This window comes from Stenotrophomonas rhizophila (genome assembly GCF_000661955.1).
Taxonomy (GTDB): domain Bacteria; phylum Pseudomonadota; class Gammaproteobacteria; order Xanthomonadales; family Xanthomonadaceae; genus Stenotrophomonas; species Stenotrophomonas rhizophila.
In genome coordinates this window covers 3,747,208-3,796,317 of the sequence record NZ_CP007597.1, presented here as the reverse complement: position 1 = coordinate 3,796,317, position 49,110 = coordinate 3,747,208, and the positions used below count along the sequence as shown (strand labels likewise).

43 protein-coding genes, 1 other RNA gene and 1 riboswitch (1 of these 45 only partly in view) are annotated in these 49,110 nt (G+C 68.0%); of the genes, 28 read left to right on the top strand and 16 right to left on the bottom strand.

Annotation, left to right across the window (positions count from 1 at the left end; translation table 11 throughout):
* The first annotated feature begins 242 nt into the window (after window positions 1–242).
* A complete protein-coding gene (gene thiL / locus DX03_RS16635) occupies window positions 243–1,208 on the top strand; it encodes a thiamine-phosphate kinase (protein ID WP_038690520.1) in 966 nt (321 codons plus the stop codon).
* A gap of 48 nt (window positions 1,209–1,256) precedes the next feature.
* Here the strand turns inward: thiL and DX03_RS16630 are convergent, their stop codons facing one another.
* Both DX03_RS16630 and DX03_RS16625 read right to left on the bottom strand, forming a co-directional pair.
* On the bottom strand, window positions 1,257–1,982 hold the full coding sequence (locus tag DX03_RS16630; protein WP_038690519.1) for a fimbrial biogenesis chaperone: 726 nt from the start codon (window positions 1,980–1,982) through the stop codon (window positions 1,257–1,259).
* Window positions 1,983–2,039: 57 nt separating this feature from the next.
* The gene (locus DX03_RS16625; RefSeq protein WP_038690518.1) at window positions 2,040–2,552 is read right to left on the bottom strand and encodes a fimbrial protein; all 513 of its coding nucleotides are present in this window, start codon (window positions 2,550–2,552) and stop codon (window positions 2,040–2,042) included.
* A 311-nt stretch (window positions 2,553–2,863) separates the two neighbouring features.
* Here DX03_RS16625 and DX03_RS16620 point away from each other — a divergent pair, with 311 nt between their 5' ends.
* Genes DX03_RS16620 through DX03_RS21440 form a run of 3 tightly spaced genes read left to right on the top strand, consistent with a single transcriptional unit; the run spans window position 2,864 to window position 7,010 of the window.
* Complete coding sequence (locus DX03_RS16620; protein ID WP_081797261.1) at window positions 2,864–5,437, top strand: fimbria/pilus outer membrane usher protein; 2,574 nt, start codon at window positions 2,864–2,866, stop codon at window positions 5,435–5,437.
* A gap of 29 nt (window positions 5,438–5,466) precedes the next feature.
* Window positions 5,467–5,991, top strand: coding sequence for a fimbrial protein (locus tag DX03_RS16615; RefSeq protein WP_051598892.1), 525 nt, complete (start codon window positions 5,467–5,469; stop codon window positions 5,989–5,991).
* Window positions 5,991–7,010 (top strand): fimbrial protein, encoded by a 1,020-nt coding sequence (locus DX03_RS21440; RefSeq protein WP_244880136.1) that lies wholly within the window; start codon window positions 5,991–5,993, stop codon window positions 7,008–7,010. The genes DX03_RS16615 and DX03_RS21440 overlap by 1 nt, the downstream gene beginning before the upstream one ends.
* Before the next feature lie 73 nt (window positions 7,011–7,083).
* On the opposite strand, the gene DX03_RS16605 is transcribed toward DX03_RS21440, so the two are convergent.
* From DX03_RS16605 to DX03_RS16590, 4 genes are all read right to left on the bottom strand, one after another.
* Window positions 7,084–8,475: an FAD-binding oxidoreductase gene (locus DX03_RS16605; protein ID WP_038690517.1), complete on the bottom strand. Its 1,392-nt coding sequence runs from the start codon at window positions 8,473–8,475 to the stop codon at window positions 7,084–7,086.
* On the bottom strand, window positions 8,475–9,014 hold the full coding sequence (locus tag DX03_RS16600; protein ID WP_038690516.1) for a metal-dependent hydrolase: 540 nt from the start codon (window positions 9,012–9,014) through the stop codon (window positions 8,475–8,477). Before DX03_RS16600 ends, DX03_RS16605 begins: the two co-directional genes overlap by 1 nt.
* Before the next feature lie 126 nt (window positions 9,015–9,140).
* On the bottom strand, window positions 9,141–9,509 hold the full coding sequence (locus tag DX03_RS16595) for a YraN family protein (protein ID WP_038690515.1): 369 nt from the start codon (window positions 9,507–9,509) through the stop codon (window positions 9,141–9,143).
* Between the two features lie 5 nt (window positions 9,510–9,514).
* Window positions 9,515–11,236, bottom strand: coding sequence for a penicillin-binding protein activator (locus DX03_RS16590; protein WP_038692502.1), 1,722 nt, complete (start codon window positions 11,234–11,236; stop codon window positions 9,515–9,517).
* 80 nt (window positions 11,237–11,316) lie between these two features.
* On the opposite strand from DX03_RS16590, the gene rsmI reads away from it, so the two are divergent.
* Entirely contained in the window at window positions 11,317–12,138 is an 822-nt protein-coding gene (gene rsmI / locus DX03_RS16585) for a 16S rRNA (cytidine(1402)-2'-O)-methyltransferase (RefSeq protein WP_038690514.1), read from the top strand.
* Between the two features lie 428 nt (window positions 12,139–12,566).
* Here the strand turns inward: rsmI and rnpB are convergent.
* From rnpB to DX03_RS16575, 3 genes are all read right to left on the bottom strand, one after another.
* Window positions 12,567–12,917: RNase P RNA component class A (gene rnpB, locus DX03_RS20510), an RNA gene on the bottom strand.
* A 44-nt stretch (window positions 12,918–12,961) separates the two neighbouring features.
* A complete protein-coding gene (locus DX03_RS16580) occupies window positions 12,962–13,441 on the bottom strand; it encodes a DM13 domain-containing protein (RefSeq protein ID WP_038690513.1) in 480 nt (159 codons plus the stop codon).
* Window positions 13,442–13,678: 237 nt separating this feature from the next.
* The gene (locus DX03_RS16575; RefSeq protein WP_038692499.1) at window positions 13,679–14,455 is read right to left on the bottom strand and encodes an NRDE family protein; all 777 of its coding nucleotides are present in this window, start codon (window positions 14,453–14,455) and stop codon (window positions 13,679–13,681) included.
* A gap of 325 nt (window positions 14,456–14,780) precedes the next feature.
* Here DX03_RS16575 and DX03_RS16570 point away from each other — a divergent pair, with 325 nt between their 5' ends.
* The 15 genes from DX03_RS16570 to lpxC all read left to right on the top strand — a co-directional run bounded on the left by DX03_RS16570 (window position 14,781) and on the right by lpxC (window position 31,692).
* A complete protein-coding gene (locus tag DX03_RS16570) occupies window positions 14,781–15,227 on the top strand; it encodes a division/cell wall cluster transcriptional repressor MraZ (protein WP_038690512.1) in 447 nt (148 codons plus the stop codon).
* Between the two features lie 14 nt (window positions 15,228–15,241).
* On the top strand, window positions 15,242–16,210 hold the full coding sequence (rsmH, locus tag DX03_RS16565) for a 16S rRNA (cytosine(1402)-N(4))-methyltransferase RsmH (protein WP_038690511.1): 969 nt from the start codon (window positions 15,242–15,244) through the stop codon (window positions 16,208–16,210).
* On the top strand, window positions 16,207–16,470 hold the full coding sequence (gene ftsL, locus DX03_RS16560) for a cell division protein FtsL (protein WP_038690510.1): 264 nt from the start codon (window positions 16,207–16,209) through the stop codon (window positions 16,468–16,470). Before rsmH ends, ftsL begins: the two co-directional genes overlap by 4 nt.
* Window positions 16,467–18,311, top strand: a complete 1,845-nt coding sequence (locus DX03_RS16555) for a peptidoglycan D,D-transpeptidase FtsI family protein (RefSeq protein WP_038690509.1) — start codon at window positions 16,467–16,469, stop codon at window positions 18,309–18,311. Before ftsL ends, DX03_RS16555 begins: the two co-directional genes overlap by 4 nt.
* The gene (locus DX03_RS16550; RefSeq protein WP_038690507.1) at window positions 18,308–19,795 is read left to right on the top strand and encodes a UDP-N-acetylmuramoyl-L-alanyl-D-glutamate--2,6-diaminopimelate ligase; all 1,488 of its coding nucleotides are present in this window, start codon (window positions 18,308–18,310) and stop codon (window positions 19,793–19,795) included. Before DX03_RS16555 ends, DX03_RS16550 begins: the two co-directional genes overlap by 4 nt.
* A complete protein-coding gene (locus DX03_RS16545) occupies window positions 19,792–21,234 on the top strand; it encodes a UDP-N-acetylmuramoyl-tripeptide--D-alanyl-D-alanine ligase (protein ID WP_038690506.1) in 1,443 nt (480 codons plus the stop codon). The genes DX03_RS16550 and DX03_RS16545 overlap by 4 nt, the downstream gene beginning before the upstream one ends.
* The gene (gene mraY / locus DX03_RS16540; protein ID WP_038690505.1) at window positions 21,224–22,309 is read left to right on the top strand and encodes a phospho-N-acetylmuramoyl-pentapeptide-transferase; all 1,086 of its coding nucleotides are present in this window, start codon (window positions 21,224–21,226) and stop codon (window positions 22,307–22,309) included. The genes DX03_RS16545 and mraY overlap by 11 nt, the downstream gene beginning before the upstream one ends.
* Window positions 22,309–23,655, top strand: a complete 1,347-nt coding sequence (gene ftsW / locus DX03_RS16535) for a putative lipid II flippase FtsW (RefSeq protein ID WP_038690504.1) — start codon at window positions 22,309–22,311, stop codon at window positions 23,653–23,655. Before mraY ends, ftsW begins: the two co-directional genes overlap by 1 nt.
* Window positions 23,652–24,743 carry an undecaprenyldiphospho-muramoylpentapeptide beta-N-acetylglucosaminyltransferase gene (gene murG / locus DX03_RS16530; protein ID WP_038690503.1) on the top strand — a complete coding sequence of 364 codons (1,092 nt, stop codon included), beginning with the start codon at window positions 23,652–23,654 and terminating at the stop codon, window positions 24,741–24,743. The genes ftsW and murG overlap by 4 nt, the downstream gene beginning before the upstream one ends.
* A 43-nt stretch (window positions 24,744–24,786) precedes the next feature.
* Window positions 24,787–26,223 (top strand): UDP-N-acetylmuramate--L-alanine ligase, encoded by a 1,437-nt coding sequence (murC, locus tag DX03_RS16525; protein ID WP_038690502.1) that lies wholly within the window; start codon window positions 24,787–24,789, stop codon window positions 26,221–26,223.
* The gene (locus DX03_RS16520) at window positions 26,220–27,212 is read left to right on the top strand and encodes a D-alanine--D-alanine ligase (RefSeq protein ID WP_051598891.1); all 993 of its coding nucleotides are present in this window, start codon (window positions 26,220–26,222) and stop codon (window positions 27,210–27,212) included. The genes murC and DX03_RS16520 overlap by 4 nt, the downstream gene beginning before the upstream one ends.
* The gene (locus DX03_RS16515) at window positions 27,209–27,940 is read left to right on the top strand and encodes a cell division protein FtsQ/DivIB (RefSeq protein WP_038690501.1); all 732 of its coding nucleotides are present in this window, start codon (window positions 27,209–27,211) and stop codon (window positions 27,938–27,940) included. Before DX03_RS16520 ends, DX03_RS16515 begins: the two co-directional genes overlap by 4 nt.
* Window positions 27,937–29,172 (top strand): cell division protein FtsA, encoded by a 1,236-nt coding sequence (ftsA, locus tag DX03_RS16510; protein WP_017355446.1) that lies wholly within the window; start codon window positions 27,937–27,939, stop codon window positions 29,170–29,172. Before DX03_RS16515 ends, ftsA begins: the two co-directional genes overlap by 4 nt.
* Window positions 29,173–29,368: 196 nt before the next feature.
* The gene (ftsZ, locus tag DX03_RS16505) at window positions 29,369–30,601 is read left to right on the top strand and encodes a cell division protein FtsZ (RefSeq protein ID WP_038690500.1); all 1,233 of its coding nucleotides are present in this window, start codon (window positions 29,369–29,371) and stop codon (window positions 30,599–30,601) included.
* Window positions 30,602–30,780: 179 nt separating this feature from the next.
* The gene (lpxC, locus tag DX03_RS16500) at window positions 30,781–31,692 is read left to right on the top strand and encodes a UDP-3-O-acyl-N-acetylglucosamine deacetylase (protein WP_038690499.1); all 912 of its coding nucleotides are present in this window, start codon (window positions 30,781–30,783) and stop codon (window positions 31,690–31,692) included.
* A gap of 318 nt (window positions 31,693–32,010) precedes the next feature.
* Here the strand turns inward: lpxC and DX03_RS16495 are convergent, their stop codons facing one another.
* Entirely contained in the window at window positions 32,011–32,451 is a 441-nt protein-coding gene (locus DX03_RS16495) for a DciA family protein (protein WP_038690498.1), read from the bottom strand.
* Between the two features lie 12 nt (window positions 32,452–32,463).
* Between DX03_RS16495 and DX03_RS16490 the strand changes: the two genes are divergently transcribed.
* The 3 genes from DX03_RS16490 to DX03_RS16480 all read left to right on the top strand — a co-directional run bounded on the left by DX03_RS16490 (window position 32,464) and on the right by DX03_RS16480 (window position 37,469).
* A complete protein-coding gene (locus DX03_RS16490; RefSeq protein ID WP_038690496.1) occupies window positions 32,464–33,414 on the top strand; it encodes a M23 family metallopeptidase in 951 nt (316 codons plus the stop codon).
* Window positions 33,415–33,644: 230 nt separating this feature from the next.
* Window positions 33,645–36,377 carry a preprotein translocase subunit SecA gene (gene secA, locus DX03_RS16485; protein ID WP_038690495.1) on the top strand — a complete coding sequence of 911 codons (2,733 nt, stop codon included), beginning with the start codon at window positions 33,645–33,647 and terminating at the stop codon, window positions 36,375–36,377.
* Window positions 36,378–36,515: 138 nt separating this feature from the next.
* The gene (locus tag DX03_RS16480) at window positions 36,516–37,469 is read left to right on the top strand and encodes a Nudix family hydrolase (RefSeq protein ID WP_038690493.1); all 954 of its coding nucleotides are present in this window, start codon (window positions 36,516–36,518) and stop codon (window positions 37,467–37,469) included.
* A gap of 114 nt (window positions 37,470–37,583) precedes the next feature.
* On the opposite strand, the gene DX03_RS16475 is transcribed toward DX03_RS16480, so the two are convergent.
* Complete coding sequence (locus tag DX03_RS16475) at window positions 37,584–38,168, bottom strand: DUF4124 domain-containing protein (protein WP_038690492.1); 585 nt, start codon at window positions 38,166–38,168, stop codon at window positions 37,584–37,586.
* Window positions 38,169–38,218: 50 nt separating this feature from the next.
* Window positions 38,219–39,046, bottom strand: coding sequence for a methylenetetrahydrofolate reductase [NAD(P)H] (metF, locus tag DX03_RS16470; RefSeq protein WP_038692495.1), 828 nt, complete (start codon window positions 39,044–39,046; stop codon window positions 38,219–38,221).
* Between the two features lie 123 nt (window positions 39,047–39,169).
* Here metF and DX03_RS16465 point away from each other — a divergent pair, with 123 nt between their 5' ends.
* Window positions 39,170–40,048, top strand: a complete 879-nt coding sequence (locus tag DX03_RS16465) for a TIGR01777 family oxidoreductase (RefSeq protein WP_038690490.1) — start codon at window positions 39,170–39,172, stop codon at window positions 40,046–40,048.
* 35 nt (window positions 40,049–40,083) lie between these two features.
* Here the strand turns inward: DX03_RS16465 and DX03_RS16460 are convergent, their stop codons facing one another.
* Window positions 40,084–41,616, bottom strand: coding sequence for an amidohydrolase family protein (locus tag DX03_RS16460; RefSeq protein ID WP_038690488.1), 1,533 nt, complete (start codon window positions 41,614–41,616; stop codon window positions 40,084–40,086).
* 164 nt (window positions 41,617–41,780) lie between these two features.
* Here DX03_RS16460 and DX03_RS16455 point away from each other — a divergent pair, with 164 nt between their 5' ends.
* On the top strand, window positions 41,781–42,338 hold the full coding sequence (locus DX03_RS16455; protein WP_038690486.1) for a DUF3228 family protein: 558 nt from the start codon (window positions 41,781–41,783) through the stop codon (window positions 42,336–42,338).
* 318 nt (window positions 42,339–42,656) lie between these two features.
* The gene (locus DX03_RS20465; protein ID WP_051598890.1) at window positions 42,657–43,229 is read left to right on the top strand and encodes an energy transducer TonB; all 573 of its coding nucleotides are present in this window, start codon (window positions 42,657–42,659) and stop codon (window positions 43,227–43,229) included.
* Between the two features lie 80 nt (window positions 43,230–43,309).
* Here the strand turns inward: DX03_RS20465 and DX03_RS16445 are convergent, their stop codons facing one another.
* Both DX03_RS16445 and ybaK read right to left on the bottom strand, forming a co-directional pair.
* The gene (locus DX03_RS16445) at window positions 43,310–43,819 is read right to left on the bottom strand and encodes a hypothetical protein (protein WP_051598889.1); all 510 of its coding nucleotides are present in this window, start codon (window positions 43,817–43,819) and stop codon (window positions 43,310–43,312) included.
* On the bottom strand, window positions 43,816–44,289 hold the full coding sequence (gene ybaK / locus DX03_RS16440) for a Cys-tRNA(Pro) deacylase (RefSeq protein WP_038690484.1): 474 nt from the start codon (window positions 44,287–44,289) through the stop codon (window positions 43,816–43,818). Before ybaK ends, DX03_RS16445 begins: the two co-directional genes overlap by 4 nt.
* Window positions 44,290–44,306: 17 nt before the next feature.
* Between ybaK and DX03_RS16435 the strand changes: the two genes are divergently transcribed.
* Window positions 44,307–45,209 carry a tetratricopeptide repeat protein gene (locus DX03_RS16435; protein ID WP_185753373.1) on the top strand — a complete coding sequence of 301 codons (903 nt, stop codon included), beginning with the start codon at window positions 44,307–44,309 and terminating at the stop codon, window positions 45,207–45,209.
* A gap of 74 nt (window positions 45,210–45,283) precedes the next feature.
* On the opposite strand, the gene ahcY is transcribed toward DX03_RS16435, so the two are convergent.
* The gene (ahcY, locus tag DX03_RS16430) at window positions 45,284–46,729 is read right to left on the bottom strand and encodes an adenosylhomocysteinase (protein WP_038690480.1); all 1,446 of its coding nucleotides are present in this window, start codon (window positions 46,727–46,729) and stop codon (window positions 45,284–45,286) included.
* A gap of 80 nt (window positions 46,730–46,809) precedes the next feature.
* Window positions 46,810–46,896: riboswitch (S-adenosyl-L-homocysteine riboswitch) on the bottom strand.
* A gap of 126 nt (window positions 46,897–47,022) precedes the next feature.
* Here ahcY and DX03_RS16425 point away from each other — a divergent pair.
* A protein-coding gene (locus tag DX03_RS16425; RefSeq protein ID WP_038690478.1) for an alpha/beta hydrolase family protein crosses the window boundary here: on the top strand, window positions 47,023–49,110 show its 5' portion. It continues 438 nt past the right edge of the window; only the first 2,088 of its 2,526 coding nucleotides appear in the window; the start codon lies at window positions 47,023–47,025; the stop codon falls past the right edge of the window.

Below are 49,110 nucleotides of genomic sequence, written 5' to 3'. Positions count from 1 at the left end.
ACCGCCGGGACGCTGAGGTTGCCGGCCAGCGGCCGGCACTACCGACAACCGCGCGCAGCGCGGCAGGTACAACCGACAACCGCGCGCAGCGCGGCAGGCACTACCGCCCACCGCGCGCAGCGCGGCAGGCACAACCGCCCATCGCGCGCAGCGCGGCAGGTACAACCGACAACCGCGCGCCGCGCGGCACGTACAACCGCCCACCGCGCATTGCGCGGCACGTACAACCGCGGGAGCGCCCCATGTCCCTTGCCGAATTCGCCCTGATCGACCGCATCCGTGCCCGCACCGCCGAGCGCGACGACGTGGTGCTCGGCATCGGCGATGACGCCGCGCTGCTGCAGCCGCGACCGAACGAACAGCTGGTGGTCACCGCCGATACGCTCAACAGCGGCGTGCATTTCCCGGCCGAGACCATGCCCTTCGACATCGGCTGGAAGACCCTGGCGGTCAACCTGTCCGACCTGGCCGCCATGGGCGCACGCCCGGCCTGGTGCACGCTGGCGCTGTCGCTGCCCGACGCGCACCCGGACTGGATCGAGTCCTTCGCCGACGGCTTCTTCGCACTGGCCGACGAACACGCCATTGCGCTGATCGGCGGCGACACCACGCGTGGCCCGCTGTCGCTGTCGGTCACGGCGATGGGGCAGGTGGCACGCGGCCAGGCGCTGCGCCGCGACCGCGCCCAGGTAGGCGACGACATCTGGGTCAGTGGCACGCTCGGCGATGCCGCCGGTGCGCTGCAGTTGTGGCAGCGCGGCGAGTTGAACATCGCCACCGCCACCGTGCTGGGCGACTACGAAACACTGCGCCTGCGCCTGCTGCGGCCCACCCCGCGGGTGACGCTGGGCCTGCGCCTGCGCGCCTTCGCGCATGCCGCGGTGGATATCTCCGACGGCCTGCTGGCCGACCTGGGCCACATCACCACGCGCAGTGGCGTGCGTGCTGAGGTGGATGCCGACGCCGTGCCGCTGTCACCGGCCCTGCGTGCGGTCCTTGGCCGCGATGCCGCGCGGGCGTGTGCCCTGCGCGGCGGCGACGATTACGAACTGTGCTTCACCGCCGCCGCCGACCAGCGCGAGGCGCTGCATGCCGTGGCCGAATCGCTGCGCCTGCCGCTCACCCGCATCGGCCGCATCGTGGAAGGGCAGGGCGTGCACTGCGAAGGCGAAACCGGCCCCGGCGGGTACCAGCACTTCGCGGAGTGAGTTGAGCAGCCGGGCAGAGCCCGGCTCTACAGCGCGCAATGCGGGGTGTTACGGGGCGCCTACAGTGGCCTGTTGGTCGCGCGGGGTGCCGTAATCATCCAGCCACTGGAACGTCACCTGGTTCGGCATCGATGCACCCGTCGGCAGCGCATAGTGCACCTGCTGGCCCGGGGCGATCATGTCCACGTCCACCTTGCGGCCGTCAGCCAGCGTCAGCGTGCTCAGCGTCACGTGGTAGGCAGTGGGGTTGGTGACCTGCAACGCATTGTCTGCACTGGACCATACCAGTGCTGCAGCGGCATCACGCGCTGCTCCTGGCAGACCCGCAGGCCGGTGGAACAGCTTCACCCGCGTGCGCACCGCGAACTGCAGCAGGTTCTTGCCCGCGGCATCGGCCGGTTTGGGTGGGATATCCAGCAGGTTGAAATAGAACACCGATTCGCGGTCGGTCGGCAGCGCCGGTTCCGACGGACGCGGCGCATACGTAATGCGGTAGGCCTGGCCCTGGTGGGCATTCAGCAGGCGCGGCTCGGCTGGCGTCAGCCGGAAGGGGGTTCGCACGTTCTCTGGACGCGCCTGGCTGTCACCATCGTCGATCCAGACCTGGGTCATTGCCGGTTGCCCGCCGGTATTGCTGGCCTTGATCGTGACGTCGCGGCCTTTCTGGGCGTCATGGACAATGCGGGTGCCCTGCAGGGTTACCGCTGCCGACGCGGGCAGGGACGCCAGGAAGACGGCCAGCGCGAAGGCCCCAGTCGATGCACGGGGTTTCATATGTCACCTCTCGATGGAAGGGATGACCAGCGGTGACGCCAGCCATCCCGGGGCGGCTCAGCGGTAAAGCACCACGAAGTCACCGGATGCATTGGCGATGCCGGCCGTAGCATCCTGTCCCGGCGACGCGTACCACGCGGAGTAGTCAAGCTGGCCGCTGCCATTGGCGGCGATGGTCACCCACTGGGTGGGGTCCTCACCGATCTTCTGCTGGACGCCGGCGGCGTCATACAGCGCGACGCCGACCTGGCGCGCGGTGGACGCCGCAGTCAATTTCAGATTGCCGGTGCTGCCATCCGGCGTACCGCCGAAGCGTACGCCCACGTCCTGCGAGGCGCCCGAACCGGTGCAATCCAGGCTGATGCTGAAGTTCTTCTGGCCCGCCCGCGTTGCAGCGTTCACCGATGCGAGGTCGACCTGACCCATCGCCACGGTGATCGTGCCGCCGGTGGATTGCACGGCACAGGTGGAGGTGAGCAGTTCACCGGTGATTTCCAGATTCTCGGCGAAGGCAGGAGCAGCGACGGCGGCCAGCAGCGACAGTGCAAGCAGGCGGATCTTCGGATTCATGAAGGTATCTCGTGTTGATGGAAAGGGCGTCACCCAGAGGCGAACGGCGGCAGTGTCTGCGAAACCCGGTACTGCGGACATGCAAGAAGTTGCAAAAGACCCTGGGCGACGATGGCTTTGAAATCATTCCGAAGGCGACGTTTCTGCATGTCGCACGGCCGGACCAGGCATTTCGACGTGTTCAACCGGTTGGGCTAGGACAAGTTGCGTCGCCCATCGTTTGCAATAAGTTGCATGGCCTGGGTGGCATCGCAGGCCTAGCCTCCCACTTCTCCCCATTGCACGACGTCCGGGTTCAGCCGGGCATTGCCATGCACCTGTCTGTTTCCGCCCCGCTTCGCACCCTGTCGGCAGCCATTGCACTGGTGTTGACCGCACCTGCATGGGCAGCGCCCGCGCCGGCCATCGAGTTCAGCGAGGGCTTCCTGCTCGGTGGCGACGCCATCGACATGTCACGCTATGCCAATGGCAATCCACTGCCCGCCGGTGACTACGCGGTGGAAGTGAACGTCAATGGCCAGTTTCTGCTGGCACGCGACATCTCCTTCGTCGCCTCCAGTGACCCGCACATCGCCACGGCCTGTCTGCCCGCCGAGCTGGTAGGCCATCTGTCGTTGAAGCCGGCCTATCTGGACGCATTGGCAGCACAGGACGCCACCTGTATGGATCTGCCGGCACTGGTTGAAGGCGCAACCGTGGCCTTCGACAGCAGCATCCTGCAGCTGGATATCAGCGTGCCGCAGGCCGCCCAGGCACAGCATGCGCGCGGGTATGTCGCCCCGGCGCAGCGCGACCGCGGCATCAACGCCGGGTTCATTGACTACAGTTTCAACCAGCACCGCAGCGATGGGCGCGACAACCGCTACCTGGGCCTGCGTGCCGGCCTCAACCTGGGCGCGTGGCGGTTGCGCCATCGTGCATCGGTGAACCAAGGCGAGCGCGGTACCCATCACGACGTGATCAGCAGCCACCTGCAACGCGACCTGCCAGACTGGAACAGCCAGCTGCTGCTCGGACAGGGCAATACCGGTGGCGAACTGTTCGACAGCGTGGCGTTCACCGGCGTGCGCATGGCCACCGACGAGCGCATGCTGCCCGATTCACTGCGCGGCTATGCACCGGCGGTACGCGGCATCGCCGAAGGCAATGCAGTGGTGCGCATTCACCAGAACGGCAACATCATCCACGAGGCCAACGTCGCGCCGGGTCCGTTCCTGATCGAAGACCTGTACCCGACCAACTTCGGTGGCGACCTGGTTGTCACCGTGACCGAAGCCGACGGCCGCGAACAGCGGTTCTCGGTCAGCTTTTCTGCGGTGCCACAGGCACTGCGGGTCGGCTCTTCCCGCTTCAGTGCCACGGCTGGCGTGCTGCGCGACGCCGGCGGCAACGTGGAGCCCCTGCGGTTTGCCGAAGGCACCTACGCGCGTGGCATCAGCAACCGCCTGACTCTGCTCGGCGGTGCGCAGGCGGGTGAGGCGTACCAGTCGGTGCTGGCCGGTGCAGCCATCAACACCGCGATCGGCGCCTTCGGTGCCGATGTGACCCACTCGCGCGCGCGTCTGCGCGGAGACGATGCGGTGACCGGCAACAGCATCCGCTTGAACTTTCAGCGCTACGTTGCACAAACAGGCACCAACGTCGGTCTTGCCGCCTATCGCTACAGCACGCGCGGCTACCTCACCCTCAACGATGCCGCGCGCGCGCACGACGATGCGTGGGGCTACAGCACGCGTGCGCGACAGCGCTACCAGGTCAATTTCACCCAGCGGCTTGGCGCGCGCAGCTCGGTGTACCTCAGCGGCGGCCATGTGGCTTACTGGGACAGCACGCAGCGGCAGAACGACTTTCAGCTCGGCTTCCAGAGCACGTTGGGCCGCGCCAACTACAGCCTGTCGGCAATGCGTTATCGCCTCGGTGACGGTCGCCAGGACACCCGCTACACCTTCACCTTCGGCGTGCCATTGGGGCGAAGCCCGAGTGCGCCACGTGCGACCACCCAGGTGGGCCATTCCGGCCAGGGTGGCAAGCTTCAGCTGGGGGTCGCAGGTGCGCTGGGCGAATCACGCGCACTGACCTACAGCGCCACGGCCAGCCGGTCGGCCGCCGAGTCGGGCAGCGTTGACACCTATGTTGCTTACCAGGGCGGCACCGTTGCGTTGAACGCGGGCTACAGCCAGGCCCAACGCTACCGCAGCCTCAACCTGGGGGCGGCTGGCAGCGTGGCGCTGCACGCGGGTGGCATCAACTTCGGTCCCGCGGTGGGCGAGGGCTTCGTGCTGGTCCAGGCCGAGGGCGCCGAAGGGGCGAAAGTGGGCTATGGCGACCCGATCCGTGTGGCCGGCAATGGCTACGCGTTGTTGCCGCATGTCAGCCCCTATCGCTGGAACCAGATCGACCTGGACCCGTCCGGCCTGCCGCTGGAAGTGGAGCTGCTGCAGACCTCCCAGCGCGTGGCGCCCACCGCGGGCAGCATCGTGCGGGTGGCGTTCACCGCGCGCCGCGAGCGCACGTTGTTCATCGACGCCACCGACGCCCTTGGGCAGCCGCTGCCGTTCGCGGCGCGGGTGGAGGGCGACGACGGGCGCACCATGGGCGCGGTCGGGCAGGGCGGGGTCATCCAGCTGCGCGGCGCGCAGGACAGCGGCACGCTGATCGTCGACCCCAATGGCCCGCACCGCTGCCGGCTGGAGTATCGCAGCCCCGAAGCACCCGACGCCTATGGCCTGTCCTGGACCCAGGCGATATGCCAGCCACAGCCGCGCCTGTCACCCGGGCTGCGCGCGGCGCTGGCCGTGCCGGAAGCCGGTGACAGGGATGTGTTGTCCGCATCTGCTGACGCCAGCCAGACCGGCATGACCACTCCCGATGTGTCCCACCGCTGATGTCTTCCACGCACCCACGAGGTTTCCGTATGTTCCGTTCGCTTCCCATCCGTTCCGTCGCCCACCTGGTTGTGTGGGGCGCATTGCTTGCCAGCGCGCCATCGGCATTTGCAGACACCGCCACGCTGACCATCAACGGCCGCGTACTGCCCGGCACCTGCACGCTGACAGCGCCTGCGATCACATTGGATCCGGTCAGGGCCAACGATCTTGTCCAGGGCGACAACCAGGTCAAGGCCGGGGCACTCAACTTCGCGGGCTGCGTAGGCGTCACCCGGGCCACGCTGTCGTTCGACGGCACCGCCGCCGATGGCGATGCCGAGCGCTGGAAGAACACCGCCAGTACCGGTCCCGCCGATGGCGTGTCGGTCGCATTGTTGGCCGGTGCAACGGGCACCACGTACCTGAAGCGCGGCGACAGCGGCATCGTGGTGCCGGTCACCGGTGCGACCGCCAGCTATGCGCTGCGCGCCGGCTACTACCTGCCGGTGCTGGGGGGGCTGACCGCCGGCGCGGTGCAGACCGAGATCACGGTGACGGCGGCCTACGACTGATGAGCGCTGCCAGTGTCCGTCAGCCGACAGCTTGTGCCAAGCGGCGCGTCCGCAACGGCGCCGCGCTGGTGGTGGCGCTGTTGTCACTCTCCCCGCTAGCCTCTGCCGGCTGCATCCGGCTTGCTCCCGGCGACCAGGACCTCACCGTCAGCCTCACGATGCCGAACCTGGATCTGCCGGACAGGCGATTGGCGGTGGTCAACAGCGGCTTTGTGACGGGGGGGTATCAGTGCGACAGTGGGCAGAACGCGTTTCTCACTGAGCTGCCGTTCAGCGGATTGACGTACGAGCGAGAGATTACGGACGCCGGGAGGACCTACAGCGTGTATAGCCTTGGGCCGCGCTCGCCGCTGATCGGCTTCGTGCATTTGGTGGACGCAGTTGACTCTAACGGTGGCCGCAGCCAAGACTCGGTGCCCGTGGGCAGGCGTCATCGCAATCCCGGCTTCGTGTCGCCCGCAACTGAAGGGGTCTCGGTCAACCTCGCCGTCGTGCTGTTCTTCCGCGGTGGGGCCATGGAGAGCATTCCGTTGACATCGCTGGGCACGGCGACCTCGTGGGACGAGAACGATCCTTCGCAGAGCATCCAGCACCACGTGAGCCTCGAGGTGAACGTGCCCACGCTGACCTGTACGCTGGCCGACAGTTCGCAATCGCTGGATCCGGTGTCGGCCGATCTTCTGGCGGCTGCGGGCAGTACGGCAGGGGAAAAGGCGGTGGCAGTGGCCATGACCTGCCCGAGTGCAAACGTGGATGTGGAGATGGTGCTGACCGATGCCAACGACGCCGGCAATGCTGGCAGCCTGCTGACGCCTGCGGGCGGGTCCGACGCAGGTGGCGTGCGGCTGGAGATGCTGCGCGCAGGCAACCCGGTGCAGTTCGGACAGCGTTGGCAGCACGGCTGGTCCAGCAAGGGCAGCCAGGACGTTCCCTTCACCGCGCGCTACAGGCGCACGGCCGATGCCCTGCAACCCGGGACGATCATTGGCGAGGCGGTGCTGACAGCGACCTACCGATGAAGGCGCGCCGCCGCGACATGGTGCTGCCATAGCGGGTAGGTGCGGGAGCCGCGCTGGGGTCGGCCGTGCAGGTTCACACCGGCGGCAGCACCTTGCCCGGGTTGAGGATGCCATCGGGGTCCAGCGCGTGCTTGATCGCCCGCATCGCTTCCAGCGTGGCCGGTGAAAAGGCCTGCGCCATGAAATCGCGCTTGGCCAGCCCGATGCCGTGCTCGCCGGACAACGTGCCGCCGAGCGCCAAGGTCAGCTCAAAGATCTTCGGCAGCGCGGCATGCGCGCGTGCGTTTTCGTCGGCGTCGTCGGGGTGGTACAGGATGTTGACGTGCAGGTTGCCGTTGCCCGCATGGCCGAAGGTGACGATGGTCAGCGTGTAATCGCGCGCCAGCGCCTGCACACCGGCCACCAGGTCGGGGATGCGCGACACCGGCACCACCACGTCTTCGTTGATCTTGCCCGGGGCGATGCTGCGCAGCGCGGGCGACAGCGCCTTGCGCGCGGCCCACAGTTTCTCGCGTGCGGCCCCTTCCATGGCCACGTCCAGCGCCAGCAGGCCGTCGCCCTCGGCGGCGGTGGCCAGTGCCTGCAGCAGGTAGGGCAGGGTGTCGTGGTCGCCGTCGGCTTCCACCAGCAGCATTGCGCCGGCCTCGGGCACGTCGGCGCCATTGCGACGCAGCAGCGCCAGGCTGCGCGCGTCCATGAATTCCAGCCGCGTGGGCACCACCGGTTGTGCCATCAGGCGCGACACGGCTGCGGCTGCGGCATCGGCATCGCGGTACAGCACGCGCAGCCCGGCCTGGGTGACCGGCAGCGGGGTGAGCTTGAGTGTGGCTTCCACGATCAGCGCCAGCGTGCCTTCGCTGCCCACCAGCAGGTGGGTGAGGTCGTAGCCGGTGGCGTCCTTGGTGTAGGCGCCGCCGCAATGGATGAGGTCGCCTGCGCCGGTGACCGCCACCAGGCCGAGCACGTTGTCGCGGCTGGTGCCGTACTTCACCGCGCGCGGGCCACCGGCGTTGCACGCCAGGTTGCCGCCGATGCTGCAGATGTCGGCGCTGGACGGGTCCGGTGCCCAGAACAGGCCGTGCGGCATCAGCGCCTGCTGCAGGTCGCCGTTGAGCACACCCGGTTCGACCACCGCGCAGCGGTTGCCGGGCTGGATGTCGACGATGCGCGCCATGCGCGCGAACGACAGCACGATGCTGCCGTTGACCGGTACCGCCGCGCCGGTGGTGCCGGTGCCCGCGCCGCGCGCCACCACGGCCACATGGTGCGTGCGGCAGGCGCGGACCAGCGCCACCACCTGCTCGCGGTCACGCGGAAACGCCACGCCGAGCGGCAGCTGGCTGCGCCAGGAGTTGTCCTGCGCGTGGGCGGCCAGCACCGCGTCATCGGTGCGCCAGCCGTCGTCGCCCAGCAGGGCATGCACGGTGGACAGAAAGGCAGCGGGCAGGGCGGGGGTGGTCGACATCAGGCGTTCCGGGAATTCACAGGGGCGCGTTGGATCAGCCTCCAGCCGATCACGGCGGCGGCCAGCGGCAACCACACCCAACGCAGTTCAGACACAACAGTGGCCAGGCCGCGCGCGCTGAAGAACTGCGCGGCGAACGGCGACACACGGATCGGGCGCCACGGCGCGAACAACCGCTCGCCACTCCATGGCCACCACAGGGCAACACCCAGCCCGCCGGAGGTGAACGCGTCCAGCAGCGGGTGCGACAGCGCACTGATGCCAACGAACGCGGCGGCCTGTACTGCACTGGCGCGCAGGCGCGTGTGCAGTACCGCAGCGAGCACGGCCAGCACCGCAGCGAACACGATCGAATGACTGGCCCCACGATGACCAAAGCTGTCGGCATAGGGAATGTGCAGCGCGAAGGCCAGCACATCGGCGTCCGGCAGCATCGCTGCGATCACGCCGGCGGCCAGCAACGGCGCAGAGATGCGCCCGCGATCGGACGCACACCACAGCGCCAACGGAATTGCCGCATGCGTGAACACACTAGGCATGCGCCACGCCCCCGGCCGCTGGCCGGCGCAAGGCAATGCCGGAGTCACCCACATCCCACCGCCCCGTAGCGCCGGGCTCTGCCCGGCTGCACGCCATCCCCGAATCACGCACATCCCACCGATCCATCAGCAATCCTCCAGCCGGAATGCATCGCGCAGCCAGTTCAACTGCGGCGGTTCCCCCCAGGCATCGATCACATCGAACCGGCAAGGCCGCGTCGCCAGGGCCGGGTGAGACGACAGAAACAGCTGCGCGGCCAGCACCAGCTTGCGCCGTTTGCGCAGGTCCACCGATGCCGCGCCGCCGCCAAACCCGGCACTCGCGCGGTAGCGCACTTCCACGAACACCGTGGTGTCGCCGTCGCGCATGACCAGGTCCAGTTCACCGCCGCGATAGCGCGCGTTGGCGCTGATCGGCTGCAACCCGGCGTTGCACAGGTACGCCTGCGCGGCAGCTTCCACCGCCGCGCCCCGCTGTGCCCGCGCGGTTGGCATGGGGCTTAGTTGGCGCTGGCGATCGGCATCGGCCGGCCGCCGCTGAAGGTCGACCAGGCCGGCACGCGCAGCACGTTGCCGTTGCTGTCCAGGAACAGCGTGCCGGTGGCGCCGGGCAGGCCGCCTTCGTTGGCCATCTTGTCCAGGTAGGCGCTGATCTTCCACGCATCGAACCCGAACGCGAACAGGCGGCCGGCCGCGCCACGCGCGGTGGGCAGAATCTGCCCGGCGGTGCTGGCCGACGGCAGGCCCGGCACGCCACGCACGTTCCACGCTTCGTTGGGGTACACGATGCCGTCCAGGGCCATGTCTTCTTCGGCCTTGCCGGCGCCCACGGTGAGCTGCGAGGTGCCCACGCGGGTGGCGCCACCGGCGCCGGCCAGTGCCAGCTGCGGGGCCAGCGCGCGCGCCTGCGGGGCCTTCACCGCCAGCAGCACGCCATCGACGGCGCCGGCATTGCGGATCTGCGCGTCGATGTTGCCCACGGTCTCGCCCACGCCGATGCTGGCCACCACCTGGCCGCCACGCTGGGCGAAGCGCTCGCGGAACGCGGCGGCGGCACGGCGGCCGTTGTCGTCATTGCTGTGCACCACCAGCACCTTGCTGCGCTCGCGGCCACGCAGGTATTCGGCGGCGATGATGCCGTCGTCTTCCGGGGCCAGCGAGAAACCGGCGCTGCCGGCCGGCGGGCTGCTCTTGCCGCGGTTCAGCGCCAGCACCGGCACCGGCAGCTGGGCGCGGCCGAACACCGCGTCCACTTCGTCGCGGCCCAGCGGGCCGACCACGAAATCGACCCCGGCATTGACCGCCTTGTCGTAGGCGGCTACGGCACCGGCGGCAGTGCCGGCGGTATCGATGAACTGGATGTCCGGGCGGCGGCGGCTTTCACCGTAGTAGCCACTGAGCAGGCCGTCGCGCACCGGCTGCGCGGCCGTGGCCAAGCGGCCGCTGAGCGGCAGCAGCACGGCCATCTTCACCGGCGGGCGGTAGCCATCGCTCATGGCCGGCGGGCGTTTGCTGGTGTCAAACTGCAGGGCCTGTTCGCGATCGAACGGACGCGGCAGCGGCAGGCCACGCGCGATCAGGGCGCGGCCGGCGAAGTTGTACAGCGGCTCGTTGGCCGGCAGCGCGGCGGCGCGGGCGCGCAGGGTGGCATCGTCGAGCGTGCCCAGCACGCTGGCGATGGCCTGCTGGTTGTCGATGCGGGCCTGGCCGGTGAGCGCGGCATGCGCGCGGGCGCGTTCCTGCGCGGCGCCGAACAGGTCGCCGGTGGCCTGCAGCGCGTTGGCGCGGGCCAGCTGCCAGCGGGTGCGCAACGGCGGGGCGACGTTGTCGGCCGATTCCTTCAGCAGCGCCAGTGCCTGCGCCGGCTGCTTGTCGGCCAGCGCCAGTTCGGCACTGGTGAGGTGGTAGCGCTGCAGGCTGGCGCCGTTGAGCTGGCGCGGGGTGATCTGTGCCAGCAGGGTGCGTGCGCGGGCGGCGTCGCCGGCTTCGTGCCAGGCGAACGCGGCGTCGGCCAGTGCGGCGGCGCGGGCGGCGCCCTTGAGCGTGTTGGCCAGCGCTTCCAGCTGCACGGCCGCATCGCGCGGTTTGCCTTGATCGATCAATGCCAACGCCTGGGCCTGCGCCGGCGATTCGGGCGCGCTGGTCAGGCTCGTCGTGGCGCAGCCGGCAAGCAGCAGCAGCGACAACGACAGGGCGGAGATCCGTGCGACGGGCTTGTTCATGATCAGGTCCATTCGATGGGGGCAGCGGCCGTGGCCGGGGAACGGTACGATTCTACCCTTGACCCACGAGTGCCGTTGCGATGAGTGCTGTCCCCACGCTGTATGTCGTTGCCACCCCGATCGGCAACCTGGCCGACCTGACACCGCGGGCGCAGGACGTGCTGCGCTCGGTGGCGGCGATCTGCGCCGAAGACACCCGCCGCAGCGGCCAGTTGCTGGCCCACTTCGGCATCCAGCAACCGCTGGTGGCCCTGCACGACCACAATGAAGAAGCGTTGGCGCAGCGCATCGTGGCCCGCCTGCAGGCCGGCGAATCGCTGGCGCTGGTCAGCGATGCCGGCACCCCGCTGGTGAGTGACCCGGGCTACCGCCTGGTGCGCGCCGCCCGCGAGGCCGGCATCCGGGTCAGCCCGGTGCCGGGCGCCTGCGCGGCCATTGCCGCGTTGAGCGTGGCTGGCCTGCCCAGCGACCGTTTCACCTTTGAAGGCTTCCTGCCGGCCAAGGGCTCGGGCCGCCGCGAGCGCCTGCAGGGCCTGGCCGCGGAAACCCGCACGCTGGTGTTCTACGAATCCTCGCACCGCATCACCGAATCGCTGGCCGACATGGTGGCCACCTTCGGCGCCGAGCGCCCGGCGGTGCTGGCGCGCGAACTGACCAAGCTGTTTGAAACCGTGCTCGACGGCACCTTGGCTTCGCTGCTGCAGCAGGTGGAAGCCGACGACAACCAGCGCAAGGGCGAGTTCGTGGTGATGGTCCAGGGCGCCGCCGACGACGAGCAGGCCCAGCTGGCCGCCGGCCGCCGCCTGTACGCCAAGCTCAGCGAACACCTCCCGCCGTCGACCGCAGCCAAGCTCGCCGCCGAGATAACCGGTGCCCCCAGAAAGGCGTTGTACGGCAGTTGATCGCCCCACGTGGGCGGGTGGAGCCACCCCATGGGTGGCTGCACGTGCTGCCGGAAAAGGTAGAGCCACCCCACGGGTGGCTGCACGCGGTGCCAAAACGTAACGCAGCCACCCATGGGGTGGCTCTACCGGATGTGCAGGCCAAGCACGCCGCGCAGGCGCGCGGTTCACAGCAGCCGGGCAGAGCCCGGCTCTACGGGCCGTCTTCGATCAAGGACATGCATCTGCATGACGTCATGTAGCCCCCTTTAGTAAATGGGGCGCGGCGAAAGGAATCGCAGGAGCGATTCCTAACGTTGAATCGCAACGGCCCGGAGGGCGCCCGCCAGGACGGCGGGCGTACAGCCGCGGGGAATTGGGCGCTGGTGGCCCGGGGCCCAAGGTTTGCGCTGCAAACCTTGGGGCTTTTTTCGTCATGACGAAAAAAGCGGCGGAGCCGGCCGATAAGCCGGGTTTTGTCGTGGACAGTCATTCCTCTAGGCGCTACGTCACCGCAGCGCTCAAGCAACCTACCCGGACCCGACGCGGGCCACGCCATTAGGTCCCTATTTGGTCTTGCTCCAGGTGGGGTTTGCCGTGCCGGTCTGTTGCCAGACTCGCGGTGCGCTCTTACCGCACCATTTCACCCTTACCGGCTTCCCGAAGGAAACGTAGGCGGTATCTTTCTGTTGCACTTTCCGTCGGCTTGCGCCGCCCAGGCGTTACCTGGCACCTTGCCCTATGGAGCCCGGACTTTCCTCGGCATCCGCAAGGGATGACGCGACTGTCTGGCCGACTCCGCCGCGCGCATTGTCCCACATCCCGGCGTGCGGAGGGCGGGCGATCACCCCGGCGTTCGGTATTGCCCGGCCGAGATGAACTGCGCGAAGCGCTCGCACCACACCACCACGGTGGTGAATTCCTCCACGTCCACGCCCGGTGGCACCTCGACCAGGAACCGGTTGAACGTCTTCACCTCGCCAATGCGAACCGCATCGGCCTTGATCCGTTCAAACCCGGCCTTGGTGTCGACGAACTCGCGGGTCAGGTACACCTTGTAATCCGGGCCCGGGGCGATCTTGCCGGTGAAGGCGACCTGGGTGGCGCTCACGCTCAGCGCGCCATCGGCCCAGTGCAGCGCATCGCTGCCCTTCTGGTCGCGGTGGAAGGTGGCGTGGTAGCGGGCCTGCTCCATCGCGGCCTGTACCTGTTGCACCGGCGGATCGTCGGGAGCGGTCAGGATCGGCAGGAAGTACACGCCCAGGCCGAAGCCCACGGCAAGGACCAGCAGATGGCTGGCCAATAGAAAGAGGATGCGTCGCATGCGGGGCTCGGGTCCGAAGAGGGCGCGGCGAAGGTGCCGTCCGCCCCATCCTCATTGCGGGATGCGCAGGGTCAAGCCACGGTCGATGCCGGTTCCGGCCATGGCCGACGCCCGCCCGGGCCCAGCCCGGCGTCATGGCCTGAAAACCCTTGCGGCGCAACGCGTTAAACTTCGGTGAACACCTTCAATCGCGGCTGAAGTGCCCCGTCGCACACCGGCGAAAACGGGCTCGTCGCGTCATATCCCCGCAGCTGGCGCCGTAACCGCCAGCCGCGTCTCGCCGATGCAGCTGCCGTCCGGCCCGAACCGGCGCTCGTGGATGAAGCCCTCGCCGTCGGCATCCAACGCGATCAGCGTGCTGGCGCGGGTGCCGTACTCGGGGCTGCGGATGAATGCCGCGCTCAGCCAGCGCTCGCGCTCCAGGCCGATGCCGGTGTCGGGCAGGGCGCTGTCGTCGGCCCGGGTTTCATCGGCCAGCGCCGCCCACAGTGGGGCCAGGTCGTCGCTGCCGCTGGCGATCCAGCCCTGCACGGCGGCGTTCAAACGCGCGGTCTTGGGCCACGGCGCATCCAGCGGCCCGTTGGACATGCCGTGCACGCCGGGCGCCAACGCCTGCCGGCCCGCCGGGTGGTTGCCCAGGAACTCGCAGCTGTCGCGGTCGGCCAGCAGCAGATTGAACGGGGCGAAGGTGGCGGCGCGGGCGGCCAGCGCATCGGCGAAGCGGGCGGCCGGGGCGGTGTCACGCAGATAGTCGGCCACCAGTGCGCCGCGGGAGGGGCCGGTCTGGCGGGCCAGCGGGTCGCGCACGTTGGTCACCACCGCCATGCGGCCGCCGGGTCCGACCCCGGCCCAGGTGCCGCCCGAGCGCAGGTCGCGTCCGGCCAGCAGCCCGTGGTCGGGCGCCGGCCAGGCCGCCAGCGCGGCGGTGGGGCGGGCGTGGAACTCGTCGCGGTTGCCGGCCATCAGCAGCTGCCAGCGGGGGTGGGTCTTCCAAGCAAGGGCAAGCAGGCACATGGCCGGCATTGTGCCGGGTTTGCGCAAGGCCAGGCCAATGGCGACGGGCGTTGGCATGAATACGCGCCTATGTTTCACGCCCTCTACACGGGCCTGAACTTCGCCCCAATCTCAAAAAATGAGACGAAACAGCAACTTGTGGATAAGCCTTGAACAAGTCTCTAAACATTGCTGCAAGCCCTTGATGTTCAAAGTGATTTCCCGCTCGCAAAGTTGTTGACAACCCAATCGGCACTGCTAAGGTGGGCAACAGAGGCAAAACCGGGTTTTTTGTGGTTTTTCGTGGTTCAATGTTTCATCCGGGCGAAGGAAAGGTGCACGCGTCGTGTTTCAGGGCGAGACGGCCATCACGGTTGACGATAAAGGACGCATGGCGGTTCCCACCGCGCATCGTGACCTTGTCGCGCGTGTGAGCAACAACCGCCTGGTCCTGACCTACAACCCCTTCGAGTCCGGCTGCCTGTGGCTGTATGCCGAAACCGAGTGGGAACGGGTCCGCGACGACGTCATGGCCAAACCCAACACACAGCGCGTCGTGCGTCTGCTGCAACAGAAGCTGGTCGGTTCGGCCGCGCATCTGGAGCTGGACGGCAACGGCCGCATCAGTATTCCTGCCAGCCACCGCGGTGCCGTTGGCATTGAAAAGAAGGCGGTTCTGCTCGGCATGGGCGACAAATTTGAATTGTGGAGCGAGCAGGCACATCGCGCGTTGATCCAGCAGACGTTGTCTGACGGGGATCTGGGCGATGGGTTGCTCGACCTGAAGTTGTGAGCCGGGGTGCCCGGATGCGCGGAGCAGCGCAGACCGGTCACCTTCCGGTGTCGCAGTCGCCGGCGGGGCACCTGCCGGTTCTGTACACGCAGGTCCTGGACGGCCTGAGGGTGATCGAAAACGGTACGTATCTCGATGGCACGTTTGGTCGTGGCGGTCACGCCCGCGGCGTGCTCGAGCAACTCGGTCCCGGAGGCCGGCTGCTGGTCATGGACAAGGATCCTGAAGCGATTGCGGTAGCCGAGCGCGATTTCGCGCCGGACCCGCGCGTCTCGATCTTCCGGGGCAGCTTCGCCGACCTGCTGCACTGGGACGCCACCGCCGACGGCCTGGATGGCGTGCTGTTCGACCTGGGCGTGTCCTCGCCGCAGCTGGACGTGGCCGAGCGTGGTTTCAGCTTCGGCAAGGACGGCCCGCTGGACATGCGCATGGACCCGGACAGCGGCGAAAGCGCGGCGCAGTGGCTCAACCGTGTTGAAGAACGCGAGCTGATGGACGTGTTGTGGACCTACGGCGAAGAGCGCCAGGGCCGCCGCATCGCCAAGGCCATCGTGGCTCGCCGCGACAAGCAGCCCTTCACCCGCACCGCCGAACTGGCCGAGCTGATCGCCTCGGTGATGCCGCGTGGCAAGGACAAGATCCACCCGGCCACGCGCAGCTTCCAGGCCATCCGCATCCACATCAACCGTGAACTGGCCGACCTTGAGGCGGGCCTGGACGCGGCGATGGCGCGGCTCAAGCCCGGTGGCCGGCTGGCGGTGATCAGCTTCCATTCGCTGGAAGACCGCATCGTCAAGCAGTTCATGAACCGCCACGCCAAGGCCCCGCCGAGCAATCGCCGGCTGCCCGAGCTGGCCGCGTTCGTGCCGACCCTGGACCTGCACGGCGGCGCCATCAAGGCCGAGGACGACGAGCTGGCGGTCAACCCGCGCTCGCGCAGCGCCGTGCTGCGCGTTGCCGAAAAGCGCGAGGTGGCCGGGTGAGTCGCCTGCTGCTCATCGTGCTGCTGGCCTGCACCGTCGCCTCGGCGATCGGGGTGGTGTTCATGCGCCACCGCCACCGCCAGACCTTCATCGAGCTGTCCAAGGTCGAGCGTGCGCGTGATGAGCTCAACATTGAATTCGGCCGCCTGCAGCTGGAGCAGGCGACCCTGGCCGAGGCCACCCGGGTTGACCGCGTGGCCCGCGAGAAGCTGGGTATGAAGTTCCCGGAAGCGGCGGACGTGGTGGTGATCCGGCCATGAATAAATCCGGTCGCAACCGCACCCGCAACAGTTTCAACCTGCGCCAGCGCCTGAAGTGGGTGGGTCTGGCGCTTGGGCTGTGCTCGGTCTCGCTGGTCGGCCGTGCCGCCTACGTGCAGATCATCAACAGCGATTTCTACCAGCGCCAGGGCGAAGCCCGGTACCTGCGCGAGCTGCCGATCAACACCTCGCGCGGCATGATCACCGACCGCAACGGCGAGCCGGTGGCGGTGTCCACCCCGGTCGCCTCGATCTGGGTCAACCCGCAGGAACTGCTGCGCGCGCCCGACCGCATTCCGGAGCTGGCCACCGCGCTGGGCATGCCGCTGGATGAGCTGACCTCCAAGCTGTCGCAGAAGTCGGACAAGGAATTCATGTACCTGCGCCGCCGGATCAACCCGGACGACGCGGAGAAGGTGGTGGCCCTGAAGATCCCGGGCGTGGCCTCGCAGCGCGAGTTCCGCCGCTTCTACCCGCAGGGTGAGGCGATGGCGCACGTGCTGGGCTTCACCAACATCGACGACCGCGGCCAGGAAGGGCTGGAGCTGGCCTTCGACGAATGGCTGCGCGGCAAGGCCGGCGCCAAGCGGGTGATCCGCAACCGCAAGGGCGACACGGTGGAGAGCGATCTGCTGCGCGCCGCCGAGCCGGGCAAGGACCTCACCCTCAGCATCGACCGCCGCATCCAGTTCCTGGCCTTCAAGGAACTGCGCAACGCGCTGATCGCCAACAAGGCGGCCGGCGGTTCGATGGTGATCATGGACGTGGCCACCGGCGAGATCCTGGCCATGGTCAACCTGCCTACCTACAACCCCAATTCGGTCGGCGGCGCTGCCCCGGACACCCGCCGCAACCGCGCGGTGACCGACCTGGTCGAGCCCGGCTCGACCATGAAGCCGCTGACCATCGCCTCGGCGCTACAGTCCGGCGTGGTCACCAAGGACACCACGGTGGATACCAACCCGGGCTACATGGCCGTGGGCCGGTTCACCATCAAGGACGTGCCGCGCAACAACGGCGTGCTCAATGTCACCGGCGTGATCACCCGCAGTTCGAACATCGGCGCGGCCAAGATCGCCGCCAAGATGCCCGACCAGGTGTTCTACGACCACGTCCACAGCTTCGGCTATGGCGTGTCCCCGCACAGCGGTTTTCCCGGTGAGTCGGCCGGCGTGCTGAAGCGGCCTGGCCGCTGGGACGGTGCCACCAAGACCACCATGTCCTACGGCTATGGTCTGAATGTCACGCCGCTGCAGATCGCCACCGCGTATTCGGCGCTGGGCAACGGCGGCCGTCTGATCGCGCCGACCTTCGTCAAGGGCCAGCGCAACGAAGGCAAGCAGATCATCGACCCCAACATTGCCAAGGATGTGGTGGCGATGATGGAAACGGTGGTCACCCAGGGCGGCGCCAAGCAGGCGGCCGTGCTGGGTTACCACGTGGCCGGCAAGACCGGTACCGCGCGCAAGGCGGGCCCCGGCGGTTACGAGCGCGGGCATTACAACGCGCTTTTCGCCGGCGTGGTGCCGGCGACCAATCCGCGCTTTGCCACGGTGATCGTGATCAACGACCCGCAGGCCGGCAAGTACTACGGCGGCCTGGTGTCCGCGCCGGTGTTCCACAACGTGATGGAAGGCGCGCTGCGCCTGATGGACGTGCCGCCGGACGACATCGAGTCGTGGCTGGCGGCGCAGCAGTCCGGAAAGCTGGGGCATACCACCTCGTCGTTGCCGGTGCCGCCGCCGGAAACGGTGATCGCCCCGGATGCCGCCGCCGAATTCGATGCCGCGCTGCCCAGCGCGCACGCCACGGTGCCGCCCGCGCAGGGAGGCACCCAATGAGCCAGACGATGTTGCTTTCGCAGTTGATCCCCGATGTGGCGCTGAGCCACGACCCGTCCATCACCGGCCTGGTGCTGGACAGCCGCGCCGTGCGCCCGGGCGATGCCTTCGTGGCGATCGCCGGCTTCGGCGCGCATGGCCTGGGCTTCGTCGCACAGGCGCAGGCCAATGGCGCCGGCGCGATCCTGTTCGAGCCGCCAGCACCGGCCGAGCTGCCGGCCCCGGCCGACGCCATCGCCGTGCCCGGCCTGCGTACGCGCATGGGCGCGATGGCCGACCAGTTCCACGGCCATCCGTCGCGCGCGATGACGATGGTGGGCGTGACCGGCACCAACGGCAAAACCTCCACCGTGCAGCTGCTGGCCCAGGCCTGGCACCTGCTCGGCACCGCCAGTGGCAGTATCGGCACCCTCGGCGTGGGTCTGTATGGCCACGTGGTGCCAACCGGCTTCACCACGCCGCTGGTGCTGCAGATGCATGAAGTGCTCGCGCAGCTGCGCGACGATGGCGCGCGCGCGGTGGCAATGGAAGTCAGCTCGCACGCGCTGGACCAGGGCCGCGTGGATGCCGTGCACTACGACGTGGCGGTGTTCACCAACCTCACCCGCGATCATCTCGATTACCACGGCGACATGGCGCAGTACGGCGCGGCCAAGGCCAAGCTGTTCCACCGCGATGGCCTCAAGGCCGCGGTGGTCAACCTGGACGACAGCTTCGGCAGCGAACTGCTGCGCACTGTCGGTGCCTCGGTACGCCAGATCGGGCTGAGCTCGCGCGGCGCACAGCAGGCCACCCTGCGCGCTGATTCGCTGATGCTGGACGGCCGCGGCATCGCCTTCGACCTGGTGGTCGATGGCGCGCGCTACCCGGTGCAGTCGCCGCTGCTGGGCCGCTTCAACGTGGACAACCTGCTGGCCGTGGCTGGCGCACTGTATGCGCTGGACCATGCACCGGCCGCGATCGCCGCGCTGCTGTCGCAGCTGCAGCCGATTGCCGGGCGCATGAACCGGCTCGGCGGCGAGCACGGCCTGCCCACCGTGGTGGTCGACTACGCCCACACCCCCGACGCGCTGGAACAGGCGCTGGCCAGCCTGCACGATCACCTGGCCGGGCGCCTGGTCTGCGTGTTCGGCTGCGGCGGCGAGCGTGACACCGGCAAGCGGCCGCAGATGGCCGCCATTGCCGAGCGCGGCGCCAACGTGGTGATCGTCACCGACGACAACCCGCGCGGCGAAGACGGCGACGTGATCGTGGCCGACATCGTGGCCGGGCTGTCCAATCCCGCTGCCGCCCTCGTGCAGCGCGACCGCGCCGCCGCCATCGCCACCGCGATCGGCCTGGCCGGTGCCGGCGACATCGTGCTGATTGCCGGCAAGGGCCACGAGCCCTACCAGGAAGTGCACGGTATCCGGCACGCCTTCGACGACACCGAGGTGGCCGGCCGCGTGCTGGCCGCGCGTGCCGCGCAGGAGGTCGCAGAATGAAGCGCACCCCGCTGTCGCTGATCGCACATTGGGCCGGTGGCGAGATCCATGGCGACGACACCGCCATCGACGCCATCAGCAAGGACACCCGCACGCTCGCCCCGGGCAGCCTGTACGTGGCGCTGCGTGGCGACCGTTTCGACGGCCATGATTTCGCCGCCGATGCCGTCGCGCGCGGTGCCTCGGCGATGCTGGTCGAGCGCCTGCTGGACGTGGCGCTGCCGCAGATCCTGGTGGCCGACACCCAGCACGCGCTGGGCCGCATCGCCCATGGCATGCAGCGCGACCGCGCCGCCGGTGTGTTCGCCATCACCGGCAGCAACGGCAAGACCAGCGTCAAGACGCTGCTGCTGGCGATCCTGCAGCAGGTCGCACGCGAAGAACACAAGGTGGTGTACGCCAACCCGGGCAATCTCAACAACGAGATCGGCCTGCCGCTGGCGGTGCTGGATGCCCCCGAAGACGCCGATTTCGCCGTCTACGAGATGGGCGCCGGCAAGCCGGGCGACATTGCCTACCTGACCGACATCGTGCGCCCGCGGTACGCGCTGGTGAACAACATCGCCCCGGCCCACCTGGAGCGGATGGGCAGCCTGCAGGGCGTGGCCACCACCAAGGGTGCGATCTACGCGGCGCTGCCGGCCGATGGCGTGGCGGTGATCAACGCCGACGACGCCTTCGGCATCTGGTTCGAGCAGCACATCGTGGGCCAGCCGCCGCGCTGCCGCGTGCTGCGCTACGGCCTGGACCACAGCGCCGACGTGAGCGCGCTGGCCATCCGTCCGAGCGCCACCGGGAGCCAGTTCCTGCTCACGGTGAAGCCCGCGCCGCGCATGGATGCGCAAGTGGTGCGGTCGCAGGATGCGATGGAGCACCAGGTGGAAATCGCGCTGGCCCTGCCGGGTCGCCACAACATCAGCAACGCGCTGGCCGCCGCTTCGCTGGCGCTGGCCGCCGGCATCGGCCTGGACCAGATCGCGCTGGGCCTGGCCCGCGCCGAACCGGTGCCGGGCCGCCAGGTTGCGCACCAGCTGCCCAACGGCGCGGTGCTGATCGATGACAGTTACAACGCCAATCCCGGCTCGCTGGCCGCGGCGATCGACGCGCTGGCCGGCGGCAAGGACGAAGGCTGGCTGGTGCTGGGCGACATGCGCGAACTGGGCCCGGACGGCCAGGCGCTGCATGCCCAGGCCGGTCGCCGCGCACGCGATGCCGGGATCAAGCGCCTGTACACGCTGGGGCCGCTGAGCGCCGCCGCATCGAGCGCCTTCGGCGACGGCGGCCGGCACTTCCAGGACCACGACACGCTGGCCGCCGTGCTTGCCTCCGACCTGCATGCTGGCGTGCGCTGCCTGGTCAAGGGCTCGCGCGGCAGCGCCATGGACAAAATTGTGAAAGCGCTGTTGGCGCGAGGAGAGGAAACCCCCCATGTTGCTTGAACTGGCCCGATGGTTGCAGCAATTGGAGAGCCTGTTCGGGCTGTTCGGCTATCTGACGCTGCGCGGCATTCTTGCCGCGCTGACCGCGCTGTTCCTGTCGCTGTGGCTGGGCCCGGCGATGATCCGCAAGCTGGCCCAGTTCAAGGGCGGCCAGCCGATCCGCACCGACGGCCCGCAGACCCACTTCTCCAAGGCCGGCACGCCGACCATGGGCGGCTCGCTGATCCTGCTCACCATCACCTTGTCGGTGCTGCTGTGGGCCGACCTGCGCAACCGCTACGTGTGGGTGGTGCTGGCAGTGATGCTGTGCTTCGGCGCCATCGGCTGGTACGACGACTGGATCAAGATCGTGCGGCGCGACCCGAACGGCCTGAAGTCGCGCTGGAAGTACCTGCTGCAGTCCATTTTCGGCCTGGCCGCCGGTCTGTTCCTGTTCTACACCGCCGACGTGCCGGCCGCGCTGACCTTCTACATCCCGATGTTCAAGTCGGTGGCGCTGCCGCTGGCCGGGATCAGCTTCGTGGCCATTGCCTACTTCTGGATCGTCGGCTTCTCCAACGCGGTCAACCTGACCGACGGCCTGGACGGCCTGGCGATCATGCCGACCGTGCTGGTGGCCTGCGCGCTGGGCGTGTTCGCCTATGCGTCGGGCAACGTGGTGTTCTCCAACTACCTGCAGATTCCGCAGATTCCCGGGGCCGGTGAACTGGTCATCATCTGCGCGGCCATTGCCGGTGCGGGCCTGGGCTTCCTGTGGTTCAACACCTACCCGGCCATGGTGTTCATGGGCGACATCGGCGCCCTGGCGCTGGGTGCGGTGCTGGGCACCATCGCGGTGATCACCCGCCAGGAGCTGGTGCTGGTGATCATGGGCGGCGTGTTCGTGATTGAAACGCTGTCGGTGATGATCCAGGTCGCCTCGTTCAAGCTGACCGGCAAGCGCGTGTTCAAGATGGCGCCCATCCACCACCACTTCGAGCTGAAGGGCTGGCCCGAGCCGCGCGTGATCGTGCGCTTCTGGATCATCTCGGTGGTGCTGGTGCTGATCGGCCTGGCCACGTTGAAGGTCCGCTGATGAACGACCTGTCGCGCCAGGCAACCCGCCTTGAAGCCATCGGAGGCCACTTCGACAAGTGGCTGCTGGGCGCGATCATCGCGCTCACCGGGCTGGGCGTGGTGATGGTCGCGTCGAGCTCGATCGCCTTGATGAGCAGTCCGTTCTACTACCTCAACCGCCACCTGATCTTCCTGGCCATCGGCATCGTGCTGGCGGGCATCGCCATGCGCACCGAGCTCAAGAGCATCGAGCAGTACAACCAGGTGCTGCTGCTGGGCTGCTTCGCGCTGCTGGTGGTGGTGTTCGTGCCCGGCCTGGGCAGCAGCGTCAACGGCGCCCGGCGCTGGATCAACCTGGGCATCTCCAAGTTCCAGACCGTTGAAGCGGTCAAGGTGCTCTACATCGTGTGGTTGTCCAGCTACCTGGTGCGCTTCCGCGACGAGGTCAACGCCACATGGCCGGCGATGCTCAAGCCGCTCGGCGTGGCCGGCGCGCTGGTGGTGCTGCTGCTGCTGCAGCCCGACTTCGGTTCGTCCACGCTGCTGCTGGCCATCACCGCCGGCATGCTGGTGCTGGGCGGCGTCAACATGCCGCGCATGTCCATGCCGGTGATCATCGGCATGGTGGGCATGAGCGCGCTGGCGATCATCGAACCCTACCGCATGCGCCGCATCACCTCCTTCCTGGACCCGTGGGCCGACCAGCAGGGCGACGGCTACCAGCTGTCCAACGCGCTGATGGCCGTGGGCCGCGGCGAGTGGACCGGCGTGGGCCTGGGCAACTCGGTGCAGAAGCTGTACTACCTGCCCGAAGCGCATACCGACTTCATCTTCTCGGTCACCGCCGAGGAGCTGGGCTTCATCGGCACCTGCCTGATCATCGCGCTGTACGCACTGCTGGTGGGCCGCACCTTCTGGCTGGGCATGCGCTGCGTGGAGATGAAGCGCCACTTCTCCGGCTACATCGCCTTCGGCATCGGCCTGTGGATCAGCATGCAGAGCTTCGTCTCGATCGGGGTCAACCTGGGCATCCTGCCGACCAAGGGCCTGACCCTGCCGCTGATTTCCTCCGGTGGCTCCAGCGTGCTGATGACCTGCGTGGCGATGGGACTGCTGCTGCGCGTGTCCTACGAACTGGATCGCGCCGAGCGCCGCCAGGCGGTGCGCATGGGCGCGGCCGAAGGCGACGAACCGATGGACGCCGAGCCGGGCAGGGGCGCCAGTGCCTCGTCCGTGGCCGCCGCCATGCAGGACACCAAGGCCCATGACGGCAGCCCGCGTGATGGCCTGCCGCGTGACAGCGCCTCGCGTGGCACCAGCCGCATGCAGCAGCGCATCGAACCAACCCTGGGGAGGATGGGATGAACACTCAACCCACTTCCTCCGAGCGCCCGGTGATGATCATGGCCGGCGGTACCGGCGGCCACATCTTCCCCGGCCTGGCCGTGGCCAAGGTGCTGCGTGCGCGCGGCATTCCGGTGACCTGGCTGGGCAGTGACGGCGGCATGGAAACACGCCTGGTGCCGCAGCACGACATCCACATCGACACGCTGGCCATCAGCGGCCTGCGCGGCAAGGGCAAGCTGGCCCTGCTCGGCGCGCCGGGCCGCCTGTTGCGCGCGGTGCGCGCGGCCGGCTTCCTGATCCGCGACCGCCAGCCGCGTGCGGTGGTGTCCTTTGGCGGCTTTGCGTCCGGTCCTGGTGGCCTGGCCGCGCGCCTGCACGGGCTGCCGCTGCTGGTGCACGAACAGAACCGCGCGCCGGGCCTGACCAACCGCGTGCTGTCGCGCTTCGCGCGCCGCGTGCTGACCGGCTTCCCGGGCAGCTTCGCCCAGCGCGAAGAGGCCGTGGGCAACCCGGTACGTGCCGAGATCGCCGCGATCGCGCCGCCCGACGTGCGCCTGGCCCACCGCCAGGGGCCGCTGCGCCTGCTGGTGCTCGGCGGCAGCCAGGGCGCGCGCGTACTCAACAACGCCGTGCCGAAGGCGCTGGCCGCACTGGGCAGCGCTGTCGCCATCGACGTCCGCCACCAGAGCGGCGAGAAGCTGCATGGGGAAGCCGTCAGCGCCTACCAGGCCGCCGGTGTCACCGCGCGCGTGGATGCGTTCATCGCCGACATGGCCGAGGCATTCGCCTGGGCCGACCTGGTGGTGTGCCGTGCCGGCGCCTCGACCCTGGCCGAGCTGTGCGCGGTGGGCGTGGGCAGCGTGCTGGTGCCCTTCGCCGCTGCCGTGGATGACCACCAGACCCGCAACGCGGAGTACCTGGTCGACCGTGGCGCGGCCGTATTGCTGAAGCAGGATGAAACGCTGGCCACGCACCTGGAAGGCGTGCTGCGCGATTTGTCCGAAAATTCCGCCCGTCGCATGCAGATGGCGAATGCCGCGCGTGCCCTGGCCAAGGTCGATGCCGCAGAGCGCATCGCCGACATCATCCTCGAGGAATCCAAATGAAGACCGCCACGCGCCAACGCGCCTGCCCGACGCGGGGCCGCGCATGATCCGCCGCCTGCACGACACCAACGACCTGGTGCGCGCTTTCCCGCGCGTGCACTTCGTCGGCATCGGCGGCACCGGCATGAGCGGCATCGCCGAAGTGATGCTGACCCTGGGCTATGAAGTGTCCGGGTCGGACAACGCCGACAACACCGCCACCCGCCGCCTGGCCAGCCTGGGCGCGCGCGTGATGCGCGGCCATTCGGCCGCCAACGTGCTGGGCACCGATTGCGTGGTGGTGTCCAGCGCGATCCGCGACGACAACCCCGAGCTGATGGAAGCGCGCAGCCAGCGCATTCCGATCATGCCGCGCGCGGCGATGCTGGCCGAGCTGATGCGCTTCCGCCGCGGCATCGCGGTGGCCGGCACGCACGGCAAGACCACCACCACCAGCCTGACTGCGGCGGTGCTGAGCGAAGGCGGGCTGGACCCGACCTTCGTGATCGGCGGCCAGCTGCTGGCGGCCGGCGCGAACGCCAAGCTCGGCAGCGGCCAGTGGCTGGTGGCCGAAGCCGACGAAAGCGATGGCAGCTTCCTGCGCCTGAACCCGCTGGTGTCGGTGATCACCAACATCGATTCGGACCACCTGGAGAACTACGGCAACGATTTCGCCCGGGTCCAGGCCGCCTTCGCCGAATTCCTGCAGCGCCTGCCGTTCTACGGCCTGGCCGTGCTGTGCATCGATGACCCGGAAGTGGCCGCGCTGGCCGCGCAGACCCCGCGTCACGTGATGAGCTACGGCATGAGCAGCAACGCCGACGTGCGCGCCGAGGACGTGGTCCAGGACGGCCCGCGCATGCGCTTCACCCTGCGCCTGCCCGAAGGCAGCAGCTACCCGGTCACGCTGGCCCTGCCGGGTGCGCACAACGTACTCAACGCGCTGGCCGCCGCCGCCGTGGGCTGGCAGCTGGGCGTCGCCCCGGACGCCATCGCCCGCGCGCTGGAAAGCTTTGCCGGCATCGGTCGCCGCTTCAATGATCTGGGCATCGTCACCACCCACACCGGTGCGCGGGTACGCCTGATCGACGACTACGGTCACCACCCGCGCGAGCTGGCCGCGGTGTTCGCGGCCGCCCGTGGCGGCTGGCCGGACCAGCGCCTGGTGGTGGCGTTCCAGCCGCACCGCTACAGCCGTACCCGCGACCAGTTCGATGCCTTTGCCGCCGTGCTGTCCGAAGTGGATGCGCTGGTGCTGAGCGAGGTCTACCCGGCCGGCGAAGCGCCGATCCCGGGCGCCGACTCGCGTTCGCTGGCGCGCGCCATCCGTGCGCGCGGCCGCAGCGAGCCGGTCGTGGTCGGCCATACCGCCGAGCTGTCGCACGTGCTGCCCGACGTGCTGCAGGACGGCGACCTGCTGTTGCTGATGGGCGCCGGCGATATCGGCCACGTGGCCCAGCTGATCGCAACCGAAGGTTTCACGGAGACCCCGGCAGCATGAACCCGATCTTCTTCCCGTCGCTGCGCGTCACCGACCCGGCCGTGTTCGGCCGCGTCGCGGTGCTGCTGGGCGGTACCTCCAGCGAACGCGAGGTGTCGCTGGATTCGGGCCGCAACGTGATCGCCGCGCTGCGCGCGCGCGGCGTCGACGCGGTGGCCGTGGACGGCATTCCGGCGCTGGCGCTGGCACTGGTCGAAAAGCGTTTCGACCGCGTGTTCAACATCCTGCACGGCCACAACGGCGGCGGTGAGGACGGCATCGTGCAGGGGCTGATGGACGCCTTCGGCGTGCCGTACACCGGCTCCAAGGTGCTCGGCTCGGCGCTGAGCATGGACAAGATCCGCACCAAGCAGGTGTGGTTGTCGCTGGGCCTGCCTACGCCGCGCTACGTCAAGCTGGTGGAGGGCGTGGAGGTGCACGCCGCCGCCGCCGAGCTGGGCCTGCCGGTGGTGGTCAAGCCGGCCAACGAAGGCTCCAGCGTGGGCATCAGTCGGGTCAGCGATGACGCCGGCCTGGACGACGCCGTGGCCCTGGCCGCGCGCTACGACGGCCAGCTGCTGATGGAACAGATGGTGGTGGGCGACGAGCTCACCGTGGCGATCCTGGGCGACCAGGCGCTGCCGTCGATCCGCATCGTGCCCAAGGGCCAGTGGTACGACTACAACGCCAAGTACATCGCCGAGGACACCCAGTACCTGTGCCCCGGCCTGGACGGCGATGACGAAGCCGAGATCCGCCGCATCGCGCTGGCTGCCTTCCAGGCGGCCGGCTGCCACGGCTGGGGCCGGGTGGACGTCATGCGCGACCGCGACAGCGGCCGCTTCTACCTGCTGGAAGTGAACACCGCGCCGGGCATGACCAGCCATTCGCTGGTGCCCAAGGCTGCCGCGCAGGCCGGCATCGGCTTCGAGGAACTGGTCTGGCGCGTGCTGGAACAGACCCTGCCGACCCACCTGCAGGACCTGGACAGGGAGCGTGCCCACGCATGAACGCGGTGCTGCGCATCTTCGTCTGGTTGCTGGCCCTGTCGGTCGTAGCGCTGCCCGTGGTGGCGGTGCTCAACGGCTGGGTCGGTGCCGAACGCTGGCCGTTGGCCAAGCTGCGCGTGCACGCCGAGTTCAAGCGGGTGCCGGCCGAACAGCTGCAGCAGGTGGTACTGCCGTACGCCAAGGCCGGGTTCTTCGCGGTCAAGCTGCAGGATGCGCAGGACGCCATCGAGCAGCTGCCGTGGGTGGAAAGCGCGCAGGTGCGCAAGCAGTGGCCCGACGTGCTGGAAATCAGCCTGGTCGAGCACAAGCCGTTCGCGCGCTGGGGCAACGACCGCCTGCTGTCCGAGCAGGGCAAGCTCTTCGCCACGCCCAAGAAGCTGCAGGACCTGGCACTGCCCGACCTGGATGGCCCGGACAGCCAGACCGAGGAAGTGGTGGCGCTCTACAACGATGCCCGGGCGCTGTTCGCGCCGGCCGGGGTGGACGTCAAGCGGGTCAGCATGGACGCGCGCGGCAGCTGGTCGCTGCTGCTCAGCAATGGCACCGAAGTGGTGGTGGGCCGCGATGACGCACGTTCGCGCCTGCAGCGTTTCGTGCGCGTGCTGCCGCAGCTGAGCAACCAGGCGGCGCCGATCGAACGCGCCGACCTCCGATATACCAATGGTTTCACGCTGAGCTGGGGTACCCCGGCCGCAACCGCGCCAAAGCCGGCGCAGGACAGGACATGAATCGCAAGGGTGACAAATCACTGATCGTTGGCCTGGATATCGGCACCTCCAAGGTGGTGGCGCTGGTCGGCGAGTATTCGCCGGGCAACCCGATCGAGGTCATCGGCATCGGCTCGCACGAATCGCGCGGGCTCAAGCGCGGCGTGGTGGTGGACATCGAATCCACCGTGCAGTCGATCCAGCGCGCGGTGGAAGAGGCCGAGCTGATGGCCGGCTGCGAGATCCGCTCGGTGTATGCCTCGATCTCGGGCAACCACGTGCAGTGCAAGAACTCCCCCGGCATCGTGCCGATCCGCGACGGTGAAGTGACCTGGGGCGACCTGGACCGGGTACTCGACGCGGCCAAGGCGGTGGCGATCCCGGCCGACCAGAAGATCCTGCACGCCATTCCGCGCGAGTACGTGCTGGACGATTCGCAGGAAGGCATCCGCAACCCGGTCGGCATGACCGGCGTGCGCCTGGAGGTGCATGCGCACCTGGTGGTGTGCGCGCAGTCGGCCGCGGCCAACATCAGCAAGTGCGTGCAGCGCTGCGGCCTGCAGGTGGACGACCTGGTGCTGTCCTCGCTGGCCTCCAGCGTGGCGGTGCTCACCGCCGACGAGCGCGAGCTGGGCGTGGTCCTGGTCGACATGGGCGCCGGCACCACCGACCTGGCCGTGTTCGTGCAGGGCGCCATCTGCCATACCGCCTCGCTGCCGATCGCCGGTGACCACGTCACCAACGACATCGCCCACATGCTGCGCACGCCCACCCCGGAAGCGGAGCAGATCAAGGTGCGTTATGCCTGCGCGCTGGCCCAGCTGGCCACCGCCGAGGAAAGCATCCAGGTACCCAGCGTCGGCGATCGTCCGCCGCGCCGGATGCCGCGCCACGCACTCGCCCAGGCCGTGCAGGGCCGCTACGAAGAAATTTTCGAGATGGTGCAGGCCGAACTGCGTCGCTCCGGTTTCGAGGAACTGGTGCGCGCCGGCATGGTGCTCACCGGCGGTGCCTCGAAGATGGAAGGCGTGGTCGAACTGGCCGAGGAAATGCTGCAGATGCCGGTGCGCGTGGGCATTCCGCAGCACGTCACCGGCCTGGGCGAAGTGGTGGGCAATCCGGTGCACGCCACCGGCGTTGGCCTGCTGCTGATGGGCAGCCAGATCGAACACCCGCGCCGTCCGTCGCTGCCCACCGGGCGCGCGGGCAGCATGTTCAAAAAACTCAAGACCTGGTTCCGCGGCGAATTCTGACGCGGCCCGCGGTAGAGCCGACCGTTGGTCGGCTGCATCACCTGCACCCCCGGCACCACTGCAACGCAACGCACCACCGCAACACGGCAGCACCGGCAACACACAACCCACACAGCCGCAACGGCAACATGACGCGCGAAAGGCAGGAGGCCTGACCGCCCATGCCACCGAAAGCGGATACAACGAGGACACGGACATGGCGCATTTCGAACTGATTGAAAAGATGGCACCCAATGCGGTGATCAAGGTGATCGGCGTGGGCGGCGGCGGCGGTAACGCCGTGGCGCACATGGTCAGCACCAGTGTGGACGGCGTGGAATTCATCACCGCCAACACCGACTCGCAGGCCATCAAGAATTGCGGTGCCAAGCTGCAGCTGCAGCTGGGTACCAACGTCACCAAGGGCCTGGGCGCAGGCGCGAACCCGGAAGTCGGCCGCCAGGCCGCGCTGGAAGACCGCGAGCGCATCATGGACGCGCTGCAGGGTGCGGACATGGTGTTCATCACCGCCGGCATGGGCGGCGGCACCGGCACCGGTGCAGCACCGGTGGTGGCACAGCTGGCCAAGGAGATGGGCATCCTGACCGTCGCCGTGGTCACCAAACCGTTCCCGTTCGAAGGCCGTCGCCGCATGCAGGTGGCGCTGAAGGGCATCGAGGAACTGAGCCAGCATTGCGATTCGCTGATCACCATCCCGAACGAAAAGCTGATCACCGTGCTGGGCCGCAACGCCACCATGATCCAGGCCTTCCGTGCCGCCAACGACGTGCTGCAGGGCGCCGTGCAGGGCATCGCCGACCTGATCGTGCGTCCGGGCCTGATCAACGTCGACTTCGCCGACGTGCGCACCGTCATGTCCGAAATGGGCCTGGCGATGATGGGTACCGGCACCGCCCGCGGCGATGACCGCGCCCAGGCCGCCGCTGAAGCGGCCATCCAGAACCCGCTGCTGGACGATGTGAACCTGGCCGGTGCCAACGGCATCCTGGTCAACATCACCGCCGGCGCCGACTTCACCATGGCCGAGTTCGACGAGATCGGCCGCACCATCGATGGCTTCGCCTCCGAAGATGCCACCGTGGTGGTCGGTACGGTGCTGGACCCGGACATGCAGGACGAAGTCCGCGTGACCGTGGTGGCCACCGGCCTGAACCGTGTCGTGGCGTCCAAGACCCAGCGTCCGGGCGAGCGCGCGCCGATCAAGCTGGTCCGCAACGCCACCACCGGCCAGCCGGAGTTCGGCGAGTTCGACACCGGCGGCGATGCAGTTTCCAAGGCAGTGGGCGGGATGGGCATGGGCATGGGCCTGCGTCGTCCGAGCGCCGACACCCCGGCGTCGTCGGCCCCGTCGTCGTCCGGCCCGGCGGCTGCTGAACTGCCCAACGATTACCTGGACATCCCGGCGTTCCTGCGCCGCCAGGCGGACTGAGGATTGCATGCCGGGGCCTTGTCCTCCCCGGTAGGCGCCTCCATGTCCCTTGCTGCCGGGCCCGGAGTGGCCCGGCAGTCTGCCGCCCGTCTTTCGGTTCAGAAAGGGGTGGTGGTACTGCGTGTTATTCTTGTTTGTCACCGTCGCGCTGACTGCGCGCTCTCCCGGTCCTGCTCCCCATGATTCCGCAACGCACCCTCAAGAACACGATCCGCGCCACCGGCGTTGGCCTGCACAGCGGTGACAAGGTCTACATGACCCTGCGCCCGGCCCCGGTCAACCATGGCATCGTGTTCCGTCGGGTCGATCTGGAGCCGGTTGTGGAAGTGCCCGCGCGCGCGGACCTGGTCACCGAAGTCACCCTGTGCACCGGGCTGACCTACCACGAGGCCAAGATCCAGACCGTCGAACACCTCATGTCGGCACTGGCCGGCCTGGGCGTGGACAACATCATCGTGGAGCTGTCCTCGGCCGAACTGCCGATCATGGATGGTTCCTCCGGGCCGTTCGTGTTCCTGCTGCAATCGGCGGGCATCGCCGAGCAGGACGCCCCCAAGCGCTTCATCCGCATTCTCAAGACGGTGGAAGTGACCGAAGGCGACAAGGTCGCCCGCTTCGAGCCCTACGAGGGCTACAAGCTCGGTTTCACCATCCAGTTCGATCACCCGATGATCCCGGCCAAGCAGTCGCGCGCCGAGATCGAGTTCTCCACGGCCGCCTACACCAAGGAAATCTCCCGCGCGCGCACCTTCGGGTTCATGCGTGACCTGGAGTACATGCGCGAGCGCAACCTGGGCCTGGGCGGTTCGATGGACAATGCCATCGTGCTCGACGAATTCCGCGTGCTCAACGACGACGGCCTGCGCTACGCCGACGAGTTCGTGCGGCACAAGATCCTCGACGCGATCGGCGACCTGTACCTGGCCGGCGGCCAGGTGCTGGGGGCCTACGAAGGCTTCAAGTCCGGCCATGCGCTCAACAACAAGCTGGTGCGCGCGCTGATGGCCGACGCCACGGCGTGGGAGTGGGTGAGCTATGACGCCGCGGCCGCTACGGCTCCGGTGGTCTATGGGGTGCCGGCTTACGCCTGATGTGGGACTTACGTGGCAGCCACCCATGGGGTGGCTCTGCCGGCCGGGTATCGCATTGATTTCATTGAAAAACAGACGGCGCCCAGGGCGCCGTTTTGCGTTTTCGGGATCACCGCGGGGTGATCTTGATGTCAATGAACCGTGGACGTGCACAGGTCACGGAATTGTGAACCTGATCGAGGTTCTTGCTGAATTTAACGCAATTTTAATAAAAGACTAACGACTGGGCGACGTTCCACGGCTACGATGCTGGCCGGTTCCCTGACAAGTTCACGTGCTCGTGACGCGTCGGGGAAGGGGACGGATGCCCCGATGCCTTCAGGATTTGGTGAAGTCCATATCCTTCAGGCAGGCCAACGCGTCGCGTAGCCCTTTGTGCGTGGCGGCTGAAACTGCGTGGGGGCCATTCCTGTTATCGATCGCTGGGGAGCGTGGAGGAGGGGCAGCCGCAGTTTTGACGGTCACCTTGGTGACCTTCAGCCCGATGGACCGGGCCGCGTCGATCAACTGTGCTTCGGCAAGCCTCAGCTTGGCGTGCCACACGGGGGAATCGACGAGAAAAACGAGGTGCTCGCCGTTTACATTCGCCAGCCGGCAACGGGTGGCCAGTGCAGGCGGTAAATGGGGGCGCAATTGACGGTCCAGTGCGTCCAGCCACAAGGCTCGGCGCAGCGGGTTACCGGCTTTGTCCGCCATCACCGCATCCAGCGCCGGCTTCGGCGTGGATGGGGATCGCGCACTGGATTTCGGCTCAGACATGAAAACTCACTGATGGCATTCAAAAAGATCGTAATCAAAACGCGTGAAGGAAAGGCCAAGACGCCCCTGGCGCGTTTGCGTTTCTACTTCGAAGATTCACCCCGGGCCCTGCTGGGCAGCGTGCTGGGGGTTGGCTGCCTGATCGGCTTCGGTGCCGGCATCGGCGGCAGCATGTTCAATGATTCCCGGCTCCACGCCAAGGTCGCCCAGCAGGAACGCGAGCTGGCGCAGGCCCAGAAAGACGCCCAGACCCAGGTGAACGCGCTGGCAGCGCGGATGGGTGAACTGCAGGCGCAGGCCACCCGTCTCAACGCCCTGGGCGAACGACTGACCCAGATGGGCAAGCTGGAAGACGGCGAATTCGACTTCAACGAGACCCCCGGCCTCGGTGAAGGCGAGCCCGGCCCGACCCAGGACATCCCGGTCAGCGCGGTCAATGCCGACTTACAGGTGCTGGAGCAGCGCTTTGCTGCTTCAGGCCGCCAGTTGTCGGTGATGGAGTCGCTGATGTTCGACCACCAGCTCGAACAGAACGCGGTGCCCGGCCGCATGCCGATCCGCAACACCTACATCACCTCCAACTTCGGCACCCGCAGCGATCCGTTCGGTCGCGGTGCGGCTACCCACAAGGGCATGGACTTCCACGCCAAGGTCGGTGACCCGGTGATGTCGGTGGCCGACGGCGTGGTCAGCTTTGCCGGCGTGAAGGGCGGGTACGGCAACGTGGTCGATGTGGACCACGGCAACGGCTATGTCACCCGCTACGCGCACAACTCGCGCCTGGTGGTGAAGCCGGGCGATCTGGTGCGGGCCGGCCAGGAAGTGGCCAAAGCCGGTTCCACCGGCCGCTCCACCGGTGCCCACGTGCACTTCGAGGTGTGGGAACGTGGCCAGGTGGTCAACCCGCGCAAGTTCCTCGGTGACGGCGGCAATACCCCGGTCGGGCGCGTTTCGCGCGGCTGAACCCGTCGGGTGGTGCCGGCCGCTGGCCGGCACGCCTTCGAGGTGGCCGAATGCGGCTTCCGGCCAGCGGCCGGCACTACCGCCACGGGGTTGAAACCCCTGACGGCCGACCCAAGCTACAATGGGTATTGCCATAGACAGGGCGCAGTGCGCCCTGTTTCGTTTGCGGCCGACGCATCCCCCGGGGAGGGCGTGGCCGTTGGGGCGTCTCATTCCAACCGGTTCCTTCAATGATCAACAGCCTGCTTACCCGCGTCTTCGGCAGTCGTAATGAACGACAGCTGCGCCAGCTCAACCGCATCGTCGCCAAGGTCAATGCGTTGGAGCCGGAAATCGAAAAGCTCTCCGACGAGCAGCTCAAGGCCAAGACCCCGGAGTTCAAGCAGCGCATTGCTGACGGTGAAGCCCTGGACAAGGTGCTGCCGGAAGCGTTTGCGGTCTGCCGCGAGGCCAGCCGCCGCGTGCTGGGCATGCGCCACTACGACGTGCAGCTGATCGGCGGCATGGTGCTGCACCTGGGCAAGATCGCGGAAATGCGCACCGGTGAAGGCAAGACCCTGGTCGCCACGCTGCCGGTGTACCTCAACGCGCTGGAAGGCAAGGGCGTCCACGTGGTCACCGTGAACGACTACCTGGCTCGCCGCGACTCGGCGCAGATGGGCAAGCTGTACAACTGGCTGGGCCTGAGCGTGGGCGTGGTCTACCCGGGCATGCCGCACGGTGACAAGCGCGAGGCCTATGCCAGCGACATCACCTACGGCACCAACAACGAATTCGGTTTCGACTACCTGCGCGACAACATGGCGCTGTCGCGCGCGGACCGCTACCAGCGCGGCCTGCACTACGCCATCGTCGACGAAGTCGACTCCATCCTGATCGATGAAGCGCGTACCCCGCTGATCATCTCCGGTCCGGCCGACGATTCCCCGGAGCTGTACATCCGGGTCAACCGCGTGGTCCCGGGCCTGATCAAGCAGGAAGCCGAAGACGGCGAAGGCGATTTCTGGGTCGACGAGAAGGGCAAGCAGGTGCACCTGTCCGAAGCGGGCATGGAGCACGCCGAGGCGCTGCTGGTGGAAGCAGGCATCCTCAATGCCGAGACCGAAGGCCTGTACGCGGCGCAGAACCTGACCGTGGTCCATCACCTCAATGCCGCCCTGCGCGCGCATGCCATCTACCAGCGCGACGTGGATTACATCGTGCGCGACGGTGAAGTGGTGATCGTGGACGAATTCACCGGCCGTACCCTGGCCGGCCGCCGCTGGTCCGATGGCCTGCACCAGGCAGTGGAAGCGAAGGAAGGCGTGCCGGTCCAGCGCGAGAACCAGACCCTGGCAAGCATCACCTTCCAGAACCTGTTCCGCATGTACAAGAAGCTGTCCGGCATGACCGGTACGGCCGACACCGAAGCCTACGAATTCCAGAGCATCTACAACCTGGAAGTGGTGGTGATCCCGACCAACCGCCCGACCATCCGCAAGGACGGTTCGGACCAGGTGTTCCTCAACCGTACCGGCAAGTTCAACGCCGTGCTGGCCGACATCCAGGCCTGCAACGAGCGCGGCCAGCCGGTGCTGGTGGGTACCACGTCGATCGAAACCTCGGAGATGCTGTCCGAGCACCTGCGCAAGGCCGGCGTGCACCACGAAGTGCTCAACGCCAAGCAGCATGACCGCGAAGCCACCATCATCGCCAACGCCGGCATGCCCGGTGCGGTGACCATCGCCACCAACATGGCCGGTCGCGGTACCGACATCGTGCTCGGCGGTTCGCTGGAAGCGCAGCTGCACGAGCTGGGCGAAGACGCCACCGACGAACAGCGCGCCCAGGTCAAGGCCGAGTGGCAGAAGCGCCATGACGCGGTCAAGGCCGCCGGCGGCCTGCACATCGTGGGCACCGAACGCCACGAATCGCGCCGTATCGATAACCAGCTGCGCGGTCGTTCCGGCCGCCAGGGTGATCCGGGTTCGTCCCGTTTCTACCTGTCGCTGGAAGACAACCTGATGCGCATCTTCGCCTCGGACTGGGTCCAGAAGGCGATGCGCATGATGGGCATGAAGGAAGACGACGTCATCGAAGACCGCCTGGTCAGCCGCCAGATCGAAAAGGCGCAGCGCAAGGTGGAAGCGCACAACTTCGACATCCGCAAGAACCTGCTCGACTTCGACGACGTCAACAACGACCAGCGCAAGGTGATCTACGCCCAGCGCGACGAGCTGCTGGACGCCGAGTCGGTGAAGGACAACGTGGACGGCATCCGCGGCGACGTGATCTACGACATCGTGGCCCGTTTCGTGCCGCCGAACTCGATCGACGAGCAGTGGGACCTGCCGGGCCTGGAGGCCACCCTGGCCGCCGACCTCGGCGTGCAGATGGACGTGGTGGGGCTGGTCAAGCTGCACGAAGAACTGGATGCCGAAGCCATCGCCGAGAAGGTGCAGGCGCGCATTGATGCGCACTTCGCCGAGAAGGAAACCGGCGTGGGCGAAGACACCATGCGCGCGCTGGAAAAGCACGTGATGCTGACCGTGCTCGACCAGAGCTGGAAGGAGCACCTGGCACGCATGGATTACCTGCGCCAGGGCATCTACCTGCGCGGTTACGCGCAGAAGCAGCCCAAGCAGGAATACAAGAAGGAAGCCTTCGAGCTGTTCTCGGAAATGCTCGAGAACGTCAAGCGCGAAGTGGTGACCCTGCTGGCGCGCGTGCGCATCCGCAGCGAAGAAGAAGTGGAAGCGCTGGAGCAGGCCGAGCGCCAGCAGGCCCAGGCGCGCCTGATGCAGTCGCAGTTCCAGCACCAGGACGCCGGCAGCTACAGCGCCGACGAAGAGGCAGCAGAGGTGGAAGCGGCGCAGAACGGCGTGGCCCAGGTCAACCGCGACGAGCCCAAGGTGGGCCGCAACGACCCGTGCCCCTGCGGCAGTGGCAAGAAGTACAAGCACTGCCACGGTCAGCTCACCTGACCCCAGGACGCCCCGCCAAGTGCGGGGCGTCTGCTATCTGGGGGTAGAGCCACGCCATGCGTGGCTGCACCTCGGCCCGGCACCGGCCGATGCTTTCCGGGATTGCGCCAGCACCGCGGTATTGGGCATGCTCCCCCCATGCCATCCCCCAAACGATCGATCCACGTCGTGGCCGGCGTCATCACCGACGCCCGCGGCCGCATCCTGCTCAACCGCCGTACCGAAGACCGCGACATGGGCGGCCTCTGGGAGTTTCCCGGCGGCAAGCGCGAGCCCGGCGAAAGCTCCGAGCAGGCGCTGGTGCGCGAACTGCGCGAGGAACTGGGGATCGAAGCGGAGGTGGGCGAGTGGATCATGGACGTGCCGCAGATCTACCCCGACAAGCGGCTGCGGCTGGAAGTACGCCGGATCAGCAGCTGGAAGGGTAGCCCGCGCGGGCGTGAGGGCCAGGCCATCACCTGGGTGACCCCGGACAAGCTGTCGCGCTATTCGATGCCGCCGGCCGACCTGCCGGTGGTGGCCGCGCTGCGCCAGCCCGACCGCTACCTGATCACCCCCGAGCCCGAGGCCGACCACGCCCAGGCCCACCACGACTGGCACCAGCGCCTGGCCCAGGCACTGGCCGCAGGGGTCAGCCGCATCCAGCTGCGCACCCCCGCCAGCCCGGCGCGGGTGGCGCTGGCCGAACAGGCCATCCAGACGCACCGTGGCCGCGTGCAGTGGCTGCTCAACCGCGACATCGACCTGGCCCAGCGGCTGGGCGTGGGCGTGCACCTGGGCAGTGAACAGCTGCTGCAGCTGGACACCCGCCCGCTGCCGGCCGACCAGCTGGTGGCCGCCTCCTGCCATGACCTGGAACAGCTGCAGGCCGCGCAACGGCTGGGCTGCGACTTCGCCGTGCTCGGCCCGGTCCAGCCCAGCGCCAGCCATCCTGGCGGCACGCCGCTGGGCTGGGACGCATTCGAAGCCCTGCGCGAGCAGGTCTCGCTGCCGCTGTATGCGCTGGGTGGCCTGCACCCGGACGACATCGAACAGGCCCGCCGACACGGCGCCCAGGGCATCGCCGCCATCCGCGCGCTCTGGCCCACCTGACCCCGCGGTAGTGCCGGCCGCTGGCCGGCACTTCATGCCACCGGGCAGAGCCCGGCACTTCATGCCGCCGGGCCGCCATGCCTGGCGATTCCCTCTGCCGGGCAGAGCCCGGCGCTACAGGGTGATCCAAAAACACCCGTACTGCCGCCGCAGCCCGAACACCGTGCGCGCCGGCGTCGCGGTGTTGCCCAGCGTCTGCTCCAACCGCAGCCCCACCGGGCGCGGCCGCCGCGGCGCCACCTCCGCCAGCGGCAGTCCATCGCTTCCCAGCACCGGCGCAGCGTCAGGCGCCACCACCGCACTCTCATCGCTGGCCGGATACACCGGTGCGATGTCCACCAGCGGCCGCTGCACCACCGATTCCAGCCGCCCGATGATCTGGTTGGCAGTGGCGTTGGAGACGTTGTTCCACAGATAGATGGACGACAGCCGGTTCACGTCCTGCAGGCTGACCGCATCGCGGATCTGTCCGGTCAACTCGCTGAGCCGACGCGCGCAGCCGGCGCGGTAGATGCCGGTGTTGCCCACGGTGGGCGTGCGGGCCGGCATCCGCTCGGTGGCGCCAAGCGCATCGCAGCGACGGTCGGTGAAGACGGTCTGGCCCTGCGCGTTGGTACACCGGTTCACGCGCTGCGCCTGCGCCGATGCCGGGGCAGGCAGGCACAGCGCGCACAGCAGGAGCGGCAGAAGCAGTTTCATCGCAGCAGAGTAGCCGCGCCGGCGTTATCTGCAAGCGATTTGCGCCGGTGTCAGCCCTTGAGCAGCTTCAACACCTGGGTGGTCGGCTTGGCCAGGTTGAGGGTGTAGAAATGCAGCCCCGGCGCGCCGCCGGCCACCAGCCGTTCGCACAGCCCGGCGACCACTTCCGCACCGAACGCGCGCACCGATTCGGCATCGTCGCCGTAGGCCTGCATCTTCTTGCCGATCCAGCGCGGGATCTCCGCGCCGCACTGCTCGGAGAAGCGGCGCAGCTGGCTGAAGTTGGAGATCGGCATGATGCCCGGCACGATCGGCACGGTGACCCCGAGCGCGCGCACCGCATCGACGAAATGGAAGTACGCATCGGCGTTGAAGAAGTACTGGGTGATCGCGGCATCGGCACCGGCATCGATCTTGGTCTTGAAGTGCTTCAGGTCCAGCAGCGCGTCGTTGGCCTGCGGGTGCGTCTCCGGGTAGGCGCCCACTTCGATGCGGAACGCATCACCGTGCTCGGCCCGGATGAAGCTGATCAGGTCTGACGCATAGCGCAGGTCGCCGGGGTGGCCCATGCCCGAGGGCAGGTCGCCGCGCAGGGCGACGATGCGGCGGCACCCGATGGCGCGGTACAGCTTGAGCAGTTCACGGATTTCCTCGCGGCTGCCGCCCACGCAGGACAGGTGCGGTGCGGCCTCGAACCCGTGGTGCTGCTTGAGGTGGCGCACGGTTTCGGAGGTGTAGCTGAGGGTCGAGCCGCCGGCACCGAACGTACACGACACATACTCCGGCGCGAACGCCTTCAGCTTGGCCGCGGTGCGGTCGAGCTGGGCGCGCTGGTCATCGGTCTTGGGCGGGTAGAACTCGAAGCTGATGGCGGTCATGGGCGGCGGCGGCAGCGGGTGTGCGGCCATCATATCGCTTCATCGCGATGAATGTAAAAGAGTGCTGCCGTGACCTGCACGCGATGTCGATTACAGTGCCTGTCCAGAGAGGGCGGAGTGAAGATGGACATCCTGATCACCGGCGGCACGGGTTTCATTGGGCGCCAGTTATGCGAACGTCTGCTGGAACAGGGGCATCGGGTAACCGTGCTCACCCGGACCCCCGGCCGCACCCCGCCGCCGGGCGTGCAGTACGTGGGGCAACTGGACGACGTGGGACCGGTGCAGGCGGTGGTCAACCTGGCCGGGGAGCCGCTGACCGAGGGGCGCTGGACCGACGCCCGCAAGCAGGCCTTCCACGCCTCCCGGATCGGCACCACGCGCGCGCTGCTGGCGTGGATGCAGGCATTGCCGACGCCGCCGCAGGTGCTGGTATCCGGTTCGGCGATTGGCTACTACGGGCCGGGGGATGCCACCCCGCTGGACGAGGCCGCCTCGCCCGGGCATGACTTCGCCGCGATGCTGTGCCGGCAGTGGGAGGCCGAGGCGTTCAAGGCCGACGCGCTGGGCATACGCACCTGCGTGGTGCGCACCGGCATCGTGCTCGATCGCGACGGCGGCGCGCTGGCGCGGATGCTGCCGCCGTTCCGGCTGGGCCTGGGCGGGCCGATGGGCGATGGCGACCAATGGATGAGCTGGATCCATCGTGCCGACCTGGTCGGGCTGATCCTGTGGCTGCTGAGCAACGACACTGCCCGCGGCGCCTACAACGGCACTGCACCGGCGGCGGTGACCAATGCCGAGTTCGCGCGCACGCTGGCCAAGGTGCTGGGCCGGCCTGCGCTGCTGACCACGCCGGCCTTCGCGCTGAAGCTGGCGTTCGGGGAAATGGCCGGGCTGCTGCTCACCGGCCAGAACGTGGTGCCGGCGCGCGCGCTGGAGGGCGGCTACGTGTTCAAGCACCCGAGATTGGAACAGGCACTGGAGGCGATCCTGGGCTGATGGCGTAGCGTGTCATGCAGACCGGGGCTGGACGATCACAGCTCCGCGCTGACCGGGCTGCGCAGGAAACCCCACACCAGCTTGGCCGACACCGCGGGTGATCGCGCCTGGGCGCGGGCGAACGCCAACAGGTCGTCCAGGTGTTTCCGGTCGTGCAATCGCCCGCCCATGAACACGGCTTGGATCCGGCGTGTATGGGCGATGTCTTCCAGGGGATTTGCATCGAGCAGAACCATGTCGGCGAGCATGCCGACCTCCACCGAACCATGCTCGTGTTCCTTCCCCGCGTAGCGGGCGGCATCCAGTGTCGCCGCGCGCAGTACGTCGGCCGGCGACAGTCCGGCGCGCACCAGCAGCGCCATCTCGTCGTGGAAGCGGAAGCCCCCAATGGCCGTATCCGTACCGACCAGCACCGGTACGCCTGCGCGGTACGCCGCGGCGGTCAACGCCAGGCCGTGATCGAAGTAGCGGTTGAGTGCGGCGTGGCCACGTGGACCCGGGTATCGCGCCGCCGTCGCGGCCAGATCGTCCTTGTAGGCCCAGCGCGACAGCGGGTCGAGATAGACCAGCCGTGGGTCGTCGAGGAACGAGGGGTCCGTCGCGCGCGCATCCTCTTCGCGGGTGACGTGGGTGGGGACCCACCAGCTGCCTGCCGCGCGCATCGCATCGATGCCCCGCTGGCAGGCCGCCGCGTCATACCCGGCCACCATGCGTTCGGTCAGCTCGATGGGATCGAGCTGATCCAGCGCACCGCTGCGCCAGTGGTCTGCATCGCGGAAGCAGTGACGGGCGAGCAGATGGGCGTGTTCGAAGCTGTGTTGACCTTGCCGCAGGGCATCGTCCAGGCGGATTGCCTTGGGCAGGTGCCCGACCAAGGGCATGTCCAGGCGCCGCGCCTCGGCTGCCAGCCGCAGATAGGTGGCTGGCGCGACCTTGTTGTAGACCTTCAACGCGTCCACGCCCCTGGCCTGATAGACCGCCGCACGCGCTGCCGCCTGCGCCGGGGTCATCGCGGGGTCCTCGAAGTAGAAGCTGGCCACTTCCACGAAGCGCGGTGCCGTCATGCGACCGGCTTCGGCCAGTCGGGTCCAACGGCGTTTGGCGGCCACGCAGGCGATCAGGCTGTCCCGGACCTGCGGACAATCCATCATGTCGCGCGTTCCGGTGATGCCGTTGGCCACGGACACGGGGAAGTGCAGCTGGGGCGACAGCTGGAAGGCATGCGTGTGCATGTCCCAGAAGCCGGGCAGCAGGTAGCCTCCCGCGGCGTCGAACACCGGCACGCCTGCGTCGGCCTTCACCGCCGGTCCTACCTGCACGATCCGTCCTGCTTCGACCAGTACGTGGGTAGGCGAACCCGCGCTGCCAAGGCGCACGTCGATGATGCGCGCATTGACGATCAGGCGGCTGTTGGCAGCCTCCGGAAGCGGGGCCGGCGGGCTGGGCCACCACAGGCAAAGGACGCACAGTGCGAGCCCGCCCGCTACGCAGATCATCCCCGCGCGCAGGGCAACGCGTAACCGGCGGCGCAACGCGGTGGTGGGTCCTGCTTCCTTTGCTGCAGGCATGGCGCTTCATCCTTGGACAGGGGCGCGACGCGACCCGGTTGCCAGAGATTCCTACACATGCGCGCGTCTTTCCAGTGCCGCGGCCTCGACCGCTGGCGCGCGGAAAGCGCGTTGACGCACACGCCCTGGGTTACCCTCTGCGCTTGCCAGCCATCGCGTGCCCCATGTCCATCGTCCTCACCGAATTCGCCCGTCCCCGCCTGTTCCCGCGCGTCCCACGCGGCAACACCATCCAGGACTGCACCGCCGAACAGTTCCAGGCGCACCTCAACGCGCATGCGCCGTTCAAGGTGCTCGACGGCTACGCGCCGTTCTGCAAGCTGTTCGTGTACGAGAACTGGACCAGCACGCGCTGCCTGACCGTGCCGATCACCGACGCCAACCGCCACCAGCTGCACAGTGCGTACGAAGCGCGCAACCGCAACGAACTGCCGGTGCTGGTGCGCTGGTTCGAGGGCGTGGAATCGCCGCGCGCGAACTACCTGGTGGTGATCCTCTACAGCGCCGAGCAGCTGGCCAAGGAAGGCTCGCCGATCGACGCCGACTGGGGCATCGTCGGCTGCATCTACACCGCCGAGCCGGACGAAGTGCCGATGGCGCCGATCACGATGATGCGCAATGCGCTGGGTGTGGACGAAGGCGGTTCGGGCGTGCCGCTCGACCGCGAGGCCTATGCGCGTGCGGTGGCGTTCTGGGAGAGCAACGCCAACTGGCGGCCGTAACCGTTGGATCGTGCCGGCCGGCCGGCTGGATGGGTGCACCCGCATTGTGTGCCGGTACCGACACTGCGTCCGCGATCGGATTGTTTGATATCTGCAGTTGATCGGGCCGCCATCCTTGGGATGGGCCCCACGACGAGGCGTCCAAACGCGTTGTATGTGATGTCGGCCCCGATCGCGCGCGGGTGCATTGCTAGACTCCGGCCCTTTCACGGAGGACCGACCATGCGCAATCGATGCGCCCTGCTGCTTCTGACTGCTTCGCTCTCGACAGGCTGTGCGACACCTGCCGCGGATCTGGGGGCACAGGAAGGGTGTCGAATGTTGCCCTCGAGCGGCTATATCGATTCTCGGATGTCGGCGCCGCACCTGGAGCAGGGCACGGCGGGATGCCGTTTCGAGGCGGTGGCCACCAGCGCCGCGGCGGCGCGTTCGCAGGCCTCCCTGCTGGCCGCCTTGGCGACACGCCGTTGTGGCGAGGTCGTGGTGACCGATGAGAGCGAGCCGCTTGCCGGTGACGACACCGATACCCAACCGGTCCGGATGCGCCTGACGTTGACCCAGCCCGTCCCGCACAAGCGGTGCGTATTCGGTGTGGCCTCCACGCCAGAGCCGGGTCCGGAAGACAGCGACGTCTCGATCTACAGTACCCGGATGAATCCTCCCCGGTACCCTGCCAGTGCCTACCGGGAAGGACGACAGGGGGAAGCGGTGTTGATCATGTTGATTGACGATCAGAACCGGACGCTCGGCGCGGTGCTGGAGCGATCCAGTGGCCATGCGGACCTGGATGAGGCAGCAATGGCGGCCGCGCAGGACTGGACGTTTGACGCCCGAGGCAAGCAGCCGGAAATTTCCCGGCTCCGGGTGCCGGTGAACTTCACGTTGAACTAGTCAGCCCACGTCACGTGCGGTCTTTGCCGGCGCGGGCTTCGGTAGCCACGCATGGCGTGGCTCTACCCCCGGGGTCACGATCAGCGATGCGGCAGTGGGGTCCACTCCCACCACGGCGCGTGATACTCGCGGTCGGTGCAGCGCCACCCGCGCCCGCACACGGTGCAGGTGGCGTCCTGCGTATCGCCCCAGCCACCCTCGGCGACGCCGGTCGCGATGGGCGTCACGTGGCCGTTGGCGATCTCGCGCCCGGGCTCGTAATGCATCCAGTGTGGATACAGTTGGCACAGGCAGCCACTGCGATCACGCCAGTGGCGCAGTTTGCGCAGCACGAAGTCCAGTTCGTAGTGCTCGCGGATCCACTGCGGGTCGGTGTTGTAGCGTGCCCGGGCTGCCTCCACGTACGGCAACTGCAACGCCAGGTCATCCAGCAGGGCCGCCTCGCGGCTGAGGGCGATGGAGGCCGCTGCGGTGCGCAGCAGGCCGTAGTCGCCACTGCCCAGCGCCCGCAGCAGGGCGGTGCCGGGGCGGCCTTCCTGCAGCGGCGGCAGGGGCGTGCCGAACAGACGCTCGAACAGGCTGCCGATCATCGCGTCTTGCCGATCGGTGCGTATGCGCCGCCGGTGAGCTGCAGCAGGTCGGCCGGTGCCAGCGCCACTTCCAGCCCGCGCCGCCCGGCACTCACGTGCACCACCGGCAGCGCCTGCGCGCTGGCCTCCAGGAAGGTGCGGTGCCGCTTCTTCTGTCCCAGCGGACTGATGCCGCCGACCAGATAGCCGGTGGCGCGCTGCGCCTGCTCCACGTCGGCCATCTCGCACTTCTTGCAGCCGGCGGCCTCGGCCAGCGCCTTCAGGTCGAGCGTGCCGCTGACCGGCACGATCGCCACCAGCAGTTCGTGCTTCTCGGTGCTGGCCAGCAGGGTCTTGAACACCTGCGCCGGGTCCAGCCCGAGCTGCTGCACCGCTTCGCCGCCGTAGGAGGCGGCATCGGGATCGTGGGGGTAGGACAGCACGCTGTGAACGATGCCGTGCTTCTTGAGCAGGTTGATGGCCGGGGTCATAGGGGCATCGTAGCGCGGTGCGGACCGGCTGCCTTGACCGAGGCTACTGCGACCGCGGCGATAATGGTGACATTCCCGTCTGGAAAGATCCCATGCGCCTCTCTGGTCAATTCAATGCGCTCAGTTTCGACAGTGATGTGGCGCGCGGACCGTATCCCCCTCAGGGGTTTGTGTCGATCGCGGAAGGCGCGCTTGGCAACGGCGATTGTTTCGGGCTGTATTGGCCGTTGGGGCGTGAAGGAGATGCGCCTTTCGTCTGCGAGATGTTCCATGACGAATGGCGTATGGAACTGCGCCATTCCTCGGTGCAGGTGTTCTCGCACTGGCTGGAACTGAACGAAGGCGAGTATGGCGAGCATGAGGTTGAAGATCCCGGTTCGCCAACCGAGCAGTTGGAGCAGGCGCGTGCGCAGGTGCTGGCGGGGCAGGTCGAGCAGGCCATTGAATTGCTGCGCGCCGCATGCGCCGCGTTCCCGGAGCTTCAGCAGGGCTGGGCGCTGCTGGCAAGCCAGTACATGCGGCAGGGGCAGCGCGATGCGGCGATCGACGCGGCACGTTCGGCCGTGCTTGCCAACTGGGCGTTTGGCATACCCACGCCCGGCGTGCTGCACATCCTGCGCGCTGCCCCGGCCAGCATCGACCCGGTGATCGCGCTGGTGCAGCGGATGGGCTTCGCCTTCGGCGGCGTCAAGACCAATCCGGACTACGCGCTGATGCAGGCCTGCATCGATGACTGCTGGGCCGCCGGTGACGCCCTGACGGCGCTGCGACTGTCGCAGAACCGCTGCTACGTGCTTGCTGGCGAAACGGTGTCTTTCCAGGAAAGGGAAGGGTTCACGCTGCCGCGCTGGCAAGCCGAATTCGCGGGGCAGTGCCAGGACGCCCTGAACGACGACCGCAGCTGTTTCGGCCAGGATTGAAGGGCCTTCCGCCACAAAAAACGGGCGCCTTTCGGCGCCCGTTCCATTTCAACGCAACAGGATCGGCAGGCCGATCAGTAGCGGTAATGATCCGGCTTGAACGGACCTTCCACCGGCACGCCGATGTAGTCGGCCTGTTCCTGGGTCAGGGTGGTCAGCTTCACGCCGATCTTCTCCAGGTGCAGGCGGGCCACTTCTTCGTCCAGGTGCTTGGGCAGCAGGTACACCTTGTTCTCGTAGCTGTCCTTGTTCGCCCACAGGTCGATCTGGGCGAGGGTCTGGTTGGCGAACGAGTTGGACATCACGAAGCTCGGGTGGCCGGTGGCGCAGCCCAGGTTGACCAGGCGGCCTTCGGCCAGCAGGAAGATCGCATTGCCGTTGGGGAAGATGTACTTGTCCACCTGCGGCTTGATGTTCACGTGCTGCACGCCCGGGAAGCCCACCAGCGCATCGACCTGGATCTCGTTGTCGAAGTGGCCGATGTTGCAGACGATGGCCTGGTCCTTCATCGCGCTCAGGTGCTCGATGCGGATGATGTCCTTGTTGCCGGTGGTGGTGACGTACAGGTCCGCACGGCCCAGGGTGGATTCGATGGTGTTGACCTCGAAGCCTTCCATCGCCGCCTGCAGGGCGCAGATCGGATCGATCTCGGTGACCACCACGCGCGCGCCGTAGGCACGCAGCGAAGCGGCGCAGCCCTTGCCCACGTCGCCGTAGCCGCAGACCACGGCAACCTTGCCGGCCAGCATCACGTCCATCGCGCGCTTCAGGCCGTCGGCCAGCGACTCGCGGCAGCCGTACAGGTTGTCGAACTTGCTCTTGGTGACCGAGTCGTTGACGTTGATTGCCGGGATCAGCAGGGTGCCGGCCTGGGCCAGCTGGTACAGGCGGTGCACGCCGGTGGTGGTCTCTTCGGAGACGCCCTTCCAGTCCTTGACCACGCGGGCCCAGTAGCCCGGACGCTCCTTGGCCACGCGCTTGAGCAGGTCCTTGATGACCTGTTCTTCGTGCGAGGCCGCCTTTTCGTTGACCCAGTCGCTGCCGTTTTCGAGCTCATAGCCCTTGTGGATCAGCAGGGTCACGTCGCCGCCGTCGTCCACCACCAGCTCCGGGCCGGTCAGGGTGCCGTCGGGCAGGGTGAAGGTCAGCGCGTCCAGCGTGCAGTCCCAGTATTCCTCCAGCGACTCGCCCTTCCAGGCGAACACCGGGGTGCCGGACTTGGCGATCGCAGCGGCCGCGTGGTCCTGGGTCGAGAAGATGTTGCAGGACGCCCAGCGCACGTCGGCGCCGATGTCCTTCAGGGTCTCGATCAGTACCGCGGTCTGGATGGTCATGTGCAGCGAGCCGGTCACGCGCACGCCCTTCAGCGGCAGGGTGGCGGCGTGCTTGCGGCGGATCGACATCAGGCCCGGCATTTCATGCTCGGCGATGTCCAGTTCCTTGCGACCCCAGTCGGCAAGGGTGATATCGGCAACCTTGTAATCACCTTCGGTGGAGAAGGTCTTGGCAACAGCATTCATTCGTAAGCTCCGGTAGTGACAAGCCATGCTCGTCAGACGCGATGTCGGCAATCAGACACCCGCATGACAGCACAACTCGCAATCGCCGGGCGCCGTTGGAACAATCCTGGCCACCGAGCCTGGCCGGCCGGACAGGGTCCGGAACGGTCGCAGCGCCCCTCGGTGGAGGGCCGCCCATTATATCGCGGCAGGGTGCGTTGGCATGAATCGGCGGCGGCCCCCAACCATCGGCAGGGGGGCGATCGGCGCCCGGCTGTTAAGGTCCAAGGTTTGCATCAGCACAGGGATCGAACATGACACGCAATGATCGTCGGCGCCGCGCGCGCTGGGGCAGCCTGGTGATGGGCATGGCCTTGCTGGCGGTAGCCCCGCTGGCGCTGGCCGCCCCGGCAGGCAAGACCTCCGCCCCGCCGGTGGCCAGCGCCAAGGGCGAGCAGGGCTATGCGCTGCCCTCGGCCGCGCTGCAGGCGGTGGTGGATGCGCCGCGTGCGCCCACGCTGAGCCTGTCCCCGCGCCGCGACATCGCCGCGATGCTGCAGACCCCGTCGCTGCCGTCCATTGCCGAGGTGGCCCAGCCCGAGCTGAAACTGGCCGGCCTGCGCATCAACCCGGCCACGCATGCCGCCAGCCGTTTCAGCTTCGGCAACAAGCTGTGGCTGCTGAACGTGGCCGACGGCAAGGAGCGCCAGATCACCGGCCTGCCGCAGCCGCTGTCGATCGCCGGCATGGCGTGGTCGCCGGACCAGCAGTACCTGGCGTTCAACCAGGTGCATGCGGCCAGCGGCGCCAACGAGCTGTGGATTGTCGATATCGCCGCCGGGTCGGCCCGGCGCCTGCTGTCGGATCTGAACACCGTGCTGGGCGATGGCTACACCTGGCTGCCCGACAGCCGCGGCCTGGTGGTCACCCAGCAGCGCAAGGGCCAGGGCCCGGCCCCGGCGGCCGGTGGCGTGCCGGCCGGTCCTGCGATCCAGCAGACCGAGGCCGATGCGGGTGTCCGTGCGATCCGGACCTACCAGGACCTGCTCAAGAACGAGGCCGATGCGCGCCTGTTCGATTACTACGCCAGCGCGCAGCCGGTGCGCGTCACGCTCAACGGCGTGACCACGCCGCTGTCCTCCAGCGGTGTCTACCTGGACCTGGACGTGTCGCCGGACGGCCGCTTCCTGCTGGCCGAGCGCGTGCTGCGCCCGTACTCCTACCTGGTGCCGGCCGACGACTTCCCGCGCCGCATTGAAGTGCTGTCGGCCGTGGACGGCACGTTGCAGCACACCGTGAGCACGCTGCCGCTGGTGGAAGGGCTGCCGACCGGCAACGACGCGGTGCCCACCGGCGTGCGCAGCATCAGCTGGCGCGCCGACGCACCGGCCACGCTGGTGTGGGCCGAAGCGCAGGACGGGGGCGACCCCAACCGCGCAGCCAAGGTGCGCGATGCGGTGCTGATGCAGGCCGCCCCGTTCGACACGCCGCCGATCACCCTGGCCCAGCTGGGCAGCCGCTATGCCGGCATCCAGTGGGGGCGCGGCGATCTCGCGCTGCTCAACGAATCGTGGTGGAAAAGCCGCGAAGTGAAGCAGTGGCGCATCGCCCCGGACCAGGCCGAGCAGGCGCCGCAACTGCTGTCGTCGCGGTCCTCGCAGGACCGCTACAACGATCCGGGCCGGCCGGGCCTGGTGCGCGACGTCAACGGGCGCGCGCGCCTGCAGATCACCGCCGATGGCCGCAGCATCTTCCTGTACGGCCAGGGCGCCTCGCCGGAAGGCGACCGCCCGTTCGTCGATCGCTTCGACCTGGACAGCAAGCAGGCCACGCGCCTGTTCCATTCGCAGGCGCCCGGCTACGCCGCACCGGTGGCCCTGCTCGACCAGGAGGGCACCTCGCTGCTGATCACCCGCGAGACCCCCGATGAGCCCACCAACGTGTACGTGCAGTCGCTGGCCGACGCCACCGCCGCCCCGCGCGCGCTGACCCACTTCGCCCACCCGCTGCCGCAGCTGCGTGGGGTGAGCAAGGAACAGATCCGCTACAAGCGCAACGACGGCGTCGACCTGACCGCCACGCTGATGCTGCCGCCGGGCTACAACCCGAAGAAGGACGGGCCGCTGCCGCTGCTGATGTGGGCCTACCCGGGCGAGTACAAGACCGCTGCCGCCGCCAGCCAGGTGACCGATTCGCCGTACCGCTTCAACGCGATCAGCTACTGGGGCCCGCAGGCCTTCCTGGCCAAGGGCTACGCGGTACTGGTGAGCCCGTCGATGCCGATCATCGGCGAGGGTGACAAGGAACCCAACGACACCTACCTGCCACAGCTGATCGCCAACGCCGAAGCGGCGGTGGACGAAGTGGTGCGGCGGGGCGTGACCGATCGCGACCACATCGCC

Excerpts from the sequence above, each read along its gene's own strand:
- lpxC (WP_038690499.1), top strand. The coding sequence starts at position 30,781 with ATGATTCCGCAACGCACCCTCAAGAACACGATCCGCGCCACCGGCGTT.
- DX03_RS16595 (WP_038690515.1), bottom strand. The coding sequence starts at position 9,509 with ATGCCAACCGCGCGGGCACAGCGGGGCGCGGCGGTGGAAGCTGCCGCG.
- DX03_RS16475 (WP_038690492.1), bottom strand. The coding sequence starts at position 38,168 with ATGAAACTGCTTCTGCCGCTCCTGCTGTGCGCGCTGTGCCTGCCTGCC.
- secA (WP_038690495.1), top strand. The coding sequence starts at position 33,645 with ATGATCAACAGCCTGCTTACCCGCGTCTTCGGCAGTCGTAATGAACGA.
- DX03_RS16460 (WP_038690488.1), bottom strand. The coding sequence starts at position 41,616 with ATGCCTGCAGCAAAGGAAGCAGGACCCACCACCGCGTTGCGCCGCCGG.
- DX03_RS16480 (WP_038690493.1), top strand. The coding sequence starts at position 36,516 with ATGCCATCCCCCAAACGATCGATCCACGTCGTGGCCGGCGTCATCACC.
- DX03_RS16625 (WP_038690518.1), bottom strand. The coding sequence starts at position 2,552 with ATGAATCCGAAGATCCGCCTGCTTGCACTGTCGCTGCTGGCCGCCGTC.
- murG (WP_038690503.1), top strand. The coding sequence starts at position 23,652 with ATGAACACTCAACCCACTTCCTCCGAGCGCCCGGTGATGATCATGGCC.
- DX03_RS16520 (WP_051598891.1), top strand. The coding sequence starts at position 26,220 with ATGAACCCGATCTTCTTCCCGTCGCTGCGCGTCACCGACCCGGCCGTG.
- DX03_RS20465 (WP_051598890.1), top strand. The coding sequence starts at position 42,657 with ATGTTGCCCTCGAGCGGCTATATCGATTCTCGGATGTCGGCGCCGCAC.
- murC (WP_038690502.1), top strand. The coding sequence starts at position 24,787 with ATGATCCGCCGCCTGCACGACACCAACGACCTGGTGCGCGCTTTCCCG.
- ybaK (WP_038690484.1), bottom strand. The coding sequence starts at position 44,289 with ATGACCCCGGCCATCAACCTGCTCAAGAAGCACGGCATCGTTCACAGC.
- DX03_RS16615 (WP_051598892.1), top strand. The coding sequence starts at position 5,467 with ATGTTCCGTTCGCTTCCCATCCGTTCCGTCGCCCACCTGGTTGTGTGG.
- ftsZ (WP_038690500.1), top strand. The coding sequence starts at position 29,369 with ATGGCGCATTTCGAACTGATTGAAAAGATGGCACCCAATGCGGTGATC.
- rsmI (WP_038690514.1), top strand. The coding sequence starts at position 11,317 with ATGAGTGCTGTCCCCACGCTGTATGTCGTTGCCACCCCGATCGGCAAC.
- DX03_RS16605 (WP_038690517.1), bottom strand. The coding sequence starts at position 8,475 with ATGTCGACCACCCCCGCCCTGCCCGCTGCCTTTCTGTCCACCGTGCAT.
- DX03_RS16600 (WP_038690516.1), bottom strand. The coding sequence starts at position 9,014 with ATGCCTAGTGTGTTCACGCATGCGGCAATTCCGTTGGCGCTGTGGTGT.
- DX03_RS16465 (WP_038690490.1), top strand. The coding sequence starts at position 39,170 with ATGGACATCCTGATCACCGGCGGCACGGGTTTCATTGGGCGCCAGTTA.
- DX03_RS16515 (WP_038690501.1), top strand. The coding sequence starts at position 27,209 with ATGAACGCGGTGCTGCGCATCTTCGTCTGGTTGCTGGCCCTGTCGGTC.
- DX03_RS16545 (WP_038690506.1), top strand. The coding sequence starts at position 19,792 with ATGAAGCGCACCCCGCTGTCGCTGATCGCACATTGGGCCGGTGGCGAG.
- DX03_RS16555 (WP_038690509.1), top strand. The coding sequence starts at position 16,467 with ATGAATAAATCCGGTCGCAACCGCACCCGCAACAGTTTCAACCTGCGC.
- DX03_RS16590 (WP_038692502.1), bottom strand. The coding sequence starts at position 11,236 with ATGAACAAGCCCGTCGCACGGATCTCCGCCCTGTCGTTGTCGCTGCTG.
- DX03_RS16495 (WP_038690498.1), bottom strand. The coding sequence starts at position 32,451 with ATGTCTGAGCCGAAATCCAGTGCGCGATCCCCATCCACGCCGAAGCCG.
- metF (WP_038692495.1), bottom strand. The coding sequence starts at position 39,046 with ATGACCGCCATCAGCTTCGAGTTCTACCCGCCCAAGACCGATGACCAG.
- rsmH (WP_038690511.1), top strand. The coding sequence starts at position 15,242 with ATGCGCGGAGCAGCGCAGACCGGTCACCTTCCGGTGTCGCAGTCGCCG.
- ftsW (WP_038690504.1), top strand. The coding sequence starts at position 22,309 with ATGAACGACCTGTCGCGCCAGGCAACCCGCCTTGAAGCCATCGGAGGC.
- DX03_RS16445 (WP_051598889.1), bottom strand. The coding sequence starts at position 43,819 with ATGATCGGCAGCCTGTTCGAGCGTCTGTTCGGCACGCCCCTGCCGCCG.
- DX03_RS16580 (WP_038690513.1), bottom strand. The coding sequence starts at position 13,441 with ATGCGACGCATCCTCTTTCTATTGGCCAGCCATCTGCTGGTCCTTGCC.
- ftsA (WP_017355446.1), top strand. The coding sequence starts at position 27,937 with ATGAATCGCAAGGGTGACAAATCACTGATCGTTGGCCTGGATATCGGC.
- DX03_RS16550 (WP_038690507.1), top strand. The coding sequence starts at position 18,308 with ATGAGCCAGACGATGTTGCTTTCGCAGTTGATCCCCGATGTGGCGCTG.
- mraY (WP_038690505.1), top strand. The coding sequence starts at position 21,224 with ATGTTGCTTGAACTGGCCCGATGGTTGCAGCAATTGGAGAGCCTGTTC.
- thiL (WP_038690520.1), top strand. The coding sequence starts at position 243 with ATGTCCCTTGCCGAATTCGCCCTGATCGACCGCATCCGTGCCCGCACC.
- DX03_RS16490 (WP_038690496.1), top strand. The coding sequence starts at position 32,464 with ATGGCATTCAAAAAGATCGTAATCAAAACGCGTGAAGGAAAGGCCAAG.
- DX03_RS16575 (WP_038692499.1), bottom strand. The coding sequence starts at position 14,455 with ATGTGCCTGCTTGCCCTTGCTTGGAAGACCCACCCCCGCTGGCAGCTG.
- DX03_RS16455 (WP_038690486.1), top strand. The coding sequence starts at position 41,781 with ATGTCCATCGTCCTCACCGAATTCGCCCGTCCCCGCCTGTTCCCGCGC.
- DX03_RS21440 (WP_244880136.1), top strand. The coding sequence starts at position 5,991 with ATGAGCGCTGCCAGTGTCCGTCAGCCGACAGCTTGTGCCAAGCGGCGC.
- DX03_RS16630 (WP_038690519.1), bottom strand. The coding sequence starts at position 1,982 with ATGAAACCCCGTGCATCGACTGGGGCCTTCGCGCTGGCCGTCTTCCTG.
- DX03_RS16620 (WP_081797261.1), top strand. The coding sequence starts at position 2,864 with ATGCACCTGTCTGTTTCCGCCCCGCTTCGCACCCTGTCGGCAGCCATT.
- ahcY (WP_038690480.1), bottom strand. The coding sequence starts at position 46,729 with ATGAATGCTGTTGCCAAGACCTTCTCCACCGAAGGTGATTACAAGGTT.